A 57,122-nucleotide genomic window follows, 5' to 3' on the forward strand; every position below is an offset into this window, starting at 1 on the left:
CCTACACCACCTGCCTGGCCGACGTGCCCGTGGCGAGGGCATGAGCATGGAATCGATCCACCCCACTTTGCTGCGCGTGCCCGACTTGAGCGGCGTGGTCCGTCTGCAGGAAGTCCCACTGGAAGGAACGCCAGCCGACTACCTGGTGCAGCAGCACCATGGTTGGTGGATGGTCACCCGGTTGACGGATGGCGAGACGGTCTACGCAGGAGCCGGACCGGTCGAGGTGCTGCGCTCGCGTGCGCCCTTCTGAGCTGGAACAGCTGTCGCATTTGACGCGCTGCCGTCGTCACTCATAGCGCGCATCCGTGTCAATGCTCCTGGTCCAAGGACCACCCGCACGTCCTGCGCCACAAATCCGGATTGCGGTGCTTGAACGGTGCGATCAAAGTCCTTCCGCACAAGCCCGGAGCCCGGGCTGAATCCATGAGGCCGCACCCGTGAGGGTTTGATTCCGCTGAAATGACGCCATCTGTCTGATTGCTTTCTCAGTATTGAAGTCGTTCGCGATTGAGGCGGCCTTGGAGATACGAGGCCGATTCGGAGAATCCATTGCTCGCTCGGGTGGCACCGGGGAGCTTGGCGTCGCTGGCGAGTGCACACAGCAGCCACAGTGAGTAACGTCGGTGTACTCCGTGCGTGTGGCAGGCGCTCCGCAGGCCATAGCAAAAACACCGAATCTTGAATTCAGCGGCGCGCTTTGGGCACAGAGCGTCAGAACATCACTTCCTCGACATGCGGGCCTCTGTCTTGTAGCGCTTGAGCGTGGTCTGCAAAAGCTCCGGCAGCTCCGCCCCCAGTCCCCCAGCCAGCTTGAACAGAACGGTCAACGTCGGTTGGTTCTGGGCCAACTCCAGCTTGGCGACAAACGTTCGGTTTACGTCGCTGCGATATGCCAGTTCCTCTTGCGAAATCCCAAGGTCACTGCGACGAGCCTTAAGCTCTGCTGCAAAAGCCTTCATTAGTTCCAAGTTCTGAGTGCTTTTCATCCAGAGAATCTCTCTGGATAGAACCACTTATGCACCCGCTTATATGGTACAAAACAGCAACATCGCAAATGTCGGCAATCAACATTCGCCTTGCTCGCGACAGCGAATCGAAAGCAATGCGGGTGGCCAGCAACCACCTTCTTGACCAACGCACCATGTTCTCTGAAAAGACTTCCTTGACCATAATCATCGCAATCATCTTGGTCCTCGTGATCGCGGCTAGATCAGGCATCGACAGCAACAAAACGGAGAAGAAGCACGTCGTTCCCCAACCGCTTCAGTGGTCTGTCGTCAATGTGAACAGTTCTGACTGCTTCTCGACAGGGACGCCTGACGAGTGGGTTCGCGAACTCGACGAGCCCGGTGCCCGAGCAGTCAAAACCGTGCGAGATGACGGCTCTGTATGGATCACAAAGGACTTGGGTGGAGGCAACACCAGCCGGTGGGAGCTCTTTCCAACACGACTGGCTTGCCTGAACTCAATTTCCAACTACACATACGTCATTCGCCATTGAGAACTCCAGGCGCAGGCGCCCATTGAAACTCTCCACATTCGCGTTGTCGGTCGGCTTGCCCGGGCGGCTGAAGTCGAGCTCGACACCCCGCTCGTAAGCCCACTTGTCCATCACCTTGGAGATGAACTCGCATCCGTTGTCTGACTTGATGGTACGCGGCACGCCGCGCTCGTAGGTGATGGCCGTGAGCACGCGCACGACGTCCTCGCATCTGAGGCTTTGCCCTACATCGATGACCAAGCACTCGCGCGTGAACAGATCGACCACCGTCAGCATGCGCAACTTGCGCCCATCGAACAGCGCATCAGCGACGAAGTCCATGCTCCATATTTCATTGATGGCATGCGGAAGCTGTTTGGGCTGCCTGCGCTGTGCAGCCTTGTTGCGCCTGGGGCGCTTCAGTCGCAGTGACAGGCCTTCCTCGCGGTACAGGCGATAAACCCGCTTGACGTTGTATACATGGCCCCTCCGACGCAGCATCACGTGAACCCGGCGGTAGCCATAGTGCACGCGCGTGTCGGTGACGACTTGTCGACTTCGCGTGGACAGACACCGGCTCAGTGCCAAGGCTGCCGGACAACGCCGGCCGATAGCTGAGAACGCTTTGGATCGTCGAGTGGTCGCATGCGCCCTCGCTCGGTGAATGCCGGGTGTGGTGCCTCACCAAAGCATCTTCTTCAAACTTAAAGCGCGTCCCCTGCTTCCAGCGGATGCTCGCCGGTGCACCGGCAAGTTTGCAGCGTGTGCAGTCAGTCGAACCAAACGTCCAGATTCACGCTGTCCGTCATCAAACCGACGTTCGCCACGGCGACGGGCGCCCCGCTCAGCGTCACCGTACAGTCAGATGTCGACTGTTCGTGTTGCCAAGCAGCGGTGTCGCGGCGTGAACGACCGTTCCCCACCGCCGAAGCAGAGTCGCGCCCACCCACTGCCGCCGGTCAGGTGCACGCGGTCAGCGATCCCGCAACCAAATCGCGACTTACGCTGGCACCAGGCCCGCCGTCAGGCTGGCGGGCTACCAAGCCAACCACACTCAGGCTACGCAAGATGCGGCTAAGCGCAGGCTGCTGGGAAACGTCGCGTTGGCACCCCAATGCAAGCACCCCCTTCAGCCGAGAGGCACCACAGCGTAAGTTGGCACACGACACTGATAGTCTTGCCCGACTGCCGCGAGATTGGGAAGCCTCAGGACTACATGGGCTTCAACAAGTCGCTGGCCACGCGCTTTGAGAGCCATTTGGTCAGACCAGGAGCGTCCAAGCGCGCTTCTTCCAAGGCTTCTGCAGCCGTGGCACGCCAGGCGAGATCGCCCGGCTCAGTGAACGTGCGGCGCAGTTCGCGGATGGCCACGAGCGCAGCCTCGGCCCAGGTTCGGAACTCGTCCAGCGGCCAGTAGCTGACCTTCCCCAGCGACGGCATGGCTCCCAAGGCGGCCACCCTCGCGGGCGTCACTAGGACCGACACAATGGTGGCCGACTCGGTGCCCAGCACCTTGGCCCGAATCCATTCCGGATGCGATGCCGCTTGCCGAGCCTTGGTGGCATCCAGGACAACGTCCTCCTTCGCGCCCGCGTGATCCTCGAAGACGATCACTTTGTCGCCGATCCGCCACCAGGGGTCCGGCGATGCATCGGACTCCTCCTTGCCGGCCGAGTAGCCAAGATGCTCACCTAGCTTCACTTGCGCCTGCTCGAAGGTCTTTGCCAGGGCTAGGCCGTTGCGGATCTCGCTCTCACGCGTGGCGAAATCACGGTTGTGCAGCGTACCGAGACCCGCCAGGTACACCTCCAGCCGCTCGACCTGCAGCATCAGGTCGGCATCAGCAACTGCGGCAGCATCGCCGGAGCCGAATGCGTCGCCACGCGCCAATGCCACTAGCCAGGGGATGCCCTGCGCTGATTCTTTGGCCTTGCCGTAGGCTTGGCGCGCTTTGGCTTCGAATCCGGGTACACCTTGAGCCGATGCGCGCTCCGCCGCGGCACCGGCCAGGTAGAACCACAGGGCGCGGTAGCCTCGAAGCCCAGTCCCATTGAGACCGGCAAGCACGTCCCGCGCCGCGTCATGCGCGCGAACGTAATCCTCGTTCCAGATAGCGGTTTGCCATTCAATTTCGTTGGCGACGGACGCCGCAAGCTCGTCCATGGCGGGGAAGCCTTCCTGGATCTTCGTGCTGCGCAGATCCAGGATGGTGTCATTGGCGTCTTGCCACTCGTCGTCGTGCTCGAGGAAGATCTTGAAGTTGTCGACAATGTCCTTGGCTTTGGTGTCGGTGGACTGCAAGACGCCGAACTCAATCTCCGCCTGCAACTCGGGGTGGAAGTGGGCCCGGCGCTTGCGGTCGGTCAGATAAGCCGGCAAATCTTGGCCCGTCACCACCACCGCAGAGTAATCATTGAGGCCGCGCGTGCATCGCCCCATCGCCTGCATGACACGGGTCTGGACGCGCTCGTTAAAGAGCAGGTTGGCGCCCATCCGCGTCATCAGAAAGCGTTCCTGCAGGTTGGTGGCCTTGGGCAGCCCCTCGACGAAGAGCAGCCGGCAGTCGTTGCCCGGGAAGTCTATGCCATCGTAGCGATTGGCGATAACGGCAACGGCCTTCTTCTCGGCCACGAAGGGGGCCTTGGTCTTCTCCAAGTCGTCTGCATTGAAAACGGGGAATTCCAGGTTCTCTTCGACGTCGTCCTTGATCACCTCGGCGCTGTCAATCCGCGGCGTGAGCACCAGGCTGCGACCGGCCGCCCGCATCAGGGAATGGCGCAGGGCCAGCGTATCGTCCTCATTCAATGACTTCTCGGGGAAGACGAAGAAGCGGCGGCCGATGCCCTGGACGTCCCAGCCATCAGGAATCGGCAAGCGGAGGATCTTGGGCCGACCCGTTAGGCGCTCGAGGTCGCCCCCGGCTCCAAGCGTTGCCGACATGAAGATGCGCTGCGTCGCGCCCGCGAACGGCGCGTGCGACCAGGTCGGCGGGATCAACGGACGGATCATGATCTCGGTCGCCGACATGTAGAGCTGGCAGGCGTGAAGATGCCCTGCCAGGCTCTTCCAGGGGTGGCGTTCGCGCAAGCCCTCGATATGGCCGCTGATTGCGGTTTTCAGCTCGTCGGCCAGTTCCGCAAGGACATAGGCGGGCAGCATGTCCACCCAGGACGCGTCATCGACGTCGCGCGTGATGCCCATGACTCGTGAGTACGTGGTGCCCGAGACGGCCTGCTTGAGTACGCTGGCCACGGCGGCATGCAGCGCCACAACCGCGGAATTCTTGTCCAGCCGGGACATCGACAAGGTCCACTGCGAGGCGATGTAGTTCTCGGCCGCATGCGCATCGTCGACGATGACAATGTCCGGATCCTCGAAGAAAGGGTTGGTGTTGAACAGGCTGCTGTAGGTCGTGACGGCGACGCGGTCACCGTCCGTGTACGCAGCCTTGGCGGAAGGCAGGTACTCCTTGATCCTGCCGGAGAAGGGCTGGACGGACAGACCGTACTTGGTCGTGGCCTCCTCGGCCACCTGGTTCACCAATTGGACCGTCGGGCACAGGTAGACGACCTTCTCGCCGTACTTGCGACGGCGCCACTCGGCAAGCAGCAGTCCCACTAGGGTCTTGCCGCTGCCAGTTGGCAACTGCAGCGCCACGTCCTTGGCTTTCAGGGCCTGGACAGCGTAGTTGCGCAGCATCTGCCCCTGGTGATCGAACAGGCTTGGGTGGCGCCGCTTGGGCAGATCGAGGAAAAGCCGATCCGGGCTATCCGGCACGGTGACAGCGGCCGTGGGTTTTTTGAATGCCATCTTCTGTTTCTCCCTACATCAAACGCCAGCCGCTTCTGCGGCTGGCCGCTCTAAGCGCGGCTATGACACGATCTTCAGCACGGGCCTCTTGTTGCCCGGCATGGGCGGCGGCGCTTGGGTGACCAGCTCACCAACCAGCGACTCGATCTCGTCAAGCGGTATGTGCAGCTCGGCCGCGATGCGATCCTTGGTGATGCCATCCTTCCAGAGCTCGTCGAAGACCATCTTCCACAACACAGACTTCTCACGCTCGAGACCTTGCGGCTCGCTCGTGCGATACCCCAGGTGGCTCATCTGTTTGCACAGGTCGCGGTAATGCCAATCCGAGATCAGCCCGGCATCGAAAGCTGTACGCGCCAGCGCGGCCACCGAGATACCCCAGCGCTTCTTGGCTGAGACAAGCTGCGACAGCGAGTTGATACGGCTCAGATGGCCAATTAGGTCGCCGCGATTGATCAGGAACGCCGACGCGAACATGTCCGCCTCACGCTCCACGTCTCGTCCGCCGTTCGTCACTCCATGGATGTGCAGCACCAGATGGGCGAGTTCGTGCGCCGCGTCAAAACGACTACGTTCCGCTGACTTGAAGGTGTTAAGGAAGATGTAGGGCACGTTGCCCCGCCAGCAGGAGAAGGCATCAACATGCTTGTGCTGCTCGGCCAGCGAGAACACCCGGACGCCCTTGGACTCAAGCAGCTTGATCATGTGCGAGATCGGCTTGGCCCCGATGCCCCAATGGCTGCGCAAGGCCTCGGCGGCCGCGATCGGATCCTCGTCGCGCAGGTCGAGCAACTGCACCGCGGGAAGCTCGAACCGGTCGGCCACCCAGGCATGCAACTCGAACGCCAACTCCCCTGCCGCCAAGGCCGCGTCGCGTTGGCGCGCCGTCAGCGATGAGAGGCTGCGGAAACTCACGGCTTCTGTGCCCAGTGCCTCGGTGTCGTTGAGATAGAAGAACTCCGTCGGGTAGTTCAATGCCTGGGCCAATGCACGCATGGTGTCACTGCCCGGTTCTGGTGTATCGCCTGCCTCTAAGCGCGTCAGCGTCAGGGCGGTCAGACCCGCCTTCTCTGCAAGTTCCTTCTTCGTGAGCTGTCTGCGCTTTCGAGCAAGCGTGAGTCTGCTCCCGTTAAACATACGCTGCTTCGTTCATCGTCACTTCTTCGCAATTCTGACCTCGTGTTCCAGGGTGCCGCCGCCACCGTCAGGCTGGCTGATGTGGCCCGGAGTGGGGTCCATGTCTTCGTCCACGACCCAGATGCGCCTGCGGAACCCCTCGAACTGGTTGCCCTCGAAGGCTTCCGGGCACGAGACCTCGGCGCGCAACTTCTTGCCATCCGTGCTCACGCACACCGTCCACACCGTCGGCGTGCTTCCGAAGGCGTTTACGGCGTCTGGCGCCTCGCGATCGAATAGCTCGGCCTGGCCGTCTTGGATGAGTTTGCGCGCGCCCGCGCCCTTGCCGGAGATGGCTTGGGGTAGCTGCTCCGTGCAGGCGACGTCCACGTTCTGGAAGCATAGCTGAATCCCCAGCTCGTCATTGACCGTCGATTCCACATTGCCAGCGCGGCTGAGACGCCAGCCCTTGGGCATCAACTCCATGCGGATGGCTCGAACGCCCATGATGTAGGCGAGAGTCCCAGGTGTGCTAGAAGGGTCAATCTCCAGAGCTTCGGCTTTGGCAGCCGCCGCTTTGCGGGCGATGGACGTGACGATGTCGATCGTCAGTCCGAGGGCGCGCAATTCCTGGCGAACCTGGAAGTCTTCGTTGATAACTACGGGCTTGGGCTGCAGCATGGATCGACGATGTTGATTTTCGACGCCTACATTGTAGTCAAATAAAATCAACAAGCAAGCAACTTCCTCTAGAAAGTTCCGCACTCGACCCTTCGGGCCATCTGGAGGCCCTAAACGACACCGACCAGAAAGATGCCGGTTCGCCTGCCCGCTACCTCAGTGTGCGGATCGGTCATCCAAGCGCCGCGACTGAAAGTCAGCTTGTTGTCGGCGCCGACATTCGACAGCGAAATCTGACCGGCAGCACCAGGCTGGGTGCCGTCGGTAAGGAACGAAGACAGGATGACGGACTCCGCAACCCGACGTTGTCCGTCCGAGGTCAGCCGTACCCATAATTCTGTCGGCCCCTCTATTTGGCGCCGTAGAGGCCAAGTCGTGAGCAGCAGGGGTCGAGTGACCGGTCTAGTACCTGACAATATCGAGATCTGCAGGAAGAGAAAAACAGATGGCGACAGGACATAGCGATATACGACACGCGATGGCACAGCCGATTGGCGAGCTCTTTAGGTCCACTTTGGTCCGGCGAGCTGAAGAATTTGGTTGGCAGCTTCGGCGCTGGGCCGCATTCGGGGAATCCGCCTGCAGTTCTCTAACCGCGGCGCTCTAAATGGAGACGCCGCGCATAGATGGATCACGCCCTGGCGTGTGGCTGGCTTGGTGGAGGCACAGCTCTCTGCCGAGCGATTATCGTAATGCCCATGGGCTGATCGTCCATATCGATGCATGGAAGGATCTCCCTTCTCATATGTGGGAGCGGAACGCCGTGCTCCCTTGTACGGTATGGGTCGTGGCACCGCATCAGCAGCTCCAAATCGAGGCGAAGATCACACTACTTGATAAGCCCGATGGTCCCTATCTAGATACTCAACCAGAGGACAGGGAGGTGAAAGAGCGGGCGTGGATGCCACTACCTGACTTCAAGTCGAGATTCGGTCAGTTCGTCGTGTCAATTGGAAATCGGCGTGCATACCAAGAGATATTTCGAGTCCTGAGGCCGGAGCTCGCGAAGCGCCTTCTGCTGCTTGTCAACGAACTCGTCGTTTTGAATGAGCTGCGCCCAAGCGCGCGAATCTTGCGGCAGATCCGTGGGTCTGAGCAGAACCTGTGGGCGCAGTTCTTCCGTGAGGACGAGGAGCGATTTGCGCTTGTAGATTTCCGCCGAAGCATGCTTGCGGTGGAAAGAGACGGGACGGGCCTCGACCATGTCGATTGGCTGGAAGCAGAGGTCCCTTTGTGGGGTGGGAAGTTCTTGCTGCCGCTGCGACTAGATTTCCCCTACGTGTTGGGCCAGCAACAACTCCTGAATGTCGTTATCGGTCCGAATGGTTCGGGCAAAACAACTCTGTTGCTGGGTCTGGCGAAGGCAGTTGTCGGCCGCGATGCGAAGTTGGGAACCGTAGACTTGCCGTCTCCTAGCCCCAACGTTCACCGACAGTCCGAAGGCTATCCTCCGTTGCGGGTCTCAGTGTTCACCTACGAGCGCAGCATGTGGGCATCGCTTCGTCGCAAAGGTGTCGCGGTCTACGAGCAGGGCGTCCGTTCCAGCGACTGGCGGCAGTTGACTCATTTGATACATCAGATCGTCACATCAGGGGATGAGATGGAGCGAGGGCTCAGCGACCTGAGCCTGCTCAAGGAAATCCTCTCGGGCTTTCTGACTGTTGCAGATCTGTGGTTGCCGCTGCATCCGTCGAGGCCGGTCGATCAGTATTCGCAATGGGACGATTCCGATGTCCTTGAAAGTGAAGTTTCGCTCTCGCACCTGACCGATCTACCACTCAAGCGCTACAACGCTGTGGTTGCGCGCCTAGACCGTAGTAGCCCGCCATTCATGCGCGACTACGAGGGCCGCACGTATTCCCTTAGCTCCGGACAGCGCAGCCTCGTCCTGTTTTGCACGCGGCTGATGACTGCTTCGATTGGAGGCGCTCTAGTGTTGGTAGACGAACCTGAAAACCATCTGCACCCTTACTTCATCACGTTGATGATCCAAACACTTGCTCGCACGTTGCAAGCAACCGGGTCGCGCGCGCTGGTCGTCACTCATTCGCCGTTCGTCGTCCGTGAGTTCGAGAAATCCACCGTCAAGGTCATGAAGACCTCGCCGGAAGGTGTGCCAGAAATCTTCAGGCCGTCGCTCCAGACGTTTGGTGCGGACGTGTCCATGATCTCGGATTACGTCTTCGAAGATGAGGCGATTCGCAAGGGCTTCCAGAACAGCATCGACCGCGCTATTCGAGCCCAACACAGCCGTGGGGGTTCAACGCAATTGCAGGGTCTCGCTGCTGATCTCGGTGAAGATGGTTTGAGCTACCTGATCGAGAAGGCGCAAGCCGAAGCGGACGGGGCGTCAAATGCCTAGCGCGCTCCTATGCAAAAGAAGGGCCGAGCAGGACCTCGATGCTCTCCACCAATATGCAAGCACATACAGAGGCAAAGATTGGAAAGCGCGCGTCCAGCAGGTGACGACAGCGTCCAAGCACCTCGAGCGGGTTTTCCTCAACTACTCGCGCTTATTCGAGAAGCCGCGATGGCTATTGCAGGCAAGGCTGCGTGGCATCGCCAGCCTCCTTCACGACCTGTACGACTCCAAGGCTGAACCATTTCGCTACATCGCCGAGCTACGCAACTACGAGAGGTTCGGCGCGTGCCCATACTGTGGGTTGCCGAAGAACATCACCGTCGACCACTATTTGCCGAGGAATCATAAGGCATTTCCACACCTGTCATTCCTGTCGTTGAACCTGGTGCCGGCCTGCAGTGACTGCCAAGGCTCAAAGGGTAGTTTCTACCCATACAAGCCGGCTATGCCGGCGAAAGCATACAGGAGCATGGGGCGCCTGCGACTCTGCGAGAAAGAGAAGGCAAGCATAAAGAAGGCTCGACGGGCAAAAACGCCTCCGGCCCCTTCGCTGCGTGTTTTCGAAGCAACTCCACTACGGCCCAACAAGGTGCTGGGAGTTCAAGAAACTCGACGGTTCATCCATCCTTACCTCGACGAATTCCTGCACGACGGCGTGTTCGACGTCGGCTTGGTATGGTCTGGTGGTCGACCTGAAATCGGACGGTTCTTGTGGAAGCGGCACCTGACCGATGCGCAGCGCGCTCTGGTGCTTTTTCACGTGGGGAAGATGAAGGTAAAAGACCGGTCACGCGGCATCGTCAGACGCCTGCACATGGCGTTTGAGAAGTACATAGCCGGCAAAAGCGTGAACCGCGAGGAAGTGGTTGACCGGTTGAAGTTTCTGCTCGATACCTTGCAGGAGAGGACGGGCTTGGCCAACTCCATCGAGGCCAAGTATTTTGAGGCGCTGTTGAGAGATCCAGCAGCCATCAATCAACTTGTCGCAGCCTCTGCAGCCCCCAAGCCGAAGCCGCTGACGCATGTTTCGACCGCAGTGCGCAAAACTGTGTCGCATCGCCGAGGACGCGCTTAGCATTCCACAGCCTGCAGAAGCCGACTTGGCTTTGGCCACGCTCCAGACTACCAAATCCCCATGCGGTCGAAGTGTCGTTGCTTGTCCCGGTGCGGTGGCGCCTTCGCGGCTTCAAGACGTTTGGCAACCGGATCAGCGTACCTGTCAGCCATTGGCAGATAGCCGTCGGCGCAAGGCGCTCACTGTCTATTGAGCACCGTCTGTGCCTGCCCCGTTACCTAAAGACCAACGGCATGGTTGAACGCTTCAATGATCGGATGAGCTAATTCAACGGTCGAACGAGCTTCAAGTCGCTGAGGAGTTGTCGACGACGCTCAAGCACTACCCGGACATGTACAACCATCGCATTCCGGAGCGAGTGCTTGATCACCTGTCACCCACTCAGGCCCTGAAAACTGGCCAAGGATGTGCGCCGTTTCTTAGCCGCACGCATCTGGATGTACGTTTGTAGCATCGTAGGCGCTGCCGTCCTTAGCGATCTCACTTGCGGTACATACGGCTCACGAAGTACCACATTGCAGCGAAAGCTATTACCGACGTGCCGACCAGGTGGTGGACAAGAACTCTGAATGCCTGCAGTGACTGCCATGACATGCAGGTTGAAACGCAGCTGCCTGTCCACATGGCCGATGCACATTGCGGGGTATGTGGGGCTCATCTGTAAGCACTGGCTATACGTGCAAAACCCTGTACCGGCGGCTACACAGTGGCTACACGACAGCAAAAGCGAAAAACCCCGCTATCAACTAGATAGCGGGGTTTCCTTGATTTATCTGGGGTGGCTGATGGGACTCGAACCCACGACAACAGGAATCACAATCCTGGACTCTACCAACTGAGCTACAGCCACCGCAAGCCTGCCATTATAGCGTGAACCTTTACTGTTTTGGCTCTGGCACCAGGATCTTCACCTTGAACCGTTGCTTGAGCAGCTCGTAGTGCGCCTGCGCCTCGGCGGCGTTCCACCACTGGGCATATTGCTGCACTTCCTGGTTCTGGGCCGAGGGCGTGGCGCGCGGCAGCACCTTCTCCACCTTCACGATTGCATAGCCCTGCTCGCCCAGGTCCACTCCGGCCCAGGATGGCAACTGCTTGGGGTCGGTGCTGAGCGCCGCCCTCAGGACCTGTCCGGACACACCTTGCGGGTTGTCGCGAGAAACGACCACAGATGCAGGCAGCGCAGTGGTGTCGCTGCCCGACTTGAGTGCCTCCAGCTTGCGGGCACCCTCTTCCTTGGCCATCTGGGCGGACCGCTGGGCGATCAGGCGAGCGCGCACACTGTCGCGGACTTCGGCCAGCGGCAGCGTGCGGGCTGGCGCGTGGTTCACGACGCGCGCCGCCGTCAACTGGCCCGAGGCCGTTTCGATCGCCTCGGTGTTGCGCTTGTTCTGGACGGAGTCGGGCGCGAACAGGGCGGAGAGAAGGCGCTCATTGGCCAGCACACCGGAGCCCGGTACCGGCTGGCGTGTCAGGCCCTTCGCGGTCTTGATCTCGAGCTTGAACTGGTCTGCCGCGGGCTTGAGGCTTTCCGCCTGCTCGTAGACCGTATTGCCGAAACCGTCCGCGCTCTCTGCGAAGCGCTTCTGCGCCTGCTGCTTCTTCAGATCGGCCTCGATCTGCGGACGCATTTCCTCGAACGTCTTCTGTTTGGGAGCCTTGATGTCGGTGAGCTGGATGATGTGGTAACCGAACTCGGTTTCCACCAGATCAGAAATCTCACCCTTCTTGAGCGAGAAGACCACGTCTTCGAACGGCTTGACCATCGCACCACGTCCGAAGAACTCCAGGTCGCCACCCTTGGCGGCAGACCCGGCGTCCTGCGAGTTGGCCTTGGCCACGGCGGCGAAGGTTTCGGGCGCCTTGCGCACCTGAGCCAGCAGGGCCTGCGCCTTGGCCTTGACCTTTTCGCGCTCCTCGGCGGGCGCGCCGGCCGCGGCATTGAGCAGGATGTGGCTGGCACGCCTCTCCTCGTCACCGGAGAGCTTGGCGACGTTCTCCTTGTAGTAGGCACGCAGGTCCTCTTCGTTGAGCGTCAGGCCCTTGGCGATCTCCGCGGCATCGAGCACGAGGTATTCGACGTCGATCTGTTCGGGCGCCTGGAACAGGGCCTGGCTGTCCTTGTAGAACTGCTCGATCTCGGCATCGGTCGGCGCCACTTTGGCCGCAAAGTCCTTGGCGGCCAGCGTCAGCACGCGCACTTCACGTCGTTCGAAAAATGCGTTGAGCGACACCTGGGCCACGGCCGATGGCGCGAACCCGGTGCCTTGCACACCACCGAGCACTTGGCGCATGGACAGGTCGGAGCGGATGCGGGCTTCGAAGCCCTCGGGCGTCAATCCCTGACGCGCCACCATCTGCGCATAGCGTTCGACATCCAGTGAGCCGTCGGGCTTGCGCAGCGCGGCGATGCCGGGGTCTTCCTGCAACGCGCGCGCCAGGCGCTGGTCGCTGGTATAGAGGTGGTCCTTCTGCACGGCGGCGGCCAGCACGCGGTCGCGCACCAGCCGTTCCAGCGTCGCGTAGCGCGCGGCGTCGCTGTCGAGCAGTTTGGCATCGAGGTTGGGCATCTGCTCCCGCAGGCGCTGCGCCTCGTTGCGGTGCGCCTCGTCCCATTCGCTCTTGCGGATGTCGTGACCGTCCACCGTCGCCACGGCTTCACCGCGCTGGTTGAAGTCGGTGAAGCCCTGGACACCGAACAGCACGAAAGACGGAATGATCAGTATCAGCAGGAAGCCCATGAGGTACTTCTTGTGATTGCGGATGGAGTCGAACATGCCTGGAATCCTGCTACTTCAAACAAACGCCGACATCGGAATGTCGACAACAAAAAAGGCGAACCCGAGTTCGCCTTCTTGATGGTGGTGGGTGCTGACGGGGTCGAACCGCCGACCTACGCCTTGTAAGGGCGCCGCTCTACCGACTGAGCTAAGCACCCCACCGGGTACCTGGGTTTGCTCAGTTCAGAGCATCCTTGAGGGCCTTGCCCGGACGGAACTTCGGAACCTTGGCGGCCTTGATTTTAATCTCAGCGCCGGTGCGGGGATTGCGACCCTTGCGAGCGGGACGTTTGGTCACTGCGAACGAACCGAAACCCACCAGGGACACCGTGCCACCCTTCTTCAGGGTGGTGCGGATGGCGGTGATGGTGGAGTCCAGTGCGCGGGTGGCCGCAGCCTTGGAGATGTCGGCGTGCTTGGCGATGTGCTCGACGAGTTCTGTTTTGTTCACAAATAGCCCCTCTATAAGAAATAAAAGTTCGTCTCATCAGGCGAGTGCGTGATGGTGAAGCACCGGCCGTCACCGCCTGCAGTTTCTGGTTGGGTCACAGGTCGCACCGGTGCGGAAAAGCCACCGCCCACGCGCGACTTCATTAGACCCACGGGGCTGCTGCACTGTCAATACAGAGGCCATCGAAACCCCCGACGAACGCCAGAACCGCGAGATTCTATGCGGTTTGCATGGGCTCCCTGCGACACACGCGCGACGAACACCATGCCGCGTGCCGGATCACCACGCCTGCACGCTGGCCGCGATCGCCTTGCCGAGATCGCTGGTGCTGGCCTGCCCCCCAAGGTCGCGGGTGCGTGGCGCATCACTACCGGGGGCCAGACAGGTTTCTATGGCCCGCATGATGGCGTCGTGGGCCTCGCGATGCCCCAGGAAATCCAGCATCATCGCCCCGCACCAGATCTGCCCGATCGGGTTGGCAATGCCCTGCCCCGCGATGTCCGGCGCCGAACCATGGACGGGCTCGAACAGGGAAGGATGCCGGCGCGTGGGGTTGAGGTTGGCGCTCGGCGCGATGCCGATGGTGCCGGTGCAGGCCGGTCCCAGGTCGGAGAGGATGTCTCCGAACAGGTTGCTGCCCACCACCACGTCGAAGAAGTCGGGCCGCTGCACGAAGTGCGCGGTGAGGATGTCGATGTGGAACTTGTCGACCTTCACGTCCGGATACTCCTTGGCCATCGCTTCCACGCGCTCGTCCCAGTACGGCATGGTGATCGCAATGCCGTTGGACTTGGTGGCGCTGGTTAGATGCTTCTTCGGGCGTGAACGCGCGACTTCGAAGGCGTGGCGCAGCACGCGGTCCACGCCGATGCGGGACATCACCGTCTCCTGCACCACGATCTCGCGCTCGGTGCCGGCGTACATGCGGCCACCGATGCTGCTGTACTCGCCCTCGGTGTTCTCGCGCACGATCACCATGTCGATCTCACCCGGTTCGCGCGGGCTGCCATCACGCCGCACCACCGGCGCCCGCACGCCGGGCATCAGCCTGGCCGGACGCACATTGACGTACTGGTCGAACTCGCGACGGAACATCAGCAACGAGCCCCAGAGCGAGATGTGGTCGGGCACCTTGTCGGGCCAGCCGACCGCACCGAAATAGATCGCGTCATGTCCTCCGATCTGCTCCTTCCAGTCGTCCGGCAGCATCTTGCCGTGGCGCCCGTAGTAGTCGCAACTGGAGAAATCGAAATGGTCGAACTGCAGGTCGATGCCGAACCTGGTTGCGGCCGCTTCGAGGACGCGCAGGCCCTCAGGCATGACTTCGGTACCGATGCCGTCTCCGGCGATGACTGCGATGCGATGGGGTGATGGCATGGGACGCTCCTGTGGTTGGGATGTGCGCTGAGCTTACGGCTCCTTTGAACAATAATTCGTCCATTAATTATTTCCAACAGAGAAAGAATTGGACCGTCCTGATCTGGAGCTTGTGCTGGCCGTCCGGCGCCACGGCAGCCTCGTCACCGCAGCACGCGCACTGAAGGTGGCACCGTCGGTGGTGACCAAACGACTGGCGGCACTGGAAGCCCGGCTGGGCACCCGGCTGTTCCAGCGCACCACCCGCCGCGTGAGCCCGACCGCGGATGGCGACACGCTGTGCGAGCGTGCGCAAGAGTTGCTGCGTGCCTTCGAGTCCGCCGAGGCGGAACTGCGGGAACGCCAGGCCGAGCCGTCCGGGCCGGTCCGGCTGGCAGCCACCTTCGGCTTCGGCCGCATGTGGCTGGGACCGGCGCTCGCGTCGTTCCAGTCGCTGTACCCCAAGGTGAATGTCCAGGTTCAGCTGACGGAACAGTTGCCCGACCTCACCGTCGAGGGCATGGATGGGGCGATCTGGTTGTGGAACGCACCGGCACAGCGCGCGGGTGAATGGACCGAACGGCGACTGGCCACCAACCAGCGTGTGCTGGTCGCCGCGCCAGCCTACCTGCGCCGGCGCGGAGAACCCCGTTCGCTGGACGAGCTGTCACAGCACGACTGCCTGGTGGTTCGCGAGAACGGTGGCAGCCCCGACCTGCGCTTCGACCACTGGCGCCTTCAGCGAATCGGCGAACGCCAGTGGGTCCATACGCCGGTGCGGGGTCCGCTGTCGAGCAACTCGGGCGAGCTGGTGCGCGACTGGTGCCTGGCGGGCCACGGCATCATGCTGCGCAGCCTGTGGGACGTGGCGCCGCTGCTGGAGCGCGGCGATCTGGTGCGTGTGCTGAACGAATGGAGCATGCCCGACGCGGACGTTCACTGGATCGCACCCTACCGGGCGCAGGTGCCGCGCCGCATCCGGCTGCTGGTGGACTTCCTGGCCGAACGCTTCCGGGACGAGCCCTGGCGCCAGCAGGCCGCCAGCCCGGTCAGCGCGAAGGACGCACCACCAGGCTCACGCCGAAAGCGGTGAGCGCGGTGCCGGCGATCGTGGTCGCCGTAATCGGTTCGGCGAACAGCACCCAGGCGATCAGCGCGGTGCAGGGTGGCACCAGGTACATCAGGCTGGTCACCGACGCCGCCGCACCTCGCTGGATCAGCATGTACAGCAGCGAACTGCCCCCCAGCGTCAGCCCGAGCACGGACCACGCCATGGCACCCACCAGTTCGGCGTTCCAGTGCATGGTTTCGGCCTCCAGCAGCGCCAGCGGCAGCGTCACCACCAGCGCCGCCGCCAGCTGGACGGTGTTCGCGGTGCGCACGTCACAAGGCTGGACGAAGCGCTTCTGATACAGCGTGCCGGCGGTGATCGCGAACAGGGCCATCACCGCAAACGACAGGTTCAGCCAGTTGGCCGAATCGCCCGGGCCACCGGCGCCGAACTTGCGCGAGACCACCAGCACCAGACCGGCAAAACCCAGCAGCAGGCCCAGCCACTGGCGGCGCGACACATGGTGCCCGCCCACACTCGTGAGCCAGATCGCGGTGAGCACCGGCTGGATGCCGACGATCAGCGAGGACAGGCCGGAGCCCATGCCGGCCTTGACCGCGGCCCAGACGCCGCCCAGGTAGCCCGCATGCATGAGCACGCCGGTGACGGCCAGGTGGAGGGCCTGCCGGCGGTCGGACGGCCACTTCACCCCGGCCAGCACGATCCAGGGCAGGAAACAGAGGATGGACAGCGCATAGCGCACCGCCAGAAAGGACATCGGCGGTGCATGCGGCATGCCGTAGCGCGCGACGATGAAACCGGTGCTCCAGATCAGCACGAACACCCAGGGCATGGCCCTGAGCCACGCGTTGTCGCTGGTGCCCATCAGCGCGAGCGGGCGCGGATCTCGGGCAGCGCCTTCTGCAGGTAATACACCATGGACCACACGGTCAGCACCGCGGAAATCCAGATCAGCCAGGTGCCCCAGACATGGGTGTCGATCACGCCGAACAGCGTGCCGTGGAACAGCAGGAACGGGATCGCGATCATCTGCACCGAGGTCTTGACCTTGCCGATCATGTGCACCGCAACGCTCTTGGTGGCACCGATGATGGCCATCCACTCACGCAGCGACGAGATGGCGATTTCGCGGCCGATGATGATCAGCGCCACGAACACATCGGCCCGTTCCAGGTGCACCAGAACCAGCAGGCAGGCACAGACCAGGAACTTGTCGGCCACCGGATCGAGGAAGGCACCGAAGGCAGATGTCTGGTTGAGCTTGCGGGCCAGGTAACCGTCGGCCCAGTCGGTGGCGGCGAACACGATGAACATCACCGTGGCGATCAGGTTCTGCTGCGCCGGGCTCACACCTTCCAGGTAGAACACGCCGATGATCAGGGGAATGGCGACGATGCGCGCCCAGGTCAGCAGGGTGGGAAGGTTGAAGAACATGGACGAGATTATGGGGGTGGTTTTGTACACTGGCCCTCCATGTCGCCCCCTCCCCCTCTCCCCGCGGCGCCTCGGAGCTTGGGCACCTTCACCTTGCGGTTCACGCTCGTGGCGGCGTTCACCGGCATCACGCTGCTGGTCAGCCTGGTCATCGGGCTGGCCACCGCCACCCTGGTGGGCGACTTCATGCGCGACGAATTCCGCCTGCGCATGTCGGACCTGGTGGCCGTCGCTGCCACGCAGATCAATGTGCAGGCCCACCACCGCCTGCAGACACCGAAGGACCAGGACAGCCCGGACTACCGTGCCCTGCGCGACCACCTGCGGGAAATCAGGGACCACGGCACCCACATCCGCTTCATCTACACCACCCGCCTGCGACAGGACGGCCAGGTGGTCTTCGTGGTGGACGCCGAGGAGAAACCGGAAGATTTCAGCGCACTCGGCGACGTCTACGCCGACGTGAGCCCTGAACTGCGGGTCGCCCTGTCGGCGCCCCGGGGCACCGCCAAGGCCTTTGTCACGCAGCGCTTCTACACCGATGATTGGGGCACCTGGATGTCGGCCTACGCGCCGCTGTACCTGCCCGACGGTCGCCTTGACGCGGTGCTCGTGCTGGACATGTCGGCGGACCGCATCCTCCAGCAGGAGCGGCAATACCAGTACACCCTCTGGGGCGCCTGCGCCCTGCTCGCGCTGCTGATGATGCCGCTGGCCTACTGGATGGCCCACCGCATCCGACGCCCGCTGTCGCGGCTCGAGGGTGACATGCGCAAGGTGCGCCAGTTCGACCTGGAAAGCACGCCACCCATCCACTCACGGGTGATCGAGATCAACCGCATGGTGGAGCAACTGGAGAGCATGCGTTCGGGCCTGCGGTCGTTCCAGAAATACGTGCCGGCCGAGCTCGTGCGGCGGCTCGTCGCGCGGGGGGTGGATGCCGAGCTGGGCGGCACGCAGCAGGAGATGACCTTCTTCATGTCCGACGTCGAGGGCTTCACAACGCTCAGCGAGCGGCTTGCGCCGGACGAGCTGGTGCACCACCTCGGCGAGTACCTGACCGCGGTCTCCGGCCGCCTGCTGGGTGCCGGTGCCACCGTCGACCAGTACATCGGTGACGCGGTGCTGGCCTTCTGGAACGCGCCCGAACCCGCGGCCGACCATCCGCAACGCGCATGCGACGCGGCCCTGGCGGTGCAGGAGGCTGTTGCCCAGCTCAATCTCGCCTGGGAGGCGCAGGGCCGCCGCGTGGCGTTCAGGACGCGGATCGGGATCAACACCGGAGAGGCCATCGTCGGCAACATCGGCTCCAACGACCGCATGAGCTACACCGTGATCGGCGACGAGGTGAACCTGGTCAGCCGGCTGGAAGCGACCAACAAGTTCTATGGCACCTCGATCCTGCTGTCCGAACACACGCGGCAGCGGGTGCAGGCGCAGTTCGTGACCCGCTTGGTGGACCAGCTCGTGGCGTACGGCAAGAGCCGGCCGATCAGGGTGTACGAGCTGCTGGGTCGCCAGGGCGCGGTGGCGCCGGAGCTGCTGGCGGTAGTGGCCGATTACGAGACCGCGTTTGCCCACTACCAGCAGCGCGACTTCGGCACGGCGATGGCCCTGCTGGAGCGCCACCCCGACGACCCGCCGTCGCGGGTGCTGCTGAGCCGCTGCCGCCGCTACCTGGACCACCCACCGCTGGCGGAATGGGACGGCAGCTTTCTCTTCACCAGCAAGTAGGCCAGCTCCGCCCCTCAGTGCAGCGCCCGGTAGATGGCGTCGGCCAGTTCGGCCGAAATGCCCTCGACGGTGCTCAGGTCCTCCACGCTGGCGGCCGCCACGCCGCGCACGCCGCCGAAGCGTTGCAGCAGGCGCGCCCGCTTCTTGGGTCCGACGCCCGGGATGTCCTCCAGCTTGCTGCCCCCGGTGCGCACCTTGGCGCGCTGCGCCCGCATGCCGGTGATCGCGAAGCGGTGCGCCTCGTCGCGGATCTGCGCCACCAGCATCAGCGCGGCCGAATCGTGGCCCAGGTAGACTTTCTCGCGCCCGTCGGCGAACACCAGCTCCTCCAGCCCGACCTTGCGGCCCTCGCCCTTCTCGACGCCGACGATCAGCGACAGGTCCAGCCCCAGTTGCTGGAACACCTCGCGCGCCATGCCGACCTGGCCCTTGCCGCCATCGACCAGCACCAGGTCGGGCATGCGCGGGCCCTTTGGCGCCTCGCCCGCCACCTCGGCCGCGGGTTCCGGCGTGTCCGCCGCAAGCGTCTGCGCTTCCACCGCCCCGGCCTGTGCATCAGGCGCCACACCCTGCTCGGCCCGCAGCGCCTCGGCGATCTTGCCGTAGCGCCGCAGCAGCACCTGGCGCATGGCCGCGAAGTCGTCGCCGGGCGTGATGCCGTCGATGTTGTAGCGGCGGTACTGGCTGTTCTGCATCTTGTGCGCCTCGAACACCACGCAAGACGCCTGGGTCGATTCACCCGCCGTGTGCGAGATGTCGAAGCACTCGATGCGCAACTCGTCCAGGTTGTCGTCGGGCAACCCCAGCGCCTCGGCCAGGGCGCGCGTGCGCGCCTGCTGAGAGCCTTCTTCGGCCAGCAGGCGCGCCAGCGCGATCTCGGCGTTCTTCTGCGCCATGTCCAGCCAGGCGCGCCGGTGTTCGCGCGGCTGGTGCACCGTGTGCACCTTGGCCCCGTTCTGCTCGGTGAGGGCCTCCATCAGCGTCCGGCTCACGGGATGGCTGGTCACCAGGGTGTGCGGCAGCGCCGCCCCGAGGTAGTGCTGCGCGATGAAGGCCTCCAGCACCCGCACGTGCACCCGTTCCATCGGGTCGGTGGCCGGCGATGACTCGGCTTCGGATTCCAGCGCCTCGTCGATCTGGGTCGCGTCCTCCACATGGGCCGGAAAGTACGGCCGGTCGCCGAGGTGCCGGCCACCGCGCACCATGGCCAGGTTCACGCAGGCCCGTCCGCCCAGCACCTTCACCGCCAGCACGTCGACGTCCTTGTCCGAGAGGTTGTCCATCGCCTGCTGCTGCAGCACGCGGGACAGTGCGCTCATCTGGTTGCGGATCTCGGCCGCCTGCTCGAACTCCAGCTTCTCGGCGTGGGCCATCATGCGCGCCTGCAGCGCGTCGAGCACCTCCTGGGTCTCACCGCGCAGGAAGCGCTCGGCGTCGGCCACGTCCCGCCCGTAGGCTTCGGTGTCGATCAGGTCCACGCAGGGGCCGGTGCAGCGCTTGATCTGGTAGAGCAGGCAGGGGCGTGTGCGGTTGGCGAACACCGTGTCCTCGCAGGTGCGCAGGCGGAACACCTTCTGCAGCAGGGTGATGGTTTCCTTGACCGCCCAGGCGCTGGGGTACGGGCCGTAGTAGCTGTGCCGCCGGTCGACCACGCCGCGGTAGTAGGCCATGCGCGGGAACGCGAGCATCGGCAGGGGTTTGGTCCCGGCGGTCCGGAAGGTCTCACGCGTGCCGGTGATCTTGAGGTAGGGGTAGCTCTTGTCGTCCCGGAACAGGATGTTGAACTTGGGGTTCAGCGTCTTGATCAGGTTGTTTTCCAGCAGCAGCGCCTCCGCCTCGGTGCGCACCACCGTGGTCTCCATGCGCACGATGCGGCTGACCATGTGGCCGATGCGGGTGCCGTCGTGGTTCTTCTGGAAGTAACTGCTGACGCGCTTCTTCAGGTTGCGCGCCTTGCCCACATAGAGCAGCTGGTCCTGGGCATCGAAATACCGGTACACCCCCGGCAGGCCAGGCAGGGCCGCCACTTCGGCCAGCAGTTGTTCGGAGTGCGGTGCGTCGGGTGCGGGACTGGACATGGGGCCGTATTGTGAATCCGCCGCCATGGACAATCGGCGCATGCAATGGGACATCTTCTGCCGGGTCATCGACAACCTGGGCGACATCGGTGTGTGCTGGCGGTTGTGCGCGGGACTGGCGGCGCGCCAGCAGCGTGTGCGTCTGTGGATCGACGTGCCCGACGATCTGGACTGGATGGTGCCCGGAGCCCGGGAGGGTCACATCCCCGGGGTCGAAGTGATCCACTGGACGGAGCCGCTGAAGGTTGCCCACGCCGGCCCCGCCGCCGACGTCTGGATCGAGGCCTTCGGCTGCGATCCGGCGCAGGAATGCCTGGATGAGCTGGCCTTGCGCGTGCGACAGGGCGCTGCGGCACCGGTCTGGCTGAACCTGGAATACATGAGCGCCGAGGCCTATGTCGAGCGCTGCCACCGCCTGCCCTCGCCCATCATGACCGGGCCGCTGCAGGGCCTGACCAAGTGGTTCTTCTACCCGGGCTTCACCCCCCGGACGGGGGGGCTGCTGCGCGAAACGGACCTGCCTGCGCGGCAGTCGGCCTTCGACGCGCCCGCCTGGCTGGCGTCGCAGTCGCTGCCGGTCGGCGGGCTCCCCAGGGCCAGCCTGTTCTGCTACGAGCCCCCTGCCCTGCGCGCCGTGCTCCAAGAGGCGGGTGCGCAGGCGCCCAGCGACTGGCTGGTCACCACCGGCCGCGCCGCCGACGCCGTGGCAGCCGAGCGCGGCCGGGGTCTGGACACCGGTCTGGCCCGGCTGCACACCGTGCCCCGCCTGACCCAGCACGACTACGACCACCTGCTCTGGTCCTGCGACCTGAATTTCGTGCGCGGCGAGGATTCGCTGGTGCGCGCGCTGTGGGCAGGCAAGCCCTTCGTCTGGCACATCTACCCGCAGCACGACAACGCCCACCACGCCAAGCTGGAGGCTTTCCTGGACTGGCTGGCGGCACCACCCTCGCTGCGCGATTTCCACCGCGCCTGGAACGGCGTCACGCGCCCCGGCACCGTCTGGCCGGGCTGGGACGTGGTGAACACCTGGCAGCCCTGTGCGCTGTCGGCGCGGCAGCGCCTGCAGGCCCAGCCCGACCTGATCGGCCAGCTGATCGGGTTCGTCACTGGAAAGCGTTAAAATTCAAGGCTTTGCTAGAAGCGTCGCCGCACAAGGAACCGCGGCCCAACTGTTGGAACCCCTATGAAAATCGCCCAAGAAATCCGCGCCGGCAACGTGATCATGCACGGCAAGGACCCCATGATCGTCCTGCGCACCGAGTACGCCCGCGGCGGCCGCGGCGCCGCCACCGTCCGCATGAAGCTCAAGGGCCTGCTGGGCAACATCGGCACCGAAGTCGTCTTCAAGGCCGACGACAAGATGGACCAGATCATCCTGGACAAGAAGGAGTGCACCTACTCCTACTTCGCCGACCCGATGTACGTCTGCATGGACACCGAGTACAACCAGTACGAAGTGGAAGCCGAGAACATGGGCGACGCCCTGAACTACCTGGAAGACGGCATGGCCGTTGAAGTGGTGTTCTACGAAGGCAAGGCCATCTCCGTCGAACTGCCCACCAGCATCGTGCGCGAGATCACCTGGACCGAACCCGCCGTCAAGGGCGATACGTCCGGCAAGGTGCTCAAGCCCGCCAAGATCGCCACCGGTTTCGAAGTGGCCGTACCGCTGTTCGTGGAACAGGGCGACAAGATCGAAATCGACACCCGCACCGGCGAATACCGCAAGCGTGTCTGATCCGGTCTCCGCTCCACAGAAAGGCTCCCGCAAGGGAGCCTTTTTTGTTGTTGCTACCCTTGCACCATGGACCTTCTCTCCCGCATCGCCGACGTCATCATCCCGGTCTTCCTGATCGTGGCCATCGGCTACGGCTACGCGCGCCGCAAGGTGCCGGACCTGTCCACCTTCAACCGCATCGCGCTGGACGTGTTGGCGCCGGTGCTGGTGTATTCGGCTCTGGCGGCCAAGGACTTCCACCTGGCCGATCATGTGCCGCTGCTGATCGGCGGCACGGTGCTGATCCTGGGCAGCGGCCTGCTGGCCTGGCCGCTGGCGCGCTGGTTCGGTGCACAGCCGCGCACCCTGGTGCCGGTGGTGATGTTCAACAACTGCGGCAACATGGGCCTGCCGCTGGCCCTGCTGGCCTTTGGCCCGGCGCACTTCGGTGCGGCGGTCGCGCTGTTCTCGGTCAGCAACCTGTTCCACTTTTCGATCGGCGCGCGCATCACCAGCGCCTCGGCCCGCACGCGCGACCTGCTGACCAGCCCGCTGATGATCGCCACCGTGCTCGGGTTCGCCAGCGCGCTCACCGACCTCCGTCCGCCCGACGTGCTGCTGGGGGGCCTGAAGCTGCTGGGCGATGCGATGCTGCCCATGATGCTGTTCGCCCTGGGCGTGCGACTGACCTCGCTCACCCGTTCCGGTCTGGCACTGGGTCTGCTGGGTGCACTGGCCAGACCCCTGCTCGGCCTGGCCATCGGCATCCCTCTTGCTTGGGCCCTGGGACTGGAGGGCGCGGCGCGCGGACAGCTGCTGCTGTTTGCCGCCCTGCCCCCGGCCGTGATGCAGTTCATGCTGGCCGAGCGCTACCACCAGGAGCCCGACAAGGTCGCCGCCATGATCATGCTGGGCAACGCCCTGGCAGTGGTCTTCGTGCCGCTGGCCCTGGCCATCGGGCTCTGATCCGTTTTTGTCTGTCACCGAGGATTTCGCATGGAAACCACCCAACACCTGAGCGAACAGCGCATCGCCGACGCCTGGGCCGACCTGCAGGCCCATTCCAACAGCGGCAACGCCCTGCAGGCGGATGCCTACCGGCTGGCCTTTGCCGACCCCGAGTTCCTGCTGCGACGCGAGACCCGCGGCATCCGTTTCCAGCTGGAAATGCTCAAACCCGACCTCGCGCAGCAGCAGCTGGGCATCGAGAACACCATCGTGGTCTTCGGCAGTGCGCGCTTCCGTGAGCCAGACGAGGCCAGAGCCAACCTGGAGAAGGCCATCCAGGGCGGTGACGCCGAAACCATCCGCAAGGCCGAGGCGCTGCTGCGCAACGCCCACTACTACGACGAGGCGCGGGAGTTCGCCCGCATCGTGGCGCGCTACAGCCGCGGCTGCCCGCGGCACGACCAGCTGTTCATCTGCACCGGCGGCGGCCCGGGCATCATGGAAGCGGCCAACCGCGGGGCACACGACGAGGGCGCACTCAACGTCGGCCTGAACATCTCACTGCCGCACGAGCAGTCGGGCAACCGCTTCATCTCGCCCGAGCTGAGCTTCAAGTTCCACTACTTCGCACTGCGCAAGATGCATTTCATGATGCGCGCGAAGGCGCTGGTGGCCTTTCCGGGCGGCTTTGGCACGCTCGACGAGCTGTTCGAAGTGATCACCCTGGTGCAGTGCAAGAAGGCCAAGCCGGTGCCCATCGTGCTGTTCGGCAGCCACTACTGGAAGCGCCTGCTGAACCTGGAGGTGCTGGTCGAGGAAGGCACGATATCGCCCGAGGACCTGAGCCTGTTCAAGCTGGTCGACGACCCGCAGTCGGCCTGGGACCACATCGTGCGCTTCTACGACTTGAGGACTTAATACCCTCCGCCGAGGGCTTTGTACAAAGCCACCTGGTTCTGCTGCTGCGCCAGCCGGGTCTGTGCCAGCGCCTGCTGGGTGGCGAACAGCGAGCGCTGCGCGTCCAGCACATCGAGGTAGCTTGCCACGCCGTTGCGGTAGCGCAGTTCGGCCAGGCGGAAGCGATCGGTCTCTGCCTGGGCCTGCGCTTCCTGGGCCGCGAGCTGTTCGCCCAGTGTGGCGCGCCCGGCGAGCGCGTCGGCCACCTCGCGGAACGCGACCTGGATGGCCTTTTCGTACTGGGCCATGGCGATGTCGCGCGCAGCCTTGGCCGCGTCCAGGTTGGCCTGGTTGCGCCCCATGTCGAAGATCGGCAGCAGGGCCTGCGGCGCCAGCGTGAAGCCCCAGGACCCGTCCTTGAACAGGCCCGAGAGCTCGGTGCTGACGGTGCCGATACCAGCGGTCAGCGAGATGCGCGGGAAGAACGCGGCCCGCGCGGCACCAATGTTGGCGTTGGCCGCGACCATCTGCTGTTCGGCCTGCCGGATGTCGGCGCGGCGGGTCAGCAGTTCCGACGGCAGACCTTCGGGCACCGGCTGGAACGGCGCCACGTCGCCCGCGCCGGGCAGCAGGTTCGCCGGCACCTCCTGCCCCACCAGCAAGGTCAGGGCATTGAGGTCGAGCGCGATGGTCCGGCGCTGTTGCGCCAGCGTGGCGCGCGCCGCCGCGGTCAGGGACTCCGCCTGGCGCAGGTCCAGCGCGGACGCGGCACCGTTGTCAAAGCGCAGCTTGGTCAGCCGCAGCGAATCCTCGCGCGTGGCCAGGGTGCGCTGGGTCAGCGCCAGCAGCGCCTCGTCGGTCTGCAGGCTGAGCCAGCTGCTGGCCACCGAGGCGACCAGGCTGGTCTGCACCGCGCGCTGCGCTTCCTCGCTGGCGAGGAACTGGGCCAGCGCGGCGTCCTTGAGGCTGGCCACGCGGCCGAAGAAATCCAGCTCCCAGCTGGCCATGGCCAGACCCGCCGTGTAGGTGCTGCTGATGTCGCCGCTGGGGGTGGGCTGGCGGTTGCCGGCCACCGTGGCGTTGACGGTCGGCACCTGGTCGGCGCGGCGCACCTGGTACTGCGCGCGCACCTGTTCGATGTTGAGTGTCGCCACGCGCAGGTCGCGGTTGTTCTTCAGCGCCAGCGCCACCAGCTCGCGCAGGCGGGCGTCGGTGATGAAGCTCTCCCACGCCTGCACCGGGCCGCTGGCCGTGACCGAGGCCGGCTGCCCTGGGAAAGTGGCCGGCACGGGGGCCGCGGGACGCTCCAGCGTGGGCGTCATCGAGCAGCCGGCGATCAGGGCCGCTGCCGCCAGCGCGCCAAGAGAGAAGAAACGGGTGTCAGGCATGGTGTACCCCATGGTGTTGGGCCTCGGACTCGTGCAGGCGCTGCTGGCGCTCGCTGTCCTTGAAGAATGTGCGCACGAGGACGAAGAAGATCGGAACGAAGACCACCGCCAGCACGGTGCCGGTCAGCATGCCGCCGATCACGCCGGTGCCGATGGCGCGCTGGCTGGCCGAGCCGGCCCCGCTGGCCAGGAACAGCGGCAGCACGCCCAGGGTGAAGGCCATCGAGGTCATCACGATCGGACGGAAGCGCATGTGCGCCGCCGCCAGCGCGGCCTGGATCACGTTGTGGCCCTGGGCCTGCATGTCCTTGGCGAACTCGATGATCAGGATCGCGTTCTTGGCCGACAGGCCAATGATGGTGATCAGACCCACCTGGAAGTAGACGTCGTTGGCGTAGCCGCGCAGCAGCGTCGCCAGCAGCACGCCGAGCACGCCCAGCGGCACCACCAGGATCACGGCCATCGGGATCGACCAGCTTTCGTACAGCGCGGCCAGGCAGAGGAACACGGCCAGGATGGCGAAGGCGTAGAGGATCATGGCCTGCGAGCCGGCGAGTTTTTCCTCGCGCGACTGGCCGGTCCATTCGAAGCCGAAGCCCTGCGGCAGCTTGGCCGCCAGCGCCTCCATCTCGGCCATGGCCTGGCCGGTGCTCACGCCCGGCGCGGCGCTGCCGCTGATGCGCATGGCCGGGTAGCCGTTGTAGCGCACGGTCTGCATCGGGCCGGTGATCCAGTGGGTGCTGGCAAAGGCCGACAGCGGCACCGCCTGCCCCTTGTTGTTGAGCACGTTGATGCGCAGCAGGTCTTCGGGCTGCATGCGGGCCGTGGCATCGGCCTGCACCACCACGCGCTGCAGGCGCCCGGCGTTGGGGAAGTCGTTGACGTAGCTGGAGCCCAGCGCGGTGCCGATAGCGGCGCTGATGCTGTCGAAGCCCACGCCCAGCGCGTTGGCGCGGTCGCGGTCGATGTCGATCTGCAGCTGCGGCGCGTCTTCCAAACCATCCGGCCGCACCTGGGTCAGCAGCTTGCTCTGCGAGGCCATGCCCAGCATCTGGTTGCGCGCGGCCACCAGCGCGTCGCGGCCCAGACCGGCGCGGTCCTGCAGGCGGAAGCTGAAGCCAGACGACGCACCCAGTTCAGGGATGGGGGGTGGGCTCAGCGGGAAGATGAAGGCATCCCGGATGCCCGACAGCGCACCGAAGGCCCGGCCGGCGATGGACTGCGCGTCGCTGCCCGGCGCCGTGCGCTCGGCCCAGTCCTTGAGCGTCACGAAGGCGAGCGCCGCGTTCTGGCCCTGGCCCGAGAAGCTGAAGCCCAGCACGCTGACCATGCTTTGCACTTCCGGTTGCTGCAGCACGAAGCCTTCGACCTGCTTCATCACGTCCAGCGTGCGTTCCTGGGTCGCACCCGGCGGCAGCTGCACGTTCACCAGCATCGTGCCCTGGTCTTCATTGGGCAGGAAGGAACCGGGCAGGCGCTGGTAGACCAGTGCCACGGCCACCACGATGGCGACATAGATCAGCATGGTGCGGCCCGCGCGCGGCAGCAGGCGCGACACGCCTGCCTCGTAGCGCTTGGCGGTGCGAGAGAAGGTGCGGTTGAACCAGCCGAAGAAGCCCTTCTTCTCGTGGTGGTGCCCGGCCTCGACCGGTTTGAGCAGCGTGGCGCACAAGGCGGGCGTGAGCGACAGCGCCATGAAGGCCGAGAAGGCGATGGACACGCCCATCACCGCCGCGAACTGGCGGTAGATGTTGCCCACCGAGCCACTGAAGAAGGCCAGCGGCACGAACACCGAGATCAGCACCACGGTCACGCCGATGATGGCGCCCGAGATCTGGCCCATGGCCTTGCGCGTGGCCTCCAGCGGCGGCAGGCCTTCCTCGCTCATGATGCGCTCGACGTTCTCCACCACCACGATGGCGTCGTCCACCACGATGCCGATCACCAGCACCATGCCGAACATGGTCAGCACGTTGATCGAGAAGCCCATGGTCAGCAGCGCGGCGAAGGTGCCCAGCAGCGCCACCGGCACCACCACCGTGGGAATCAGCGTGTAGCGCCAGTTCTGCAGGAACAGCAGCATCACCAGGAACACCAGGGCCACGGCTTCGGCCAGGGTCTTGGCCACTTCCTGGATCGAGATCTTCACGAACTTGGAGCTGTCGTAGGGGATCGTCCAGCTCATGCCCTCGGGGAAGAACTTCTCCAGCTCGGTCATGCGGGCACGCACCGCTTCCGCGGTGGCCAGCGCGTTGCCGCTGGGCGCCAGCTGCACGCCGATGCCGGTGGAGGGCTTGCCGTTCAGGCGCGCCGAGGTGGCGTAGCCCTGGGCACCGAGTTCGATGCGGGCCACGTCCTTCAGGCGCACGGTGGCGCCGTCGCTGCTGGCGCGCAGCACGATGTTGCCGAACTGCTCGACGCTGGCGAGCTGGCCATTGACCACCACGGTGGCCGAGATGCTCTGCCCTGCCACGTTGGGCAGTGCACCGATTTCACCGGCCGAGACCTGGGCGTTCTGCGCGCGGATCGCGTTGGTGACGTCGGCCGCGCTGAGGTTGAAGCCCAGCAGCTTGGCCGGATCGATCCAGATGCGCATCGCACGCTCGGTGCCGAACAGCTGGGCCTGGCCCACGCCGGGCAGGCGCTGGATTTCAGGCACGACGCTGCGCGAGGCGTAGTCGCCCAGGGCCACCGGGTCCAGGGCGGGGTCGTCGCTGGTCAGGATCGCGAACAGCAGGAAGTTGTTGCGCGACTTGTCGACGCGCACGCCCTGCTGCGTCACGGCCGCGGGCAGGCGGGGCGTGGCGCGCGCGAGCCGGTTCTGCACATCCACCTGCGCCAGGTCGGCGTTGGTGCCGGGCTCGAAGCTCAGCGTGATGCTGCCGGTGCCGTTGGCCTGGGCCACGGCTTCCATGTAGATCAGGCCCGGCGAGCCGTTCATCTCCTGTTCGATGACGGACAGCACGCTGTCTTCCAGCGTCTTGGCCGACGCCCCCGGGTAGGTGGCGTTGATGATGATGGAAGGCGGCGCCACCGGCGGGTACTGCGCGATCGGCAGCTGGGTGATGGACACCGCGCCCGCCACCATGATGAAGAGCGCGATCACCCACGCGAAGATGGGGCGCTCGATGAAGAATTTCGCCATGTCGGGCGCTCCTTACTTGGCGGCTTCCGCAGCGGGTTTGGCTTCGGCAGCCGGCTTGGCAGCATCGGCGGGCTTGGCGTCCGCCGCGGCAGCGGCCGGAGCTGCGGGCTGGCTGCCCGGTGGCGCCCAGGGCACGGCCTTGACCGGGGTGCCCGGGGGCATCATCTGCAGCTTCTGGAAGCCGTCGACCATCACCTGTTCGCCGGCCTTCAGGCCATCGAGCACGACCCAGCGGCCGCCCTGCTGCCCGCCCACCTTGACCGGGCGTTGTTCGATCTTGCCGTCCGCGCCCACCACCGACACCGTGTCGCCCTGGGCCGTGCGCGTCACCGCCTGCTGCGGCAGCGTGATGGCGTTGCTCGCCACGGCCTGCTCCAGCCGCACGCGCACGTACAGCCCCGGCAGCAGCATGCCGCCCGGATTGGGCACCTCGGCGCGCAGCGTCACCTGGCCGGTGGTGGCGTCGACCGTCAGATCGGAGAACAGCAGCTTGCCCGGCTTGGCGTGTTCGCTGCCATCGTCGAGCACCACGCGGACCGCGGCAGCGCCGTCGCCGGCGCCCTTGAGCTGGCCGGCCTCCATCGCGCGCTTCAGGCGCATGGCCTCGGTGGCCGACTGGGTGAAGTTGACATACAGCGGGTCGACCTGCTGGATCACGGCCAGCGCGGTCGCCTCGCCCTGCCCGACCAGCGCGCCCTCGGTCACCAGCGCCCGGCCGATGCGGCCCGAGATGGGTGCGGTCACGCTGGCATAGTTCAGATTGATGCCCGCGGTTTGCACAGCGGCCTTGGCGGCGGCCACATCCGCCTCGGCAGCCTTCTGGGCTGCCACCGCGTTGGTGTACTCCTGCTGGCTGATCGCGTTCTCGGCCACCAGCGGCTTGTAGCGCTCGGCCACCGCGGTGGTGCTGGCCAGGTTCGCCTGGGCACGGGCCAGGCTGGCCTGGGCACTCTGCAACGTGGCCTGGTAGGGCGCGGCGTCGATGCGGAACAGCGCCTGACCGGCCTTCACATCGCTGCCTTCCTTGAACAGGCGCTGCTGCAGGATGCCGGCCGCGCGGGCCCGCACCTGTGCCACGCGAGAGGCCTCCAGCCGGCCCGGCAGTTCGGTCTGCAGACCGACATCGCCCGGCTGCACGGTCACCACGCCCACTTCCGGCGCGGGCATGCCCCCACCCGGTGCGCCGCCACCGGCAGGCGGTGCATCGGCCTTGCCGCAGGCGGCCAGCGCCGCCACCAGGGGCAGCAGCAGGAAGGTCTGGCGCAGACGAGCGCCAGAGGATGTGCGCGCCGCGGGCGGCGTCGGGGAAACGGGGGATGAAGCGGGCATGAAGAACCTCATGGGCGACGGATGAAGACGGAACCTGGACGGACACGCCATCCTGCGCAAAGCGCATGCCAGCGTTACCGAAGGGGTCGCAGTATACATACAGACACGAATGTATGTATATTCGCAGGGTTGTTTTTTATACCAACAGATCACCATGGTCCGACGCACCAAGGCCGACGCCGAAGCCACACGCACCGCCCTGCTCGACGCCGCCGAACAGCTGTTCCAGGCCAACGGGGTCTCACGCACCTCGCTGCAGGACATCGCGAGCGCGGCAGGCACCACGCGCGGAGCGATCTACTGGCACTTCAAGGACAAGGCCGATCTTTTCAACGCCATGATGGACCGGGTGACACTGCCTCTGGAACAGTCGACCTATGCCGCGCAGGCCGAGGAAACGCCGCTGCAGCAGATGCGCATGTCGGTGCTGACGGCCCTGCACAAGACCGCCACCGACGAACAGGCGCGCCGCGTGTTCGAAATCGCCACCCAGCAGGTCGAGTACAACGGCGAGATGCTGGCCGTTCGCGAACGCAAGCTGCGCTGGCGCGACGAGTACCTGCTCTATCTCACCCAGCAGTTCGAGGCCGCAGCCGCCGACGCGGGCATCCGCCTGTCCATCCCTACCCGCAGCGCGGCATTGGGCCTCAAGGCCATCCTCACCGGCGTGCTCGACAACTGGCTGCTCGACACCAGCGACTTCGACCTGGTCCAGGTTGGCGCCCAGGTGATGGACAGCTACCTGGCGGGGCTGGGCTTCAGCGCCCCGGAGGCGCCGAAGGCGGCAGCGCCTCGGGCTGCGGTGCGCGCGAAGGCAGCCGCAGATGCAGTGCCGCCTGCGCCAGCAGGTTCGCCGACACCGGCGCGGTCACGAAAACGAACAGCGTGATCAGCAACTCGGCAAGGCCGGGCCGCCCCTGCGCCCAGCCCAGCAGCAGCGAAGCCAGCAGCACCCCACCCACGCCCAGGGTGGACGACTTGGTGGGCGCGTGCAGTCGCATGTAGAAGTCGGGCAGGCGCACCATGCCGATGGCACCCACCAGCAGGAAGAAGGCCCCGACCACGATCAGGATCGCGGCCGCCCATTCGATCACCGGGTTCAGTTCCATCGTTTCACTCCACCACATCGCCGCGGCTGAGGTAGCGCGCCAGCGCCACCGTGCCGACAAAGCCCAGCAGCGCCACGATCAGCGCAGCCTCGAACAGCAGCGGGGTCTGCCAGCGCAGACCGAGCAGCACCACCAGCGCCACCAGACTCAGGTAGAGCGTGTCCAGCGCCAGCACGCGGTCGGCGATGGTCGGGCCACGCAGCAGGCGCCAGCCGCAGAGCAGCAGGGTCAGGGTGACGGCGCCGATGCCCAGGGTCAGCGCGATATCCAGCACGTTCATGTGGCGCCCTCCCCGTCGAGCCGGAAGATGGCCATCAGCGGTGCCTCATAGCGCGCCTTCATCTCGGCCACCATGCCGGGCGCGTCGTCGCAATTGAGCGCGTGCACCCAGATGCAGGGTGCCACCTCGTCCACCACGGCCGAGACCGTCCCTGGCGTCATGGTGATGATGCTGGCGAACAGCGCGTTGACCCGGTGGTGTTCGCAGGCCAGCGGCACGCGCAGCCAGGCCGGCTGCGGACGGCTCATGGGGCCGAGCACCAGCCGGGCCACGGTGATGTTGGACAGCACGATGTCCCACAGCACCACGAAGGTCAGACGGAACGCGGCTCCCCAGCGGATCGGGCTGCCCGCGTGCAGCAGGCCACGCAGCAACCGAGGGACGATCAGGCCGAGCAGCGCGGCCGAGAGCAGGTGCACCGGCTCCAGGCTGCGCGAGAGCGCCAGCCAGCTGGCCGCCAGCAGCAGGGACAGCACCGGGTGGTCGAACCAGCCACCGCGGCGGTCGAGGGTGTCGGATTTCATGGTTGCTTCTCCTGGGCGGGGGCGGCGCGCTGGCCGTCGTAGGGGCGCATGCTGGGCGGTGCGTCCGGCCCGAGCACGGCGCGCACGTAGTCGGCGTTGACCGAGAGCTGCGCCGCGGCGGCGTCGGTGTAGCGTTTGACCGGCGCGGCCAGCACGGCCAGCGCCACCGTCAACGCCATGAAAGCCCACACAGGGGCCTGCAGGTGGGCACTGCTGCCGGGAGCGCCCTGATCCACCGCGGGCTGCACATGCCAGAACACGATCACGCCGGCACGCGCCAGGCCGATGATGGTGAGGAAGCCCACCCCCAGCACCACACTCCAGACCCAGGCCTGCGCCACCAGACCGCTGCTGGCCTGCAACACCATGAGCTTGCCCAGGAAGCCCGGCAGCGGCGGCAGGCCCGCTGCCGAGGCGGCGCCGAACAGCAGCATCACGCCCAGCAGCACCGGCTCGCGCACCGCGTGCGCCGGCTGCAGCCGGTCCATGGTCTCGCCGCGCTGCGCCGCGATCAGCTCCACCAGCAGGAACAGGCCCGCCACCACGATGGTGCTGTGCAGCGTGTAGTACAGCGCGGCCGACAGCGTCGCCGGACTGAACAGCCCCACCGCGGCGAGGATGGTGCCCACCGAGGACACGGTGAGGTAGCCCACCAGCCGGCCCAGGCCATGCGCCGCCAGCGCGCCCAGCACACCCAGCGCACTGGTGGCCAGGGCCAGCGGCAGCAGCCAGTCGGCCACCGCCAGCGCGGCGCCACCGGCCTCAGCACCGAAAATCTGCCAGTGCACCCGCACGATGCTGTAGACGCCCACCTTGGTCATGATGGCGAACAGCGCCGCCACCGGCGCGCTGGCCGCGGCGTAGGTGCCGGGCAGCCAGAAGTACAGCGGCAGCATGGCGGCCTTGAGGCCAAACACCACCAGCAGCACCAGCGCGGCGGCCTGCGCGAACAGCAGGGTGTCGCCCTGCAGCAGCGCCAGGCGCCGGCCCACATCGGCCATGTTCAGCGTGCCGGTGGCGGCGTAGACCAGCGACAGGCCGATCAGAAACAGGCCCGAGGCCACCAGGTTGAGCACCACGTAGTGCACGCCCATGCGAAAGCGCTCGCGCCCCTGGCCGTGCACCAGCAGCACGTAGGACGCGATCAGCAGCACCTCGAAAAACACGAAGAGGTTGAACAGGTCGCCAGTGAGGAAAGCGCCGCACAGGCCCATGAGCTGGAACTGGAAGATGGCGTGGAAGTAGCGGCCACGCCCGTCCCAGCCACTGGCGGCATACCAGAGCACCGGCAGCGCGACCAGGTAGGTCAGCAGCACCATCAGCGCCGAGAGCCGGTCGACCACCATGACGATGCCGAACGGCGCCGGCCATTCGCCCAGGCGGTAGACCAGCAGCTCGCCGCCGGCCGCGTGCCGCACCAGCCCCACCGCCATGAACAGGCCGAGTGCCGTGGACAGCAGCGCGATGCGGCGGCGCCAGCGCAGCGGCGCGTCGTCGTGCGCCCCGCCCTGCCCGGCCATGCCGCCGGCATCGCCGATGAGTAGCAGCACCGCCGCCGTCAACATGGGCAGCACCACCGACAGCACCGGGGCGTGCTGCAGCCAGAAACCGAACAACGAACCCGTCATGCGCGCGGCCCTCCGCGCTCGTGGCCATCCACGTGGTCGTTGCCGCTTTCATGGCGGCTGCGCAGCGCCAGTTCCACCACGAAGCCGGTGGTCGCAAAGCCGATCACGATGGCGGTGAGCACCAGCGCCTGCGGCAGAGGGTCGGCCACCGGACCCTCGCCCACCAGCACCGGCGCGGCGTTGCTCCACAACCGGCCCATCAGGAAGATGAACACGTTGACCGCATACCCGAACAGCGACAGCCCCAGCACCACCGGGAAGCTGCGACCGCGCAGCATGAGGTAGATGCCGGTGGCGGTGACCATGCCCACGCCGGTGGCGAGAAGAAATTCCATGCTCATGCGGCACTCCTTGGGGTGGGGGTGGCGGTGGCGGGCAACTCGCGCGAGGCCTGACCCAGCACCGAGATCGTCAGCAGCGTGCTGCCCACCACAGTGAGGTAGACGCCCAGGTCAAAAATGGCAGCGGTGGCCAGCGGCAGTTCGCCCAGCATCGGCACATGCGGGTGGCCGTGGGCACTGGTCAGAAACGGACGGCCGAGCGCGAACGCGCCCACGCCGGTCAGACCGGCAATGCCCAGGCCGCTGCCGACCCAGCGCACGAAGCGGCGCCCGCCGCCCGCGCGCAGGAACTGCTCGGCCCGCGCCTGACCCAGCGACATGAACTGCAGCACCAGCGCCACGGCCGTGATCAGCCCGGCGATGAAACCACCACCGGGCAGGTTGTGGCCGCGCATGAAGATGTAGAGGCTGAACACCAGGGCCAGCGGCAGCACCACCGACGCGGCCACACGCAGCAGCAACGGCTGTTGTGCGAAGGTCCAGGCGCGGCCCTCGGGGTCCATGCCCGGGCGGCGCGTGCGCAGGCCGTCCATGAGCGCCAGCACGCCGACGGCGGCGATGCCCAGCACGGTGATCTCGCCCATGGTGTCGTAGCCGCGGAAGTCCACCAGGATCACGTTGACCACGTTGGTGCCGCCGCCCTTGGGCAGCGACTCCTGCAGGAAATACCACGAGATGGATTCGTGGTCGCGCGTGAGCACCAGCCAGGTGATGACCGACATGGCCGCGCCGCCACCCAGCGCCAGCAGCGCGTGCAGGCCCTTGCGCAGCGCCGGGGTTTCTTTCGGGCTGGTCTGAGGCAGCAGAGCCAGGCCCATCAGCAGCAGCACGGTGGAGACGATGTCCACCGACAGCTGCGTCAGCGCCAGGTCGGGCGCCGAGAAGCCCAGGAAGGTGAGCGAGGCCGCCACACCGACCACACCCACCAGCACCACGGTCTGGAAGCGCTGGTGGTGCGTGCGCGCGATGGCGATGCAGGTCAGCAGCAGCAGAGCCCACATGGCCCAGGCCAGCGGCGTTGCCGGCATCTGGGGCCGGGTCCCGGTGCCGATGCCGCTGCCCAGAAACGGCAGCGCACCCAGCACCAGCGCGGTCAGCAGCAGCCAGCCCACGTAGCGTTGCAGCGAACCGGTTTCCAGCCGCGCCGTCAGCCGGCCCGAGAGGCCGAACAGGCGGTCGATCAGCCATTCGAAAATGCTGCGGCCCGTGGCCACACCGAACCAGTTTTCCGACGCGATGTGGTGCAGGCGTCGGCCCTTCGCAAGCCACAGGTACAAGCCCACGCCCACCGCCAGCGCAATGGCGCTCATCAGCAGCGGCAGGTTGAAGCCGTGCCAGATCGCCAGGTGGTACTCGGGCAGTGCCTGGCCCAACAGCGCGGTCGCGGCCACGTGCACCAGCGGCCCGAAGGTGAGCGCGGGCGCCAGGCCGACCGCGATGCAGATGATCACCAGCAGCATCGCAGGCAGCTTCATGCCCAGCGGGGGCTCGTGCGGGTGATCGTTCGGCACATCGCCCAACTCGCCGTTGAAGTAGGTGTCGTGCACGAAGCGCAGCGAGTAGGCCACGCTGAAGACGCCGGCGAGGGTCACCAGCGCGGGCACCAGCCAGGCATAGATGCCGCTGGTGCCGACCACGGCTTCGGTGAAGAACATTTCCTTGGACAGGAAACCGTTGGTCAGCGGCACGCCGGCCATGGACGCGGCCGCCACCATGGACAAGGTGGCCGTCCAGGGCATGAACTTCCACAGCCCACCGAGCTGGCGCATGTCGCGCGAATGGGTCTCGTGGTCCACGATGCCGGCGATCATGAACAGCGAGGCCTTGAACGCCGCGTGGTTGAGCACGTGGAACACGGCGGCCACGGCCGCCAGCGGCGAGCCCAGACCGATCAGGAACACGATCAGCCCCAGGTGGCTGACGGTGGAATACGCGAGCAAGCCCTTGAGGTCGTGTTTGAAGATCGCGATGAAGGCCGCGAACAACACCGTGGCCAGTCCGGCCGCGCTGACGATGGCCTCGAAATGCCCGGTGCCGGCGAGCACTGGGTGCATGCGCATCAGCAGGAACACGCCGGCCTTGACCATGGTGGCCGAGTGCAGGTAGGCCGAGACCGGTGTGGGCGCGGCCATGGCGTCGGGCAGCCAGAAATGAAACGGGAACTGCGCGCTCTTGGTGAAGGCGCCCAGCAGGATCAGCAGCAGCGCGGGCACAAAGCGCGGGTCGGCCTGGATGGTGGCGACCTGGGCCGCCAGGGCGCTGAGTTCGTATGTGCCCGCGATCTGGCCCAGTAGCACGAAACCGCCCAGCATGGCCAGGCCGCCGCCGCCCGTGACGGCCAGGGCCTGCCGCGCACCGGCGCGCGCGTCGGCACGGTGGCTCCAGAAGCCGATCAGCAGGAAGGACGAGATGCTGGTCAGCTCCCAGAACACCACCAGCAGCAGCAGGTTGTCCGACAGCACCACGCCCAGCATGGCGGCCATGAACAGCATCATGAAGCTGTAGAACTTGCCGGCCGAGTCCTCGGGCGCCAGGTAGTAAGCCGCGTACAGCACGATCAGCAGGCCGATGAACAGGATCAGCCCGGCGAACATGAGCGAAAGGCCATCGAGCCGGAAGCTCAGCTGCAGGCCGATCTCGGGCACCCAGGGCCAGGCGTTGATCACCGTCTGGCCGGCGAACACAGCCGGTGCCTGCGCCAGCAGCAGCGCGAGCGCCGACGCGGTGACCAGGCCGGCGGCCAGGGCGGTGAGAGGGCGGGACTTTGAACCGAGGCAGGCGGTGGCCACGGTCCCGAGCAGCAGAGGCAGCAAGACAATCAACAAGAGCAAGGTGCTTCCTTCGGGTGAGCGGGCATTCTAGGGAGCACCACCCACCCCGCGAGTTCCCGGGGGCTTAACCGGAATCAGTCGAGCCGCTGCGGTGGGGGGGCGGACCCGCGCATGCGCCAGGCCAGCCGGGACCCGGTCCCCACCGCGAAGCCCACTGTCCAGAACACGCCGCTCACGCCCACCAGCACCCCGGCCGACCCGAACAGCAACGGCATCACCACGCTGGAACCGTTGATGGCCATGGAGCGCAGGCCCAGTGCTTCGCCGTGCCGGTGTTTCGGTGTGATCTGGTGCAGGGTGCTCATCACCATGGGCTGCACCGAGCCCAGGGCCAGTCCCAGCAGCACCGACAGCAGCCCCATCAGCCAGGCCGTGTGCACCAGCGGGTAGAGCGCGAACAGTGCGGCCGTGCTGACCATGGCGGTGCCGATCACCGTGCCTTCGTGCAGCCGCGAGGCCAGCCAGGGCATGATCAGCCGGATGGCCGTGGCCGCCAGCGCGAAGGAGCCAAGGATGGCGCCGATCACCGTGGCCGAGAGCCCGCGCTCGTGACCCAGCACCGGCACGAGGAAGGTGTGCACGTCCCAGCACGAGGCCAGCAACCAGTTCATCAGCATCAGGTTGCGGAACGGTTTGTCCCGCAGCAGATCCCAGGACGACTGCCGGCGCGGCGCTTCGCCCGTGTCGGGCGCGGGATGGTCGGGCACACGCCGCACCCACCACCAGGCCAGCGAAGGCAACAAGGCCATCAGCAAGTAGGCGGCACGAAAGCCGCTGGCGTCGATCAGCAGGCCCGCCAGAAACGGTCCGAGGAAGTTTGAAATGGACGGCCCGACGGCGACCCAGCTGAACACCTGGCGCAGTTCGGTGGCGTCGCTCGCCATGTGGCCCACGTGGCGCTGCAGCGCGATCATGGCCAGGCAGACGGCGGCGCCGCTGGTGATCGCCGTCAGGCACAGCACACCAAACTGCGGCCATGCGACCGAGCACAGCCCCCCGGCCGTCGCCACCACGCTGGCCAGCACGAACGGGCGCTGCAGACCATGGCGCTCGGCGTACCGGCCAGCGGGCAAGGCCAGGACCACCTGGGCCAGCGCGAACAGGGCCAGCAGCACGCCGACCGCGACGGCGCTGTGACCTTCGCGCAGCGCCATCAGCGGCGCAGCCATGCGAAAACCGGTCATGCAGGCGTGCACGCAGATCTGCGCGCCGATCAGGCGGACCAGGGCGGTGCGGGTGCCGGGTCTCAAGCCGGATCGCCGTCGGCGGCGTCCAGCGGCAGCAGCGACTGCGCACGGTCCTGCGGCAAGGCCTCGACGGTCTTGAGCGCGCGGCCCATGGCGCGGCTGCGCACCTCGGCCGCATCCAGGGTGTTGAGCACGGTCTGGGTCTGGTTTTTGACCTTGGCGAGCACGTCGCCGAACTTGCCGAACTCGGTCTTGACCGCCCCCAGCACCTGCCAGACCTCGCTGCTGCGCTTCTCCAGCGCCAGCGTGCGGAAGCCCATCTGCAGCGCGTTGAGCATGGCCATCAGCGTGGTCGGCCCGGTGAGCGTGACGCGGTGATCGCGCTGCAGGGCCTCCATCAGGCCCGGTCGGCGCAGCACCTCGGCGTACAGGCCTTCGGTGGGCAGGAACAGGATGGCGAAGTCGGTGGTGTGCGGCGGCTCCAGGTACTTCTCGGCCATGGATTTGGCTTCCAGCCGGATGCGCTGCTCCAGCCCGCGCGCGGCCAGTTCGGCGCCCTCGGCGTCGGCGCGCTGCTGCGCGTCCAGCAGGCGTTCGTAGTCCTCGTTCGGGAACTTGGCGTCGATCGGCAGCCAGCAGGGCGCACCGTCATCGCCCCGCCCCGGCAGGCGGATCGCAAAGTCCACCATGTTGCGGCTGCCCGGCCGCGTCGCCACCTGTGCCGCGTACTGCTCGGGGGAAAACACCTGCTCCAGCAGCGCGCCCAGCTGGGCCTCGCCGAACATCCCGCGGGTCTTCACATTACTCAGCAAATGCTTGAGGTCGCCCACGCCCTGCGCCAGGGTCTGCATCTCGCCCAGACCCTTGTGCACCTGCTCCAGCCGCTCGGCCACCTGCTTGAAGCTCTCGCCCAGGCGCTGCTCCAGCGTGGCGTGCAGCTTTTCGTCCACCGTGGCGCGCATCTCGTCGAGCTTGGCGGCGTTGCTGGTCTGCAGCTGGGCCAGCTGGGTTTCCAGCGTGGCGCGCACCTCGGCCAGGCGGCGCGCGTTGGCTTCACTCAGGTCCTGCAGCTGGCGCGTCAGCGTGTCGCCCAGGGTGCCGCGCAGTTGCACCAGCTGCTGCGCGAAGGCGTCAATCTGCGCGTTCTGCGTGCGGGTGGTTTCCGCGCCCTGGCGCACCAGCGTGTCCTGGAAGGTGGCCAGGGTTTGTTGGATCTCCAGCCGGCCGGTGCGGGCGCTGTCGCCCACCTCGCGGCGCAGCTCGCCCTCGACCCGGTCGATGCGCTGTTCGGTGGCCTGGCCCTGCTGCTGCAGCACGGCCAGCAGCTGCGCGCGCTGCGCCGCCTCATCGGCGTTGGCCGGCGGACGGCGCAACAGCAACCACAACAGACACAGGGCGTTGAGCACGCCCAGCGCCACCACGATCCAGATCAGCAGTCCATCGGTCATCCGCGCATCGTACCGTCGCTCAGGCGAAGAACAGCCAGGTCATCAGTGCGAACAGCGGCACCAGGATGCCGAACGACCAGGCCATGTAGCCGAAGAAGCTGGGCATCTTCACGCCACGGTCCTCGGCGATGGCCTTGACCATCAGGTTGGGCGCGTTGCCGATGTAGCTGTTGGCGCCCATGAACACCGCGCCCGCCGAGATCGCCACCAGCGTCGGCGCCAGCGTGGTCATCAGCACCTGCGCATCGCCGCCGGCGGTGTTGAAGAACACCAGGTAGGTCGGTGCGTTGTCGAGGAAGGAACTCAGGATGCCCGTGGCCCAGAAGTACATGGCCGGGTTCGGCGAGCCGTCGGGGTTGGTCACCGCCCGCACGATGGCGCCGAAAGGCCCGTCCACGCCCGCCTTGAGCATGGCGATCACCGGGATGATGGTCAGGAAGATGCCGGCGAACAGCTTGGCCACCTCCTGCATCGGACCCCAGCTGAACTGGTTGTCGGCGTGCACGCTGCCGGGCGTGAGCTGCAGCGAGGCCACGGTGATCGCGATCAGTCCCAGGTCGCGCACGATGCCGGGCAGGCCGACCTCGGTGCCGGCGATGTCGAACACCACGTCGGACTTCCACAGGCCGCTCATCAGCACCAGGCCGACCACGCCGGCCAGCAGCAGGAAGTTGACGCCGCCGTCGAAGCCGAACTGGCGGTCATCGGGCGTAGGGTCGGCGGGACGGATCTCCTCCCGCTTGTGGTAGTACCACCAGTCCAGCGCGTAGAACAGCACCAGCAGGGTGCCGACGAGGAACAGCGTTTCCGGAAAGATGTGGGTCAGGGTCCAGCTGAACTCGACGCCCTTGAGGAAGCCGAGGAACAGCGGCGGATCGCCCAGCGGCGTGAGCGAACCACCGGCGTTGGAGACGATGAAAATGAAGAACACCACCACGTGCACCACATGCTTGCGGTTGTCGTTGGCACGGATCAGCGGACGGATCAGCAGCATCGACGCGCCCGTGGTGCCCATGAAGCTGGCCAGCACCGCACCGATGGCGAGGATGCCGGTGTTGAGCGCCGGGCTGCCACGCAGGTTGCCCTTGATGTAGATGCCGCCGGCCACGGTGAACAGCGCGGTCAGCAGGATGATGAAGGGGATGTACTCGGCCAGCAGCGCATGCACCACGCCCGCGCCTGCTGCGCCGGGGCCAAACACCAGGGCGAACGGCAGCAGGAACGCCAGCGCCCAGGCCGCCGAGACCTTGCCGAAATGGTGGTGCCAGAAGATGGGCGCCACCAGTGGAATGATGGCAATCGACAGCAGGATGCCCGCAAACGGCACACCCCACAGCACCGACAGCTGAGCGCCGTCCATATCGGCCGCCAGGGCCAGCGAAGGCAACAGTGACAGGACAGCAGCGCCCCAACGCGCGGTTCGGAATTTCATGGTGTTTGTCTCCTCGTAGCCCTCGATTATTTCCTGTGCGCCTGAAGAACGCCTGACACCCCCTCGATAGAATGCCCTGCTACCTCCCGACAACACCTTCCGGAGCCTTCAATGAGCGTCTACGACAAGCTGAACCAGCTCGCCATCACACTCCCCCCCGTGGCCATCCCTGCAGCCGCCTATGTGCCGTTCGTGCAGACCGGCAACCTGGTCTTTCTCAGCGGCCACATTGCCAAGAAGGACGGCAAGCCCTGGGTGGGTCAGCTGGGCCTGACCATGACCACCGAGGAAGGCAAGGCGGCCGCACGCGCCATCGCCGTCGACCTCATGGGCACCCTCGCCGCGGCCTGTCTGGCCGCCGGCAAGACGCTGGACGACGTCAAGCGCATCGTCAAGGTCATGAGTCTGGTCAACAGCACCGGCAGCTTCACCGAACAGCACCTGGTCACCAACGGCTGCAGCGAGCTGCTGGGCGAGGTCTTCGGCCCCCAGGTGGGCGCGCACGCACGCAGCGCGTTCGGCGTCGCCCAGATCCCTCTGGGTGCCTGTGTCGAGATCGAGCTGATCGCCGAGCTGGCTTAAAACACCGCACGCCGCGTCGCCTGCCCGGCGGCGCCGTGCTTACGCGGGATGCGGACTCAGTGCTTGTCCAGCACCAGGAGCCAGTGCCCGTACCAAAGCGTGTTGAAGCGGTCGCGCCGGCTCACCTGCATGCCGCTGCGCGCAGCCCAGGCTTCCACCTGGTCAGAGTCGACGTGCTCGACCCACTGGCGCGCCATCACGAGGTCGTGCATCTGGTTGGCGGCAGCCCGCCAGCGCGGCCGGACCACCATGTCCTTGACGATCAGACGCCCTCCCGCCGGCACCACCGCACACAGGGCGGCCACAAACGCTGCCTTGTGCTGGTCCGGCACATGGTGAAGCACATCGACGACCGTCACCACCTCGTGCCCCAGTTGCGGGATTCCCTGTTCGATGGAGCGGTGCTCGAAAGCGACGACCGAGGAAAGCTCGTGATCGTTGGCGACCTGATTGGCCACGGCCACGGCCGGCCCTGCCACATCGAACCCATGCCCCTGGCGAATCCGGCCAAGGCTGGCCATCAGGTTCAGCAGCAGTCCGTTTCCGCACCCCACATCCAGCACCGCAGACTGGGGCGGAACTTCGTGGATCACCTCGTGCAAGGGACAGATGTGCGAGCGGTACTCCTGCATCAAACGCACCTTGGCGCTGGGCACGCCCGCATACAGAGGGGCGGCCAGCCGCTGGATGGCTGTGGGGGTCAGGGTGTTCTGGATGGACATGGGTCGGATGCTCGCGCGGGTCACTGGGGAGACGGGCGGGTCGCGGTTGCTGCCCATCCCTGTCGCCAGGCGGCCAGTTGCAGAAGACCCAAGGCGGCCAGAATGGCCCACTGCCCGGCAAACGCCAGGTGATATCGCTCCTGGGAGACCACGACCATGTGGATGGCGGTGAAATACAGAATGCTCAGCGTGATCGGTGAGAACAGGGTCGACACGAAACCGGCTCTGCGCAGCGACGACCACAGGCCCACCACCACCAGCAGACAGATCAGCCCCCAAGTCGCCTGCGTGAGGCGCTTGAGCCGAGGCTCCCACGCCTCACCGAATGCTTCGCGGACACCTGGCGAGTTCCAGCCCACACCCACCGACTCGTTGGTGTAGAGGATCAGCAGCTTCTTGACCGCTCGTTCCGCAAAGGCCGTCGGGTCCTGAAGGATGTAGGCCTTGGCCTCCTGTCCGAGCACCTGCGCCCGCTCGTTTTCAGGCAGGTGGCTGTACTTCTTTGGCGTCACCATGTAGCGACCGTCGGTGCCCGGTGTGTTGCCCATCCAGAGCGTGATACCGCCATTGCTGGAGATGAGCACGGTTTCCCCATAGAGCTGGTAGTTGCGCCAAGTCCAGGGCGCCACCACCACGGCCATGGCGAGGCCGGCCAGAACCACGGATCGGATCTGCTCAAGGAGCACACCCCGCCCTCCACGATTCATCAGCGCCAGTCCGCCGCCATACACCAGCGGCAGCAGAAGCGCCTGCGGACGGACGAGTGCGGCAAAGCCCAGCACCAGTCCGGCCAGCAGCGCCCTGGCGGTCCGTCCTGCCCACGGAGCGGTCCACAGGTCCAGCGCGAGCAAAGTCAGGAACAGGAAGGGCAGCTCGCTCGCCAGAATGGTCGGGTACATGACCAGCGTCGGCCAGGCGGCCAGCACCAGCGCGCTCAGCACGGCCACGTTCTGCCCCCAGAAACGTGCGGCCAGTCTCGCCGTCACCCAGACGATGCCCAGGGACAGCGCAATGTTCATGGCAACGATGGGTTCATAGCGGATGCCAAACAGCGCAAACAGCGAGGCATGCAGGAACGTGGTGCCCGGCGGCCAGAACGACGTGGGGTGGTCAGGCTCCCAGCCGAAGGTGCCGTGCTGCACCAGGGTGCGGGCAAACGCGTCGTACGCCTCGCCATCCGAGTTGGGAATGACCGGCACCCACCAGGCCCAGATCAGGCGCAGCGACAACGCCAGAAAGGTCACAAGCCACAGAGACATCGTCCATTGCAGCTCTGCGGGCCCGGCATCGGTTGGACGGTTGTTCATGTTGAGGTGAAGCAAAGGAAGGTTCGATGAACCGAGGTGGGTCGGGCTCAGAGCTGCAACAGCGTGGCGCCCGTCAGAATCAAGGCCACCACGGCGCCGGTGGCCCAGGTCTCCGGATCGGTGGCGGCGAAGAAGATGGGGTCTTCGTCCATGTATCCGCGGGCCGTGACCACCCACAGGCGGGTGACCCACAGCAGCATCAGGGGCGCGATCAGCCACAGGATCTCGGGGGAGCGGTACAGCTGCGACACCTCGGTGCTGTGGATGTACAGGGCCAGCACCAGCACCGCCAGGTAGCCGCTGGCTGCGCCCAGGCTCTGCAGCACGACCACATCTTCCGTCGCATACTCCCTGCCACGCAGCTTTCCCTGGGTCACGCCGGAGGCGATCTCCTTCTTTCGCACTTCCACCAGCTCCGCCACCCGCTTGACCAGCGCCAGGGAGAGAAAGATGAACATCGAGAATGCGAGCAACCAGAAAGACAGGCTGATGCCGGTCGCCAGGGCGCCCGCGATGATCCGCAGGGTGTACAGGCCTGCGAGCACGATCACATCCAGGCTGGCCACCCGCTTGAGCCACAGGGAATACAGCAGGGTGGTCACCAGGTAGGTGCCCAGGGCCAGCTGGAAACCCACGGGGAGCAGCCACGCCAGCCCCAGGCCGGATGCCATCAGGACGACGACGGCGACCAGACCGGCACGCACATCCAGGGTTCCCGCGGCAAAGGGCCGGTTCTTCTTCTTTTGGTGGTACCGGTCGGCCTCCAGGTCCAGCAGGTCGTTGATGAGGTAGGTTGCCGATGCACAGGCACCAAAGCAGAGGAACGCGAGCGTCGCGGCCCCCAGCGCCTGCGTGTTCAGCACCTCGTGGGCAGTGATGATGGGCACCAGCAGCAACAGGTTCTTGAGCCATTGCTGCAGGCGGATGGCCCGCAGCCAGGTCCTCCATCGGCCTGAGGTGTTCGGAATGTCCCGGTGCGGGATGCCCATGCCGGCCACTTGACGCACGATCGAACGGGGGGCATTGACAGTGACCGCCGCACCTGATTTTTGCCAGACGGCCAGGTCCACCCTCCCGTTGGCGACGTATTCAAACCGGCCCGGACCGAACCGATCCTCCAGCACCGCCGCCTTGTTCGCACCGATCAGATTGACAGTCTCGGAGGTCGCCAGCACCGAATCAAACAAGGAAAGATGCTCAGCCACCTGACTGGCCAGTGACTCGTGACTACCCGTCACCAGCACCACAGGCCTTCCTTGCCGTCTGGCCTTGTCGATCAGATCGAGCACATCGGCGTGGTAGGGCAGCACCGTCACATCAAGCTGCCCCGCCTGCACGAGGCGGTGTTTCAGGTAGCTCCGACCCCGCAGCAACCAGAGGGGGAGGCAGAAGATCAGCAAGGGCTGCCGCTTCAGTGCGGCCAGCAGCGATTCGAACGTCAGATCCGTACGAATCAGCGTTCCATCCAGGTCGACACACAGGGGATGAGCGACCGACGTACCTGCCGGATTGAGCGTCATGGCGGGAGTATATTCGGCGATTCTTGATTCTTTTTGGTTATTCCACAGCAGGATGACTCCTCCGTGAACCGTTCAACGCTGCTGCTCATTGTGGCCAACGTGGCCATGACCTCCCTGGCGCAAATTGTGCTCAAGACCGGCATGAGTGCGCCCGAAGTGGCCCGTGCGCTGGCCGGAGGCATCCGTCTGCCGGCCCTGGTGACGGTGCTGTTCCATCCCTGGGTGGTTGTAGGGCTGGGCCTTTATGCGGGTGCGGCCCTGGTCTGGCTCCTGGTCCTGTCCAGGGTCGATGTGAGCCTGGCATACCCGTTTGTAGGCTTGGGGTTTGTGGTGACGATGGTGTTGGCCTGGGCCTTCCTGGGCGAAGCCGTCACCCCCATGCGCATGGCGGGCACCTTGCTGATCGCTGCCGGCATTGTGGTGCTGGCAAGAACCTGAGCCCCGACCCGCAGGCGCCATGAAAAAGAGGCTCACCAAGGAGCCTCTTTCTGCTTCATGACCGCGGCCCAAGGCCGTTCCGATCAGGGTCCGGTCAGACCTTGGCGGCCTTCTTGGCCAGGTCGGTGGCCTGCTTGGACGCGGCAGCGAAGTTGGCCTGGGCCTGGGTCGTGGCCTTCTTGATCGCGGCCTGGGTCTGTTCAACCGCCTTTTGGCCGTTGCTCAGGGCGCTCTGGAAAGCGGCCACAGCGGCTTCGGAACCGGCCGGTGCGTTCTTCACCAGCTGGTCCACCGAGGCGCCAACGGCCTTCTGGGCTTCGGCCAGGTTGGCTTCGAACTGCTTGACGAACTCGGCACTGCCTTCGGTGGCGATGCTCTGCACGTGCTGGAAGTAGGCGGCGGACTTCTCGGCCAAAGGCTGGAAGAAGCCGGTCTGCACGGTCACGAATTCCTGGGGGCTCTTGACGGCCAGAACGGCCTGGGCGTAGCCGAAGGACTCGCCCAGCGCGGCCTTGGAAGCGGCCAGGTTGAGTTCAACCAGCTTTTCCACGCCGGCGAAGGCCTTGGTGGTGGCGCCTTCAAGGGCTTCCAGGTTGGCTTTGTTGGCGGAGATGATCTGTTCTGCAGCGTTGTTCATGTCGGTTCCTTGAGATGAAGGGTTGAAACAGCCGCCGGGAAAACATTCATCGGGTTGACAAATGTTGCAGTGCAGCATGACGCAATTCTATGTGAAAACCTTGGACTGGCAAGCATTTTTGCTGCATTGCAGCAAAAATAGGGAGACATGCCAAAACCGGCGGCCAGCCGATGGCTGCGGGCCGTCAGAACCAGGTGGTGACGGCGTCCACGACACCGTAGGCCTCGTCCACCACCGGCAGCCAGCGCCACTTGTCAAAGGTGGTGCAGGGGTGGGAGATGCCGCTGCCGACTGTCTCGCCCAGGCTGGGCCACTCGTCCGGGGGAGCGGAGGCGTCAAAGCGCAGGTAGGCGTGCTGGTCGTTGAGCGCGTCGATGCGCCAGTGGGCTGGCACCGCTTGCAGCGCACCGCCCTGCCCCAGGGCCTGAGGATGCGAGCGCCAAACCGGCACTGGCAGGTCGAGGTCGTAGGCCACGTCGCGCTTGCCCATCGACAGCAGCGCCAGGCCCGGCTCGGGCTGGCTCTGCACACAGGCCAGCACTTCCAGCGCGGGCTTCAAGGTCTCGCGCAGGTTCAGGCGCTCGCCCACGCAGCACAGGTAGCGCGTGTAGCGCTGGTGGTCGTGCGTCAGGTAACACCCCGAGCGCAACACGCCGCGCACCGGACGGCCCAGATCGGGCAGCAGCCGCTCGGCGACCAGGTCGAAGATGGCCGAGCCGCCGGCCGTGAGGATGATTTCCTCGTGCGCGAACCAGCCCTGAGCGATGGCTTCGCGCGCGATGGCGTCCACGCGGTCCATCAGGCCCTGCACCGTCGCCCGGTCTTTCACGTGGTCGCAATAGGCGGTCGTGCCCTCGTAGCACTCGATGCCCACGAGCTGCAGCACCGGGCTGGCGGCAATGCGTATGGCGGTCTGCCGCGCCTCTCCGGCCGTGCGGGTGCCGGTGCGTTGACCGGCGAGGCCCAGTTCCAGCAGCACCTCGAAGCGCCCCTGGAACGAACGGTCTTGGGCCCAGGCCTCGATGGCGTCCACCTGCCCGACCGAGTCGACCAGGAACATCGAACGCAGGCCCGGGCGCTCGGCGTGCAGCAGCGCGAGCGCGTCCAGCTCGGCGCGCTGGATCACCTGGTTGGCAATCAGCAGCACCGGCACGCCGTGGCGCGCGCCGACGGCCGCCTGGAACACGGTGGCGAAGCTGATGCCCCAGGCCCCGGCGTCCAACTGCAGTTGCCACAGTTCGGGCGACATGCTGGTCTTGCCGTGTGGCGCGAGGTGCAGGCCGCGCTGCGCGCAGAAGTCGCGCATCCAGTGCAGGTTGTGCTGCAGGGCCGACTGTTTGAGCACGGCCTGCGGCAGCGCCAGATCGCCTCGCAACAGGTTCCAGCCTTGTGACGGGATCTGCGCCCGCGTGAGCGGTGCGCCGCCCGTGGGGAAGCCTTTGAGATGGTGGCCGAAGACGGCGTCAGACGTTGTCATGGGTAGTTCAGTCCAGTGGCCACTGCAGGGCCTTGGGCAGGTTCTTGGGTGGCAGGTCGGGTTCGACCACGGGCGTCGGGCCGGCCCTGGTCTCAACACGCCGCCACCACGGATCGGTGCGCGCCACATGGGCGGGTTCCACCGCCTGCCCCAGCTGAGGCATCAGCAGCGGGGTGCCGTTCTTCTCGGCCAGCGCATGCAACACCTCGGCCGGCTGGTCCCAGGCGTGCATGGCCAGGCTGAACGTGCCCCAGTGCACTGGCAGCAGCACGCCACCACCCAGCAGTTGGTGCGCCTTCATGGCGTTCTCGGGCCCCAGGTGGATGTCGCCCCAGGCCGGATGGAAGGCGCCGATCTCCAGCATCACCAGATCGAACGGCCCGAGGCGTTCGCGGACCTCGGTGTACGCATCGGTCAGACCGGTGTCGCCGCTGAAAAACACACCGTGCTTCTCCGACCGGATCACCAGCGACGACCAGAGCGTGGCGTTGCGGTCTTTCAGGCCGCGGCCCGAAAAGTGCTGCGAGGGCGTCGCGGTGACGGTGACTTCGCTGCCCGGCAGTCGGTGCGTTTCCCACCAGTCCAGTTCGGTGATGCGTTCGGCCGGTACGCCCCAGGCCTGCAGGTGCGCGCCCACGCCCAGCGAGGTGACGAAGGGCACGCCGCGCTTGTTGAGCTCACGCACCGTGGGGTAGTCCAGATGGTCGTAGTGGTCGTGAGAAACCAGGGCCGCGTCCACCTCCGGCAGTTCCTTGACCTTGAGCGGCACCGGCTGGAAGCGCCTGGGGCCGACCAGGGTGGACGGCGACGCGCGCGGCCCCCAGACCGGGTCGGTCAGCAGGCGCTTTCCGCCAATCTCGATCAGCACCGTCGAGTGGCCCAGCCAGGTGGCGCGCAGGCCGCTCTGCGGCCCCTGGCGCCAGCCCTCGCGCGGATCGGTCGCGGGCAGCGGCGCGGTCGGCACGCGACGTTCGCCACCCCAGAGAAAGTCCTTCAGACTGGGAAACGGAGCGTTCGGGTCGCGCAGCCCCGGCGCCACCGGGTAGACGTTGTGGAAACCCTGACCGCGCCACTGGGACGAGGCCTGCATGCGCTCCAACCGCAGGCCTTCGGCCCGTTTGCCCATCGACTTCATGGCCATCCTTTCCAAGAAACGCCATTCTGGCGACGGCGCGCCGCCCCGCGAAGTCCCGGGTGATTGCCCGTCAGGATTTTTTCTTGCGCTGCGCCGCACGCCGCACCTGGCGGCTCTGCCGGGCCAGGTCGCGCTCGGCCTGCTTCGCACGCTCGGCCTCGCGCCTGGCTTTCAGACGCTTGCCCAGCATGCGCGCAAAAAAGAAGGTGAGCGCGAAGCTCGCCAGCATCAGGAACAGGCCGATACCGTCGGTGCTCATCATTCCACCCGGGTGATGCGGTTGGGCTTGAAGCCCAGGTCGGCCGCCTTGCCCTTGCGACCGCGCGCGGCCCGGGCGTTGTTGAGGCTGCGGATCTCCAGCGTCTCGTCGCGCTCCTTGCCACCGCGGCCGATGCCTTCGATCTTGATGCTGCGCGTGTAGGCGCAGGCGCCCGCCAACGTGTCCTTGTCTTCCAGGTCGATCAGCATCAAGCCGCGACCGCCCTTCTCCATCGACTTGAGTTCGCCGATCTCGAAGGTGAGGATGCGCCCGCCGGTCGACGCGCAGGCCACGTGCGTGGCAGCGGCCAGTGGCTGGCCGCCGGACGTGTTGGCCACGTGCGAGGGCGCGCAGATGGCTTCGCCCTCGCCCACGCTGATGAAGGCCTTGCCCGCCTTCTGGCGCGAGACGAGGTTCTCGACCGTGGCCAGGAAGCCGTAGCCGCCCGTGCCGGACAGCAGCAGCGTGGCATTGGCCGGACCGGCGAAGTAGTGCAGCGGCTGCGTGCCACTTTCCAGCTCGATCAGTGTGGTGATGGGCTGACCGTCGCCGCGCGCCCCAGGCAGGCTGGCCACCGGTACGCTGTAGACGCGGCCGTTGTTGCCGAACACGATCAGCGTGTCCACCGTGCGGCATTCAAACGTGCCGTACAGGCCGTCCCCGGCCTTGAAGGCGAAGCTGGCGGCCTCGTGGCCGTGGCCGGTGCGGGCGCGCACCCAGCCCTTGCTGGAGATGACCACCGTGACCGGCTCGTCCACCACCTTGATTTCGGCGACGGCCTTCTTCTCAGCCTGGATCAGCGTGCGGCGAGGGTCGGCGAAGGTCTTCGCGTCGGCTTCGATCTCCTTGACCATCAGGCGCTTCAAGCTCGCCGGGTTGGCCAGGATGTCTTCGAGCTTGCCCTGCTCCTCGCGCAGCTCCTTGAGTTCCTGCTCGATCTTGATCGCTTCGAGTTTGGCCAGCTGGCGCAGGCGGATTTCCAGGATGTCCTCGGCCTGGCGCTCGCTGAGCCTGAAGGCCTCGATCAGCGCGGCCTTGGGCTCATCGCTGTGGCGGATGATGCGGATCACCTCGTCGATGTTCAGCAGCACCAGCTGCCGGCCTTCGAGGATGTGGATGCGGTCCAGCACCTTGTTCAGGCGGTGCTGGCTGCGGCGCGTGATCGTGGTCTGGCGGAAGGCGATCCACTCTTCCAGCATCAGGCGCAGGCTTTTCTGCGTCGGCCGGCCGTCCAGGCCGATCATGGTCAGGTTGATCGGCGCCGAGGTCTCCAGGCTGGTGTGGGCCAGCAGCGCGGTGATGAGTTCCTGCTGTTCGATGCGGCTGCTCTTGGGCTCGAACACCAGGCGCACCGGCGCGTCCTTGCTCGACTCGTCGCGCACCGCGTCCAGCACCATCAGCATGCTGGCCTTGAGCTGGGTCTGGTCCTGCGTCAGCGCCTTCTTGCCGGCCTTGACCTTGGGGTTGGTGATTTCCTCGATCTCTTCCAGCACCTTCTGGCTGCTCACGCCGGGCGGCAGTTCGTTCACCACCAGCTGCCACTGGCCGCGCGCCAGGTCTTCGATCTTCCAGCGCGCGCGCACCTTCAGGCTGCCGCGGCCGGTGCGGTAGGCGTCGGCGATGTCGCCCGCCGGGCTGATGATCTGGCCGCCACCGGGGTAGTCCGGGCCGGGCAGGATGGTCAGCAGCTCCTCGTCGCTCAGCTTGGGGTTCTTGACCAGGGCCACGCAGGCGTCGGCCACCTCGCGCAGGTTGTGGCTGGGGATTTCGGTCGCCAGGCCCACAGCAATGCCGCTGGCGCCGTTGAGCAGGTTGAACGGCAGGCGTGCGGGCAGCTGCTTGGGCTCCTCGAACGAGCCGTCGTAGGTGGGGATGAAGTCCACCGTGCCCTGGTCGATTTCGTCGAGCAGCAGGCCGGAAATCTTGGCCAGACGCGCTTCGGTGTAGCGCATGGCGGCGGCGCCATCGCCGTCGCGGCTGCCGAAATTGCCCTGGCCGTCGATCAGCGGGTAGCGCTGGGAAAAGTCCTGCGCCATGCGCACCAGCGCGTCATACGCCGCGCTGTCACCGTGCGGGTGGTATTTGCCCAGCACGTCGCCCACCACGCGGGCGCTCTTGACCGGCTTGGCCGCCGTGTTGCCGGAAAAGCCCAGCCCCATGCGGTCCATGGCGTAGAGGATGCGCCGCTGCACCGGCTTCTGGCCGTCGGACACGTCGGGCAGGGCACGGCCCTTGACGACCGAGAGGGCGTACTCGAGGTAGGCACGTTGCGCGTAGGCGGCCAGGTTGTCGTCGCCGGGTTCGGCCACAGGTTCGGGAGTGATCAGGTCTTGGGTCATGGGGTCACAAACTGGAAGAACGGGTGCCATCACGGCACACCTGCGCCGGCGTGGTCAGCCGCGGCCGGGCGGGCGCAGCGGCATGGGTGTGGCCGCGGGAATCGCCTCGGCCCGCGCCTCGCTGACGGTGCGCGGAGGTTTGAGGCTGTGGTGCAGGTCGGTGACCTTGCGCACGTAGTTGATGGTCTCAGGGTAGTTGGGAATGCGGCGACCGGCCTTGAGCACGGCACCCTCGCCCGCGTTGTACGCCGCCACCGCCAGCCGCACATCGCCGTTGAAGTAGTTGATCAGCCAGGCCAGGTAGCGCGCGCCGGTCTGGATGTTGGTGCGCGGGTCGGTCAGGCGCTCGCTCACACTCTGCCGCCCGGTGGCGCGGACACCGAAACGCTCCGCGGTGTCGGGAATCACCTGCATGAGGCCCACTGCGCCCTTGGGGCTGACAGCACCGGGATCGAAGCCCGACTCGGTGGCGATCACCGCCTGCAGCAGTTCGAACTCCAGCCCGTGCTGGCTCGCCGCCTCGCGGATCAGATGCCGCACCGCCTTGAATCGCGTCGACAGCTCCATGCGCGTCACGGCCGACGCCGAGGACCTGGTGGGGCGGCTGCCACCGCCCGTCCTGGCGTTGCCGGAACCGGGGTAGAGCAGCTCATAGCGGGCGTGGAGCGGGCGGTCGGCATAGTGGGTGACGCCGTTCTTGTCGCGGTACGCCCAGACTTCGGCATGCGCAGTCCCCGCCAGCGCCACCGCCAGCAGGACACCGCCGAATATCGGGGCCAGACGGGGCATCACACATCCACCTCCACGGAGTCGCCGTGGAGTTCCATGAGTTCACGGCGCGCGGCCGCTTCGCCCTTGCCCATCAGCCGCGTGATCAGGGCCTCGGTGGCGGCAAAGTCCATCGAACCCAGCGTCACCTGCAGCAGGCGGCGGGTGTCGGGGTTGAGCGTGGTGTCCCAGAGCTGCTCGGCGTTCATCTCGCCCAGGCCCTTGAAGCGGCTGATCTGGCACTTCTCGCGGTTCACGCCGTCTTTCTCGGCCTTGTCCAGGATGGCGTGCAGCTCGCCCTCGTCCAGCGCGTACTGCTTGGCCGCGGGCTTCTTGCCACGCGCCGGCACGTCCACACGGAACAGCGGCGGGCGCGCCACGTACACATGACCAGCCTCGATCAGCTTGGGGAAGTGGCGGAAGAACAGGGTGAGCAGCAGCACCTGGATGTGCGAACCGTCCACATCGGCGTCCGACAGGATGCAGACCTTGCCGTAGCGCAGGCCACTCAGGTCGGGCGTGTCGTTCGGCCCGTGCGGATCGACACCGATGGCAACCGAGATGTCGTGGATCTCGGTGTTGGCGAACAGGCGGTCGCGCTCGACCTCCCAGGTGTTGAGCACCTTGCCGCGCAGCGGGAGCACGGCCTGGCACTCCTTGTCTCGACCCATCTTGGCGCTGCCGCCGGCCGAGTCGCCCTCCACCAGGAAGAGTTCGTTGTGCGCGGTGTCGCGGCTCTCGCAATCGGTCAGCTTGCCGGGCAGCACAGCCACGCCTGAGCCCTTGCGCTTCTCGACCTTCTGGCCAGCCTTCTGGCGGCTCTGCGCGGCCTTGATCGCCAGCTCGGCCAGCTTCTTGCCATAGTCCACGTGCTGGTTGAGCCAGAGCTCCAGCGCCGGGCGCACGAAACCGCCGACTAGGCGAACGGCGTCGCGCGAGTTCAGACGCTCCTTCACCTGGCCCTGGAACTGCGGGTCCAGCACCTTGGCACTCAGCACATAACTGGCGCGCGCGAACACATCTTCGGGCAGCAGCTTGACGCCCTTGGGCAGCAGCGCATGCAGCTCGATGAAGCTCTTGACCGCCTGAAACAGACCGTCTCGCAGGCCGCTGTCGTGCGTGCCGCCGGCGCTGGTGGGAATCAGGTTGACGTAGCTCTCACGCACTGGCGCGCCGTCTTCGGTGAAGGCCACGGCCCAGGCCGCACCTTCGCCATCGGCGAAGCTGTCGTCCCTGGCGTCGGCGTAGCCCTCGCCCTCGAACAGCGGGATCACCGGGTCGGTGGTCAGGGTCTGCTGCAGGTAGTCGCGCAAACCGCCCTTGTATTGCCAGGTCTGCGTATCCCTGCTTTTCTCGTTCACCAGCGTGACCTGCACGCCGGGCATCAGCACCGCTTTGCTGCGCAGCAGGTGGGTCAGTTCGCCCAGCGGCAGCGCGGGCGAGTCGAAGTACCTGGCGTCGGGCCAGGCGCGCACCGTGGTGCCCTGCTTGCGGTCGCCCTCCCCCTTGGGCGTCACCACCAGCGGCTCGATCACGTCGCCGGCACCGAAGGCCAGTTTCGCCACCTGACCGTCGCGGAAGCAGGTGACTTCCAGACGGGTCGAGAGCGCGTTGGTCACGCTCACGCCCACCCCGTGCAGACCGCCGGAGAAGCTGTAAGCACCACCCTTGCCCTTGTCGAACTTGCCGCCGGCGTGCAGGCGGGTGAACACCAGCTCGACCACGGGTGCCTTTTCTTCGGGGTGCAGGCCGAAGGGAATGCCGCGGCCGTCGTCTTCCACGCTCACCGACCCGTCGGTGTGCAGCGTGACCTTGATCTTCTTGCCGAACCCAGCGAGCGCCTCGTCGGCCGCGTTGTCCAGCACCTCTTGAATGATGTGCAGCGGGTTGTCGGTGCGGGTGTACATGCCCGGCCGCTGCTTGACCGGCTCCAGTCCCTTGAGGACGCGGATGGAGCCTTCGGAATACTCGTTCGATTGGGTTGCCATCGGGAAATTGTAAGGTGAGGCCCTTCAAAAGCCTGTATGCAAACACAGATGCCGACCGCCGCCTGTCCAGCAATGCCAGGCGCTCATCAATCTGCGCGAGAAATTTCACCACCGCGCGTCCACCCTGCGACGCCTTCGGGAAAGCCGGATTCGCTACAGTGCCGGGATGTCTTCAGCTTCTCCCATCTCCGTATCACCAGCGCGCCTGTCCGCCGCACAGGTGCTGCTCTGCGGCGCCGCCATCGTCACCCTTTCCATGGGGGTGCGCCACGGTTTCGGGCTCTGGCTGCAGCCGATCACCCAGGACATGGGCTGGACCCGGGAAAATTTTTCCTTCGCGCTGGCCATCCAGAACCTGGCCTGGGGCCTGTTCGGCATCTTCGCCGGCATGGCGGCCGACCGCTTCGGCGCCTTCCGGGTGCTGGTCGGCGGAGCGGTGCTGTACGCGGCAGGCCTCGCAGGCATGGCGCTCTCGCCCACGCCGTTCGTGTTCATGCTGACCGCCGGCCTGCTGATCGGCGCGGCCCAGGCCGGCACCACCTATGCCGTGGTCTATGGCGTGATCGGTCGCCAGATCCCTGCGGAGCGCCGCTCCTGGGCCATGGGCGTGGCGGCGGCGGCCGGCTCCTTCGGCCAGTTCCTGATGGTGCCTGTGGAAGGCTGGCTGATCTCGGGCTTTGGCTGGCAGCAGGCGCTGCTCATCCTCGGGGCAGCGGTGCTGCTGATCATGCCGCTGGCACTGTTCCTGCGCGAGCCGGGTTTCACGGGCGGGGCAGCACCAAAGCGCGAACAGACCATCGGGCAGGCCCTGCGCGAGGCCTTCGGCTACCGCAGCTTCCAGCTGCTGATGGCGGGCTACTTCGTGTGCGGCTTCCAGGTGGTGTTCATCGGCGTGCACATGCCCAGCTACCTCAAGGACCACGGCCTCTCGCCGCAGGTGGCCAGCTACGCGCTGGCCATCATCGGCCTGTTCAACGTGATCGGCACCTACGCCGCCGGCGCGCTGGGACAGCGCCTGGCCAAGCGCCACATCCTGGCCTTCATCTACCTGGCGCGCTCGGTCGCCATCGTGGTCTTCCTCTGGGCACCGCTCACGCCCACAAGCGTCTATGTCTTCTCCGCCGTGATGGGCGTGCTCTGGCTCTCGACGGTGCCACCGACCAACGCGATGCTGGCCCAGATTTTCGGCGTGGCCCACATGTCCATGCTGGGCGGCTTCGTGTTCTTCAGCCACCAGATCGGCAGTTTCATGGGCGTCTGGCTGGGCGGCGTGCTCTACGACCGGACCGGCAGCTACGACGTTGTCTGGTACATCTCGATCGCCCTGGGCGTGTTCGCGGCCCTGGTGAACTTGCCGGTCCGCGAGTCGGCCATCGAACGCGGCCCGCAGCGTGTGGGGGCCGCCGCGTGAGGCCGCTGACCGTCAGGGCGCTGGTCTGGGCCGCCGTGGCCCTGGCCCTGCTGGGCACGCTGATGCTCTACCAGCGCCCGGACTTCCTGGTGAATCTGGCCGACCAGCTCTGGAGCTGTTTCTGATGCACGGCACGGAGTCGCCCTCCCCCTGGGTGCAACGCTGGTCGCACCTGGTGCCGGTCGGCGGCACCGTACTGGACGTGGCCTGCGGACAGGGACGGCACCTGCGCTGGTTCGCCGGCCGCGGTCATGCGGTGACCGGCGTGGACCGGGACCCCACCGCTGTGGCAGCAGCGGCCAGCGCCGGGCGGGTGGTGCAGGCCGACATCGAGAACGGCCCCTGGCCCTTCGAAGGACAACGCTTCGACGCCGTGGTGGTGACCAACTACCTCTGGCGCGCGCTGCTGCCCGTGATCGTGGACAGCGTGGCCGAGGGTGGCGTGCTGATCTACGAGACCTTTGCAACCGGTAACGAATCGGTCGGCAGACCGTCCCGGCCCGACTTCCTGCTGCAGCCCGGCGAGCTGCTGCAGGCCTGCGCCGGCCTGCACGTGGTCGCCTATGAAAACGGCTTCTGCGACCACCCGGAGCGCTTCGTGCAGCGCATCACCGCCCTGCGAAAACGTCCGTCAGACGCCTCCGTGCCGGCGCGCCACCTGCTCCCTGACTGAGCGACTGCGCTGGGTAGAATGCACGATTCGCGCGCGAGCCGCCGGATCGATTTCCTCAACGTGTCCGGCGCACAGGCCGGCGCCTCTGACTTGAGCCCGAGAACATGAAGACCATCACCGGCAGCATCGTTGCCCTCGTCACCCCGTTCCACCCCGACGGCAGCGTCGACTACCCCACCCTGCGCAAGCTGATCGACTGGCACATCGCCGAAGGCACCGACTGCATCGGC

At 65.9% G+C, this 57,122-nt stretch carries 48 protein-coding genes, 2 tRNA genes and 2 pseudogenes (1 of these 52 running past the window's edge); 17 read left to right on the forward strand and 35 right to left on the reverse strand.

Going from position 1 to position 57,122, the window contains the following annotated elements; all coding sequences use genetic code 11:
- On the forward strand, positions 1 to 253 hold a 253-nt coding region (locus HPS01S_RS17385), incomplete at its 5' end, for a hypothetical protein (RefSeq protein WP_255284238.1).
- Between the two features lie 469 nt (positions 254 to 722).
- Here HPS01S_RS17385 and HPS01S_RS17390 read toward each other — a convergent pair.
- Positions 723 to 989, reverse strand: coding sequence for a helix-turn-helix domain-containing protein (locus HPS01S_RS17390; protein WP_066158890.1), 267 nt, complete (start codon positions 987 to 989; stop codon positions 723 to 725).
- A 68-nt stretch (positions 990 to 1,057) separates the two neighbouring features.
- Between HPS01S_RS17390 and HPS01S_RS21865 the strand changes: the two genes are divergently transcribed.
- A complete protein-coding gene (locus HPS01S_RS21865; RefSeq protein ID WP_157576414.1) occupies positions 1,058 to 1,504 on the forward strand; it encodes a hypothetical protein in 447 nt (148 codons plus the stop codon).
- Between the two features lie 3 nt (positions 1,505 to 1,507).
- Here the strand turns inward: HPS01S_RS21865 and HPS01S_RS17395 are convergent.
- The 4 genes and pseudogenes from HPS01S_RS17395 to HPS01S_RS17410 form a co-directional block, all read right to left on the reverse strand.
- Positions 1,508 to 2,137: pseudogene (locus HPS01S_RS17395) on the reverse strand (IS3 family transposase); the annotation flags it as partial.
- A 558-nt stretch (positions 2,138 to 2,695) separates the two neighbouring features.
- Positions 2,696 to 5,293: a DEAD/DEAH box helicase gene (locus HPS01S_RS17400; protein ID WP_066158893.1), complete on the reverse strand. Its 2,598-nt coding sequence runs from the start codon at positions 5,291 to 5,293 to the stop codon at positions 2,696 to 2,698.
- 60 nt (positions 5,294 to 5,353) lie between these two features.
- The gene (locus tag HPS01S_RS17405) at positions 5,354 to 6,430 is read right to left on the reverse strand and encodes a helix-turn-helix domain-containing protein (RefSeq protein WP_066158895.1); all 1,077 of its coding nucleotides are present in this window, start codon (positions 6,428 to 6,430) and stop codon (positions 5,354 to 5,356) included.
- An 18-nt stretch (positions 6,431 to 6,448) separates the two neighbouring features.
- Positions 6,449 to 7,090, reverse strand: a complete 642-nt coding sequence (locus tag HPS01S_RS17410; protein WP_066158898.1) for a hypothetical protein — start codon at positions 7,088 to 7,090, stop codon at positions 6,449 to 6,451.
- Between the two features lie 787 nt (positions 7,091 to 7,877).
- Here HPS01S_RS17410 and HPS01S_RS17415 point away from each other — a divergent pair.
- Positions 7,878 to 9,452, forward strand: coding sequence for an ATP-binding protein (locus HPS01S_RS17415; protein ID WP_169803953.1), 1,575 nt, complete (start codon positions 7,878 to 7,880; stop codon positions 9,450 to 9,452).
- Positions 9,445 to 10,527 (forward strand): HNH endonuclease, encoded by a 1,083-nt coding sequence (locus HPS01S_RS17420; RefSeq protein WP_066158904.1) that lies wholly within the window; start codon positions 9,445 to 9,447, stop codon positions 10,525 to 10,527. Before HPS01S_RS17415 ends, HPS01S_RS17420 begins: the two co-directional genes overlap by 8 nt.
- A 774-nt stretch (positions 10,528 to 11,301) precedes the next feature.
- Here HPS01S_RS17420 and HPS01S_RS17425 read toward each other — a convergent pair.
- From HPS01S_RS17425 to HPS01S_RS17445, 5 genes are all read right to left on the reverse strand, one after another.
- A tRNA-His gene (locus HPS01S_RS17425) sits at positions 11,302 to 11,377 on the reverse strand.
- A 28-nt stretch (positions 11,378 to 11,405) separates the two neighbouring features.
- On the reverse strand, positions 11,406 to 13,301 hold the full coding sequence (locus HPS01S_RS17430; protein ID WP_066158907.1) for a SurA N-terminal domain-containing protein: 1,896 nt from the start codon (positions 13,299 to 13,301) through the stop codon (positions 11,406 to 11,408).
- An 85-nt stretch (positions 13,302 to 13,386) separates the two neighbouring features.
- A tRNA-Val gene (locus tag HPS01S_RS17435) sits at positions 13,387 to 13,462 on the reverse strand.
- Between the two features lie 20 nt (positions 13,463 to 13,482).
- The gene (locus HPS01S_RS17440; protein ID WP_066158910.1) at positions 13,483 to 13,755 is read right to left on the reverse strand and encodes an HU family DNA-binding protein; all 273 of its coding nucleotides are present in this window, start codon (positions 13,753 to 13,755) and stop codon (positions 13,483 to 13,485) included.
- 279 nt (positions 13,756 to 14,034) lie between these two features.
- The gene (locus HPS01S_RS17445) at positions 14,035 to 15,132 is read right to left on the reverse strand and encodes a tartrate dehydrogenase (protein ID WP_066158913.1); all 1,098 of its coding nucleotides are present in this window, start codon (positions 15,130 to 15,132) and stop codon (positions 14,035 to 14,037) included.
- Between the two features lie 88 nt (positions 15,133 to 15,220).
- On the opposite strand from HPS01S_RS17445, the gene HPS01S_RS17450 reads away from it, so the two are divergent.
- On the forward strand, positions 15,221 to 16,204 hold the full coding sequence (locus tag HPS01S_RS17450) for a LysR family transcriptional regulator (protein WP_066158916.1): 984 nt from the start codon (positions 15,221 to 15,223) through the stop codon (positions 16,202 to 16,204).
- Here the strand turns inward: HPS01S_RS17450 and HPS01S_RS17455 are convergent.
- Both HPS01S_RS17455 and pgsA read right to left on the reverse strand, forming a co-directional pair.
- A complete protein-coding gene (locus HPS01S_RS17455; RefSeq protein WP_066158919.1) occupies positions 16,161 to 17,048 on the reverse strand; it encodes a DMT family transporter in 888 nt (295 codons plus the stop codon). The genes HPS01S_RS17450 and HPS01S_RS17455 overlap by 44 nt on opposite strands.
- Positions 17,048 to 17,617, reverse strand: coding sequence for a CDP-diacylglycerol--glycerol-3-phosphate 3-phosphatidyltransferase (gene pgsA / locus HPS01S_RS17460; RefSeq protein ID WP_066158922.1), 570 nt, complete (start codon positions 17,615 to 17,617; stop codon positions 17,048 to 17,050). The genes HPS01S_RS17455 and pgsA overlap by 1 nt, the downstream gene beginning before the upstream one ends.
- 78 nt (positions 17,618 to 17,695) lie before the next feature.
- On the opposite strand from pgsA, the gene HPS01S_RS17465 reads away from it, so the two are divergent.
- Positions 17,696 to 19,351 (forward strand): adenylate/guanylate cyclase domain-containing protein, encoded by a 1,656-nt coding sequence (locus tag HPS01S_RS17465; RefSeq protein ID WP_066158924.1) that lies wholly within the window; start codon positions 17,696 to 17,698, stop codon positions 19,349 to 19,351.
- 14 nt (positions 19,352 to 19,365) lie between these two features.
- Here the strand turns inward: HPS01S_RS17465 and uvrC are convergent, their stop codons facing one another.
- On the reverse strand, positions 19,366 to 21,429 hold the full coding sequence (uvrC, locus tag HPS01S_RS17470; protein ID WP_066159186.1) for an excinuclease ABC subunit UvrC: 2,064 nt from the start codon (positions 21,427 to 21,429) through the stop codon (positions 19,366 to 19,368).
- A gap of 40 nt (positions 21,430 to 21,469) precedes the next feature.
- On the opposite strand from uvrC, the gene earP reads away from it, so the two are divergent.
- From earP to HPS01S_RS17490, 4 genes are all read left to right on the forward strand, one after another.
- Positions 21,470 to 22,552 carry an elongation factor P maturation arginine rhamnosyltransferase EarP gene (gene earP / locus HPS01S_RS17475; RefSeq protein WP_243721715.1) on the forward strand — a complete coding sequence of 361 codons (1,083 nt, stop codon included), beginning with the start codon at positions 21,470 to 21,472 and terminating at the stop codon, positions 22,550 to 22,552.
- A gap of 63 nt (positions 22,553 to 22,615) precedes the next feature.
- Positions 22,616 to 23,170, forward strand: coding sequence for an elongation factor P (efp, locus tag HPS01S_RS17480; RefSeq protein WP_066158929.1), 555 nt, complete (start codon positions 22,616 to 22,618; stop codon positions 23,168 to 23,170).
- Positions 23,171 to 23,236: 66 nt separating this feature from the next.
- On the forward strand, positions 23,237 to 24,115 hold the full coding sequence (locus HPS01S_RS17485) for an AEC family transporter (protein WP_066158932.1): 879 nt from the start codon (positions 23,237 to 23,239) through the stop codon (positions 24,113 to 24,115).
- A 30-nt stretch (positions 24,116 to 24,145) separates the two neighbouring features.
- On the forward strand, positions 24,146 to 25,015 hold the full coding sequence (locus HPS01S_RS17490) for an LOG family protein (protein ID WP_066158935.1): 870 nt from the start codon (positions 24,146 to 24,148) through the stop codon (positions 25,013 to 25,015).
- Here HPS01S_RS17490 and HPS01S_RS17495 read toward each other — a convergent pair.
- From HPS01S_RS17495 to HPS01S_RS17505, 3 genes are read right to left on the reverse strand one after another with little or no spacing between them, the layout of a single operon-like run.
- Positions 25,012 to 26,382: an efflux transporter outer membrane subunit gene (locus HPS01S_RS17495; RefSeq protein WP_066159190.1), complete on the reverse strand. Its 1,371-nt coding sequence runs from the start codon at positions 26,380 to 26,382 to the stop codon at positions 25,012 to 25,014. The genes HPS01S_RS17490 and HPS01S_RS17495 overlap by 4 nt on opposite strands.
- Complete coding sequence (locus tag HPS01S_RS17500; protein ID WP_066158938.1) at positions 26,375 to 29,527, reverse strand: efflux RND transporter permease subunit; 3,153 nt, start codon at positions 29,525 to 29,527, stop codon at positions 26,375 to 26,377. Before HPS01S_RS17500 ends, HPS01S_RS17495 begins: the two co-directional genes overlap by 8 nt.
- A gap of 12 nt (positions 29,528 to 29,539) precedes the next feature.
- Positions 29,540 to 30,856, reverse strand: a complete 1,317-nt coding sequence (locus tag HPS01S_RS17505; protein ID WP_066158942.1) for an efflux RND transporter periplasmic adaptor subunit — start codon at positions 30,854 to 30,856, stop codon at positions 29,540 to 29,542.
- Between the two features lie 154 nt (positions 30,857 to 31,010).
- Here HPS01S_RS17505 and HPS01S_RS17510 point away from each other — a divergent pair.
- Positions 31,011 to 31,595 (forward strand): annotated as a pseudogene (locus tag HPS01S_RS17510) (TetR family transcriptional regulator); the annotation flags it as partial.
- A gap of 19 nt (positions 31,596 to 31,614) precedes the next feature.
- Here HPS01S_RS17510 and HPS01S_RS21630 read toward each other — a convergent pair.
- The 9 genes from HPS01S_RS21630 to HPS01S_RS17550 form a co-directional block, all read right to left on the reverse strand.
- Positions 31,615 to 31,965 carry a Na+/H+ antiporter subunit G gene (locus tag HPS01S_RS21630; RefSeq protein ID WP_127804056.1) on the reverse strand — a complete coding sequence of 117 codons (351 nt, stop codon included), beginning with the start codon at positions 31,963 to 31,965 and terminating at the stop codon, positions 31,615 to 31,617.
- 4 nt (positions 31,966 to 31,969) lie between these two features.
- Positions 31,970 to 32,245, reverse strand: a complete 276-nt coding sequence (locus HPS01S_RS17515; protein WP_066158945.1) for a K+/H+ antiporter subunit F — start codon at positions 32,243 to 32,245, stop codon at positions 31,970 to 31,972.
- Complete coding sequence (locus HPS01S_RS17520; RefSeq protein ID WP_066158947.1) at positions 32,242 to 32,769, reverse strand: Na+/H+ antiporter subunit E; 528 nt, start codon at positions 32,767 to 32,769, stop codon at positions 32,242 to 32,244. Before HPS01S_RS17520 ends, HPS01S_RS17515 begins: the two co-directional genes overlap by 4 nt.
- A complete protein-coding gene (locus tag HPS01S_RS17525; protein WP_066158950.1) occupies positions 32,766 to 34,397 on the reverse strand; it encodes a monovalent cation/H+ antiporter subunit D in 1,632 nt (543 codons plus the stop codon). Before HPS01S_RS17525 ends, HPS01S_RS17520 begins: the two co-directional genes overlap by 4 nt.
- The gene (locus HPS01S_RS17530; RefSeq protein WP_066158952.1) at positions 34,394 to 34,738 is read right to left on the reverse strand and encodes a Na+/H+ antiporter subunit C; all 345 of its coding nucleotides are present in this window, start codon (positions 34,736 to 34,738) and stop codon (positions 34,394 to 34,396) included. Before HPS01S_RS17530 ends, HPS01S_RS17525 begins: the two co-directional genes overlap by 4 nt.
- A complete protein-coding gene (locus tag HPS01S_RS17535) occupies positions 34,735 to 37,563 on the reverse strand; it encodes a monovalent cation/H+ antiporter subunit A (protein WP_255284240.1) in 2,829 nt (942 codons plus the stop codon). Before HPS01S_RS17535 ends, HPS01S_RS17530 begins: the two co-directional genes overlap by 4 nt.
- Before the next feature lie 80 nt (positions 37,564 to 37,643).
- Entirely contained in the window at positions 37,644 to 38,819 is a 1,176-nt protein-coding gene (locus HPS01S_RS17540) for an MFS transporter (RefSeq protein WP_255284241.1), read from the reverse strand.
- On the reverse strand, positions 38,816 to 40,204 hold the full coding sequence (locus HPS01S_RS17545) for a DNA recombination protein RmuC (RefSeq protein ID WP_066158958.1): 1,389 nt from the start codon (positions 40,202 to 40,204) through the stop codon (positions 38,816 to 38,818). Before HPS01S_RS17545 ends, HPS01S_RS17540 begins: the two co-directional genes overlap by 4 nt.
- Before the next feature lie 19 nt (positions 40,205 to 40,223).
- Positions 40,224 to 41,636, reverse strand: a complete 1,413-nt coding sequence (locus HPS01S_RS17550; RefSeq protein WP_066158961.1) for a sodium:proton antiporter — start codon at positions 41,634 to 41,636, stop codon at positions 40,224 to 40,226.
- A 111-nt stretch (positions 41,637 to 41,747) separates the two neighbouring features.
- Between HPS01S_RS17550 and HPS01S_RS17555 the strand changes: the two genes are divergently transcribed.
- Complete coding sequence (locus HPS01S_RS17555) at positions 41,748 to 42,218, forward strand: RidA family protein (protein WP_066158964.1); 471 nt, start codon at positions 41,748 to 41,750, stop codon at positions 42,216 to 42,218.
- A gap of 56 nt (positions 42,219 to 42,274) precedes the next feature.
- Here the strand turns inward: HPS01S_RS17555 and HPS01S_RS17560 are convergent, their stop codons facing one another.
- The 3 genes from HPS01S_RS17560 to HPS01S_RS17570 are packed head-to-tail and all read right to left on the reverse strand — an operon-like array spanning position 42,275 to position 45,767.
- Positions 42,275 to 42,940 carry a class I SAM-dependent methyltransferase gene (locus HPS01S_RS17560; protein ID WP_169803954.1) on the reverse strand — a complete coding sequence of 222 codons (666 nt, stop codon included), beginning with the start codon at positions 42,938 to 42,940 and terminating at the stop codon, positions 42,275 to 42,277.
- A 20-nt stretch (positions 42,941 to 42,960) separates the two neighbouring features.
- Complete coding sequence (locus HPS01S_RS17565; RefSeq protein ID WP_157576420.1) at positions 42,961 to 44,247, reverse strand: ArnT family glycosyltransferase; 1,287 nt, start codon at positions 44,245 to 44,247, stop codon at positions 42,961 to 42,963.
- Positions 44,248 to 44,294: 47 nt separating this feature from the next.
- Complete coding sequence (locus tag HPS01S_RS17570; protein WP_079366058.1) at positions 44,295 to 45,767, reverse strand: UbiA family prenyltransferase; 1,473 nt, start codon at positions 45,765 to 45,767, stop codon at positions 44,295 to 44,297.
- Between the two features lie 63 nt (positions 45,768 to 45,830).
- Between HPS01S_RS17570 and HPS01S_RS17575 the strand changes: the two genes are divergently transcribed.
- Positions 45,831 to 46,205, forward strand: coding sequence for an EamA family transporter (locus tag HPS01S_RS17575; RefSeq protein WP_241559677.1), 375 nt, complete (start codon positions 45,831 to 45,833; stop codon positions 46,203 to 46,205).
- A gap of 94 nt (positions 46,206 to 46,299) precedes the next feature.
- Here the strand turns inward: HPS01S_RS17575 and HPS01S_RS17580 are convergent, their stop codons facing one another.
- From HPS01S_RS17580 to HPS01S_RS17610, 7 genes are all read right to left on the reverse strand, one after another.
- On the reverse strand, positions 46,300 to 46,842 hold the full coding sequence (locus tag HPS01S_RS17580; protein WP_066158973.1) for a phasin family protein: 543 nt from the start codon (positions 46,840 to 46,842) through the stop codon (positions 46,300 to 46,302).
- Positions 46,843 to 47,026: 184 nt separating this feature from the next.
- Positions 47,027 to 48,319, reverse strand: coding sequence for a type III PLP-dependent enzyme domain-containing protein (locus HPS01S_RS17585; protein WP_066158976.1), 1,293 nt, complete (start codon positions 48,317 to 48,319; stop codon positions 47,027 to 47,029).
- Positions 48,320 to 48,326: 7 nt separating this feature from the next.
- Positions 48,327 to 49,454 (reverse strand): MBL fold metallo-hydrolase, encoded by a 1,128-nt coding sequence (locus HPS01S_RS17590; RefSeq protein WP_066159204.1) that lies wholly within the window; start codon positions 49,452 to 49,454, stop codon positions 48,327 to 48,329.
- A 70-nt stretch (positions 49,455 to 49,524) separates the two neighbouring features.
- Positions 49,525 to 49,713, reverse strand: coding sequence for a hypothetical protein (locus HPS01S_RS17595; RefSeq protein ID WP_066158979.1), 189 nt, complete (start codon positions 49,711 to 49,713; stop codon positions 49,525 to 49,527).
- Positions 49,713 to 52,052 (reverse strand): DNA topoisomerase IV subunit A, encoded by a 2,340-nt coding sequence (gene parC / locus HPS01S_RS17600; protein WP_066158982.1) that lies wholly within the window; start codon positions 52,050 to 52,052, stop codon positions 49,713 to 49,715. The genes HPS01S_RS17595 and parC overlap by 1 nt, the downstream gene beginning before the upstream one ends.
- Before the next feature lie 54 nt (positions 52,053 to 52,106).
- Positions 52,107 to 52,841, reverse strand: coding sequence for a lytic transglycosylase domain-containing protein (locus tag HPS01S_RS17605; protein WP_066158985.1), 735 nt, complete (start codon positions 52,839 to 52,841; stop codon positions 52,107 to 52,109).
- Positions 52,841 to 54,808 carry a DNA topoisomerase IV subunit B gene (locus HPS01S_RS17610; protein ID WP_066158988.1) on the reverse strand — a complete coding sequence of 656 codons (1,968 nt, stop codon included), beginning with the start codon at positions 54,806 to 54,808 and terminating at the stop codon, positions 52,841 to 52,843. The genes HPS01S_RS17605 and HPS01S_RS17610 overlap by 1 nt, the downstream gene beginning before the upstream one ends.
- 166 nt (positions 54,809 to 54,974) lie before the next feature.
- Between HPS01S_RS17610 and HPS01S_RS17615 the strand changes: the two genes are divergently transcribed.
- The 4 genes from HPS01S_RS17615 to dapA all read left to right on the forward strand — a co-directional run.
- On the forward strand, positions 54,975 to 56,219 hold the full coding sequence (locus HPS01S_RS17615) for an MFS transporter (protein ID WP_066158994.1): 1,245 nt from the start codon (positions 54,975 to 54,977) through the stop codon (positions 56,217 to 56,219).
- Positions 56,216 to 56,344 (forward strand): hypothetical protein, encoded by a 129-nt coding sequence (locus tag HPS01S_RS22260; RefSeq protein WP_255284242.1) that lies wholly within the window; start codon positions 56,216 to 56,218, stop codon positions 56,342 to 56,344. The genes HPS01S_RS17615 and HPS01S_RS22260 overlap by 4 nt, the downstream gene beginning before the upstream one ends.
- A complete protein-coding gene (locus HPS01S_RS17620) occupies positions 56,344 to 56,892 on the forward strand; it encodes a class I SAM-dependent methyltransferase (RefSeq protein ID WP_066158999.1) in 549 nt (182 codons plus the stop codon). Before HPS01S_RS22260 ends, HPS01S_RS17620 begins: the two co-directional genes overlap by 1 nt.
- 104 nt (positions 56,893 to 56,996) lie before the next feature.
- On the forward strand, positions 56,997 to 57,122 hold the beginning of the coding sequence (dapA, locus tag HPS01S_RS17625; protein WP_066159003.1) for a 4-hydroxy-tetrahydrodipicolinate synthase. Its footprint extends 759 nt past the window's final position; the window shows 126 of its 885 coding nt (coding positions 1–126); the start codon lies at positions 56,997 to 56,999; the stop codon falls past the right edge of the window.

The sequence above is a fragment of the Hydrogenophaga pseudoflava NBRC 102511 genome (assembly GCF_001592285.1).
Taxonomy (GTDB): Bacteria; Pseudomonadota; Gammaproteobacteria; order Burkholderiales; family Burkholderiaceae_C; genus Hydrogenophaga; species Hydrogenophaga pseudoflava.

Coding starts and splice junctions, on each gene's coding strand:
- HPS01S_RS17560 (WP_169803954.1), bottom strand. CDS start 42,940: ATGTCCATCCAGAACACCCTGACCCCCACAGCCATCCAGCGGCTGGCC.
- HPS01S_RS17620 (WP_066158999.1), top strand. CDS start 56,344: ATGCACGGCACGGAGTCGCCCTCCCCCTGGGTGCAACGCTGGTCGCAC.
- HPS01S_RS21865 (WP_157576414.1), top strand. CDS start 1,058: ATGTCGGCAATCAACATTCGCCTTGCTCGCGACAGCGAATCGAAAGCA.
- HPS01S_RS17570 (WP_079366058.1), bottom strand. CDS start 45,767: ATGACGCTCAATCCGGCAGGTACGTCGGTCGCTCATCCCCTGTGTGTC.
- HPS01S_RS17405 (WP_066158895.1), bottom strand. CDS start 6,430: ATGTTTAACGGGAGCAGACTCACGCTTGCTCGAAAGCGCAGACAGCTC.
- HPS01S_RS17585 (WP_066158976.1), bottom strand. CDS start 48,319: ATGACAACGTCTGACGCCGTCTTCGGCCACCATCTCAAAGGCTTCCCC.
- HPS01S_RS17515 (WP_066158945.1), bottom strand. CDS start 32,245: ATGAACGTGCTGGATATCGCGCTGACCCTGGGCATCGGCGCCGTCACC.
- HPS01S_RS17530 (WP_066158952.1), bottom strand. CDS start 34,738: ATGAGCATGGAATTTCTTCTCGCCACCGGCGTGGGCATGGTCACCGCC.
- HPS01S_RS17485 (WP_066158932.1), top strand. CDS start 23,237: ATGGACCTTCTCTCCCGCATCGCCGACGTCATCATCCCGGTCTTCCTG.
- HPS01S_RS17545 (WP_066158958.1), bottom strand. CDS start 40,204: ATGACCGATGGACTGCTGATCTGGATCGTGGTGGCGCTGGGCGTGCTC.
- HPS01S_RS17495 (WP_066159190.1), bottom strand. CDS start 26,382: ATGCCTGACACCCGTTTCTTCTCTCTTGGCGCGCTGGCGGCAGCGGCC.
- efp (WP_066158929.1), top strand. CDS start 22,616: ATGAAAATCGCCCAAGAAATCCGCGCCGGCAACGTGATCATGCACGGC.
- HPS01S_RS17400 (WP_066158893.1), bottom strand. CDS start 5,293: ATGGCATTCAAAAAACCCACGGCCGCTGTCACCGTGCCGGATAGCCCG.
- HPS01S_RS17490 (WP_066158935.1), top strand. CDS start 24,146: ATGGAAACCACCCAACACCTGAGCGAACAGCGCATCGCCGACGCCTGG.
- earP (WP_243721715.1), top strand. CDS start 21,470: ATGCAATGGGACATCTTCTGCCGGGTCATCGACAACCTGGGCGACATC.
- HPS01S_RS17505 (WP_066158942.1), bottom strand. CDS start 30,856: ATGCCCGCTTCATCCCCCGTTTCCCCGACGCCGCCCGCGGCGCGCACA.
- HPS01S_RS17610 (WP_066158988.1), bottom strand. CDS start 54,808: ATGGCAACCCAATCGAACGAGTATTCCGAAGGCTCCATCCGCGTCCTC.
- HPS01S_RS17445 (WP_066158913.1), bottom strand. CDS start 15,132: ATGCCATCACCCCATCGCATCGCAGTCATCGCCGGAGACGGCATCGGT.
- parC (WP_066158982.1), bottom strand. CDS start 52,052: ATGACCCAAGACCTGATCACTCCCGAACCTGTGGCCGAACCCGGCGAC.
- HPS01S_RS17500 (WP_066158938.1), bottom strand. CDS start 29,527: ATGGCGAAATTCTTCATCGAGCGCCCCATCTTCGCGTGGGTGATCGCG.
- HPS01S_RS17595 (WP_066158979.1), bottom strand. CDS start 49,713: ATGAGCACCGACGGTATCGGCCTGTTCCTGATGCTGGCGAGCTTCGCG.
- pgsA (WP_066158922.1), bottom strand. CDS start 17,617: ATGTTCTTCAACCTTCCCACCCTGCTGACCTGGGCGCGCATCGTCGCC.
- HPS01S_RS17555 (WP_066158964.1), top strand. CDS start 41,748: ATGAGCGTCTACGACAAGCTGAACCAGCTCGCCATCACACTCCCCCCC.
- HPS01S_RS17410 (WP_066158898.1), bottom strand. CDS start 7,090: ATGCTGCAGCCCAAGCCCGTAGTTATCAACGAAGACTTCCAGGTTCGC.
- HPS01S_RS17430 (WP_066158907.1), bottom strand. CDS start 13,301: ATGTTCGACTCCATCCGCAATCACAAGAAGTACCTCATGGGCTTCCTG.
- HPS01S_RS17455 (WP_066158919.1), bottom strand. CDS start 17,048: ATGGGCACCAGCGACAACGCGTGGCTCAGGGCCATGCCCTGGGTGTTC.
- HPS01S_RS17390 (WP_066158890.1), bottom strand. CDS start 989: ATGAAAAGCACTCAGAACTTGGAACTAATGAAGGCTTTTGCAGCAGAG.
- HPS01S_RS17550 (WP_066158961.1), bottom strand. CDS start 41,636: ATGAAATTCCGAACCGCGCGTTGGGGCGCTGCTGTCCTGTCACTGTTG.
- HPS01S_RS17420 (WP_066158904.1), top strand. CDS start 9,445: ATGCCTAGCGCGCTCCTATGCAAAAGAAGGGCCGAGCAGGACCTCGAT.
- HPS01S_RS17520 (WP_066158947.1), bottom strand. CDS start 32,769: ATGAAATCCGACACCCTCGACCGCCGCGGTGGCTGGTTCGACCACCCG.
- HPS01S_RS17615 (WP_066158994.1), top strand. CDS start 54,975: ATGTCTTCAGCTTCTCCCATCTCCGTATCACCAGCGCGCCTGTCCGCC.
- HPS01S_RS17565 (WP_157576420.1), bottom strand. CDS start 44,247: ATGAACAACCGTCCAACCGATGCCGGGCCCGCAGAGCTGCAATGGACG.
- HPS01S_RS17605 (WP_066158985.1), bottom strand. CDS start 52,841: ATGCCCCGTCTGGCCCCGATATTCGGCGGTGTCCTGCTGGCGGTGGCG.
- HPS01S_RS17590 (WP_066159204.1), bottom strand. CDS start 49,454: ATGAAGTCGATGGGCAAACGGGCCGAAGGCCTGCGGTTGGAGCGCATG.
- uvrC (WP_066159186.1), bottom strand. CDS start 21,429: ATGTCCAGTCCCGCACCCGACGCACCGCACTCCGAACAACTGCTGGCC.
- HPS01S_RS21630 (WP_127804056.1), bottom strand. CDS start 31,965: ATGGAACTGAACCCGGTGATCGAATGGGCGGCCGCGATCCTGATCGTG.
- HPS01S_RS17580 (WP_066158973.1), bottom strand. CDS start 46,842: ATGAACAACGCTGCAGAACAGATCATCTCCGCCAACAAAGCCAACCTG.
- HPS01S_RS17525 (WP_066158950.1), bottom strand. CDS start 34,397: ATGACGGGTTCGTTGTTCGGTTTCTGGCTGCAGCACGCCCCGGTGCTG.